This window comes from Streptomyces griseus, from assembly GCF_900460065.1.
GTDB classification, from domain to species: Bacteria; Actinomycetota; Actinomycetes; order Streptomycetales; family Streptomycetaceae; genus Streptomyces; species Streptomyces griseus.
On sequence record NZ_UAVD01000048.1, the window covers coordinates 1 to 57,671 of the forward strand.

The 57,671-nt window shown below is 71.4% G+C and carries 46 protein-coding genes and 1 rRNA gene (1 of these 47 running past the window's edge); 17 read left to right on the top strand and 30 right to left on the bottom strand.

The genetic code is table 11. From position 1 onward, the window contains the following. From DTB53_RS31645 to thyX, 4 genes are all read right to left on the bottom strand, one after another. A 16S ribosomal RNA gene (locus tag DTB53_RS31645) occupies positions 1–667 on the bottom strand; the annotation flags it as partial. 651 nt (positions 668–1,318) lie between these two features. After that, a complete protein-coding gene (locus tag DTB53_RS31655) occupies positions 1,319–3,004 on the bottom strand; it encodes a ribonuclease J (protein ID WP_003965846.1) in 1,686 nt (561 codons plus the stop codon). 146 nt (positions 3,005–3,150) lie between these two features. Then, complete coding sequence (dapA, locus tag DTB53_RS31660) at positions 3,151–4,050, bottom strand: 4-hydroxy-tetrahydrodipicolinate synthase (RefSeq protein ID WP_012378774.1); 900 nt, start codon at positions 4,048–4,050, stop codon at positions 3,151–3,153. Positions 4,051–4,202: 152 nt separating this feature from the next. Further along, the gene (gene thyX / locus DTB53_RS31665; protein WP_003965848.1) at positions 4,203–4,940 is read right to left on the bottom strand and encodes an FAD-dependent thymidylate synthase; all 738 of its coding nucleotides are present in this window, start codon (positions 4,938–4,940) and stop codon (positions 4,203–4,205) included. 196 nt (positions 4,941–5,136) lie between these two features. Between thyX and DTB53_RS31670 the strand changes: the two genes are divergently transcribed. Further along, complete coding sequence (locus DTB53_RS31670; RefSeq protein ID WP_003965849.1) at positions 5,137–5,376, top strand: hypothetical protein; 240 nt, start codon at positions 5,137–5,139, stop codon at positions 5,374–5,376. 94 nt (positions 5,377–5,470) lie between these two features. Beyond that, positions 5,471–6,022: an SCO5741 family PH domain-containing membrane protein gene (locus DTB53_RS31675; RefSeq protein WP_003965850.1), complete on the top strand. Its 552-nt coding sequence runs from the start codon at positions 5,471–5,473 to the stop codon at positions 6,020–6,022. An 86-nt stretch (positions 6,023–6,108) separates the two neighbouring features. On the opposite strand, the gene DTB53_RS31680 is transcribed toward DTB53_RS31675, so the two are convergent. From DTB53_RS31680 to eccD, 6 genes are all read right to left on the bottom strand, one after another. Continuing rightward, positions 6,109–6,579, bottom strand: coding sequence for a tetratricopeptide repeat protein (locus tag DTB53_RS31680; RefSeq protein WP_012378775.1), 471 nt, complete (start codon positions 6,577–6,579; stop codon positions 6,109–6,111). 10 nt (positions 6,580–6,589) lie between these two features. Continuing rightward, the gene (dapB, locus tag DTB53_RS31685; protein WP_003965852.1) at positions 6,590–7,342 is read right to left on the bottom strand and encodes a 4-hydroxy-tetrahydrodipicolinate reductase; all 753 of its coding nucleotides are present in this window, start codon (positions 7,340–7,342) and stop codon (positions 6,590–6,592) included. Between the two features lie 35 nt (positions 7,343–7,377). Then, positions 7,378–8,757 carry a M16 family metallopeptidase gene (locus DTB53_RS31690; protein ID WP_012378776.1) on the bottom strand — a complete coding sequence of 460 codons (1,380 nt, stop codon included), beginning with the start codon at positions 8,755–8,757 and terminating at the stop codon, positions 7,378–7,380. Beyond that, positions 8,754–10,967 (bottom strand): polyribonucleotide nucleotidyltransferase, encoded by a 2,214-nt coding sequence (locus DTB53_RS31695; protein ID WP_003965854.1) that lies wholly within the window; start codon positions 10,965–10,967, stop codon positions 8,754–8,756. Before DTB53_RS31695 ends, DTB53_RS31690 begins: the two co-directional genes overlap by 4 nt. 287 nt (positions 10,968–11,254) lie before the next feature. Further along, positions 11,255–11,545, bottom strand: a complete 291-nt coding sequence (rpsO, locus tag DTB53_RS31700) for a 30S ribosomal protein S15 (RefSeq protein WP_003965855.1) — start codon at positions 11,543–11,545, stop codon at positions 11,255–11,257. Positions 11,546–11,888: 343 nt separating this feature from the next. Then, positions 11,889–13,391, bottom strand: a complete 1,503-nt coding sequence (gene eccD / locus DTB53_RS31705) for a type VII secretion integral membrane protein EccD (RefSeq protein ID WP_042498262.1) — start codon at positions 13,389–13,391, stop codon at positions 11,889–11,891. A 322-nt stretch (positions 13,392–13,713) separates the two neighbouring features. Between eccD and eccCa the strand changes: the two genes are divergently transcribed. After that, positions 13,714–17,682, top strand: coding sequence for a type VII secretion protein EccCa (eccCa, locus tag DTB53_RS31710; RefSeq protein WP_012378778.1), 3,969 nt, complete (start codon positions 13,714–13,716; stop codon positions 17,680–17,682). A gap of 410 nt (positions 17,683–18,092) precedes the next feature. On the opposite strand, the gene DTB53_RS31715 is transcribed toward eccCa, so the two are convergent. The 7 genes from DTB53_RS31715 to eccB form a co-directional block, all read right to left on the bottom strand. After that, entirely contained in the window at positions 18,093–18,389 is a 297-nt protein-coding gene (locus DTB53_RS31715; RefSeq protein ID WP_003965858.1) for a WXG100 family type VII secretion target, read from the bottom strand. 36 nt (positions 18,390–18,425) lie between these two features. Next, complete coding sequence (locus tag DTB53_RS31720) at positions 18,426–18,779, bottom strand: WXG100 family type VII secretion target (RefSeq protein WP_003965859.1); 354 nt, start codon at positions 18,777–18,779, stop codon at positions 18,426–18,428. 72 nt (positions 18,780–18,851) lie between these two features. Then, positions 18,852–20,093, bottom strand: coding sequence for a S8 family serine peptidase (locus tag DTB53_RS31725; RefSeq protein ID WP_042495953.1), 1,242 nt, complete (start codon positions 20,091–20,093; stop codon positions 18,852–18,854). Positions 20,094–20,121: 28 nt separating this feature from the next. Beyond that, positions 20,122–21,789, bottom strand: coding sequence for a WXG100 family type VII secretion target (locus tag DTB53_RS31730; RefSeq protein WP_012378780.1), 1,668 nt, complete (start codon positions 21,787–21,789; stop codon positions 20,122–20,124). Next, positions 21,786–22,271 (bottom strand): DUF2563 family protein, encoded by a 486-nt coding sequence (locus DTB53_RS31735; RefSeq protein WP_012378781.1) that lies wholly within the window; start codon positions 22,269–22,271, stop codon positions 21,786–21,788. The genes DTB53_RS31730 and DTB53_RS31735 overlap by 4 nt, the downstream gene beginning before the upstream one ends. A gap of 162 nt (positions 22,272–22,433) precedes the next feature. Next, positions 22,434–23,690, bottom strand: coding sequence for a type VII secretion-associated serine protease mycosin (mycP, locus tag DTB53_RS31740; protein WP_012378782.1), 1,257 nt, complete (start codon positions 23,688–23,690; stop codon positions 22,434–22,436). 13 nt (positions 23,691–23,703) lie between these two features. Then, positions 23,704–25,230: a type VII secretion protein EccB gene (gene eccB / locus DTB53_RS31745; protein ID WP_012378783.1), complete on the bottom strand. Its 1,527-nt coding sequence runs from the start codon at positions 25,228–25,230 to the stop codon at positions 23,704–23,706. Between the two features lie 183 nt (positions 25,231–25,413). Between eccB and eccE the strand changes: the two genes are divergently transcribed. The 11 genes from eccE (at position 25,414) to DTB53_RS31800 (ending at position 39,819) form a co-directional block, all read left to right on the top strand. Further along, positions 25,414–26,769: a type VII secretion protein EccE gene (gene eccE, locus DTB53_RS31750; protein ID WP_012378784.1), complete on the top strand. Its 1,356-nt coding sequence runs from the start codon at positions 25,414–25,416 to the stop codon at positions 26,767–26,769. Continuing rightward, positions 26,766–27,476 carry a hypothetical protein gene (locus DTB53_RS31755; protein ID WP_003965866.1) on the top strand — a complete coding sequence of 237 codons (711 nt, stop codon included), beginning with the start codon at positions 26,766–26,768 and terminating at the stop codon, positions 27,474–27,476. Before eccE ends, DTB53_RS31755 begins: the two co-directional genes overlap by 4 nt. Positions 27,477–27,598: 122 nt before the next feature. After that, on the top strand, positions 27,599–27,832 hold the full coding sequence (locus tag DTB53_RS31760) for a DUF397 domain-containing protein (protein WP_003965867.1): 234 nt from the start codon (positions 27,599–27,601) through the stop codon (positions 27,830–27,832). Positions 27,833–28,148: 316 nt separating this feature from the next. After that, positions 28,149–31,307 carry an SCO5717 family growth-regulating ATPase gene (locus DTB53_RS31765; RefSeq protein WP_012378786.1) on the top strand — a complete coding sequence of 1,053 codons (3,159 nt, stop codon included), beginning with the start codon at positions 28,149–28,151 and terminating at the stop codon, positions 31,305–31,307. 219 nt (positions 31,308–31,526) lie between these two features. Continuing rightward, positions 31,527–33,404: an ABC transporter substrate-binding protein gene (locus DTB53_RS31770; RefSeq protein WP_003965869.1), complete on the top strand. Its 1,878-nt coding sequence runs from the start codon at positions 31,527–31,529 to the stop codon at positions 33,402–33,404. Positions 33,405–33,407: 3 nt separating this feature from the next. After that, entirely contained in the window at positions 33,408–34,499 is a 1,092-nt protein-coding gene (locus DTB53_RS31775; protein ID WP_003965870.1) for an ABC transporter permease, read from the top strand. Beyond that, positions 34,496–35,470, top strand: coding sequence for an ABC transporter permease (locus DTB53_RS31780; protein WP_003965871.1), 975 nt, complete (start codon positions 34,496–34,498; stop codon positions 35,468–35,470). The genes DTB53_RS31775 and DTB53_RS31780 overlap by 4 nt, the downstream gene beginning before the upstream one ends. After that, on the top strand, positions 35,467–36,633 hold the full coding sequence (locus DTB53_RS31785; RefSeq protein WP_012378787.1) for an ABC transporter ATP-binding protein: 1,167 nt from the start codon (positions 35,467–35,469) through the stop codon (positions 36,631–36,633). The genes DTB53_RS31780 and DTB53_RS31785 overlap by 4 nt, the downstream gene beginning before the upstream one ends. After that, entirely contained in the window at positions 36,630–37,667 is a 1,038-nt protein-coding gene (locus DTB53_RS31790) for an oligopeptide/dipeptide ABC transporter ATP-binding protein (RefSeq protein ID WP_012378788.1), read from the top strand. The genes DTB53_RS31785 and DTB53_RS31790 overlap by 4 nt, the downstream gene beginning before the upstream one ends. Positions 37,668–37,867: 200 nt before the next feature. After that, entirely contained in the window at positions 37,868–38,503 is a 636-nt protein-coding gene (locus DTB53_RS31795) for an ArsR/SmtB family transcription factor (RefSeq protein WP_012378789.1), read from the top strand. Further along, a complete protein-coding gene (locus DTB53_RS31800) occupies positions 38,500–39,819 on the top strand; it encodes an MFS transporter (protein WP_012378790.1) in 1,320 nt (439 codons plus the stop codon). The genes DTB53_RS31795 and DTB53_RS31800 overlap by 4 nt, the downstream gene beginning before the upstream one ends. On the opposite strand, the gene DTB53_RS31805 is transcribed toward DTB53_RS31800, so the two are convergent. The 10 genes from DTB53_RS31805 to rimP all read right to left on the bottom strand — a co-directional run bounded on the left by DTB53_RS31805 (position 39,820) and on the right by rimP (position 52,918). Beyond that, positions 39,820–40,950: an XdhC family protein gene (locus tag DTB53_RS31805; RefSeq protein ID WP_012378791.1), complete on the bottom strand. Its 1,131-nt coding sequence runs from the start codon at positions 40,948–40,950 to the stop codon at positions 39,820–39,822. A 49-nt stretch (positions 40,951–40,999) separates the two neighbouring features. Beyond that, positions 41,000–41,956 carry a bifunctional riboflavin kinase/FAD synthetase gene (locus tag DTB53_RS31810; protein ID WP_003965877.1) on the bottom strand — a complete coding sequence of 319 codons (957 nt, stop codon included), beginning with the start codon at positions 41,954–41,956 and terminating at the stop codon, positions 41,000–41,002. Between the two features lie 43 nt (positions 41,957–41,999). Then, a complete protein-coding gene (locus tag DTB53_RS31815; protein ID WP_012378792.1) occupies positions 42,000–45,551 on the bottom strand; it encodes a hypothetical protein in 3,552 nt (1,183 codons plus the stop codon). 261 nt (positions 45,552–45,812) lie between these two features. Next, positions 45,813–46,712, bottom strand: a complete 900-nt coding sequence (gene truB / locus DTB53_RS31820) for a tRNA pseudouridine(55) synthase TruB (RefSeq protein ID WP_003965879.1) — start codon at positions 46,710–46,712, stop codon at positions 45,813–45,815. Next, positions 46,709–47,185 carry a 30S ribosome-binding factor RbfA gene (gene rbfA, locus DTB53_RS31825; RefSeq protein WP_003965880.1) on the bottom strand — a complete coding sequence of 159 codons (477 nt, stop codon included), beginning with the start codon at positions 47,183–47,185 and terminating at the stop codon, positions 46,709–46,711. The genes truB and rbfA overlap by 4 nt, the downstream gene beginning before the upstream one ends. Positions 47,186–47,220: 35 nt before the next feature. Beyond that, positions 47,221–47,514 (bottom strand): DUF503 domain-containing protein, encoded by a 294-nt coding sequence (locus tag DTB53_RS31830; RefSeq protein ID WP_003965881.1) that lies wholly within the window; start codon positions 47,512–47,514, stop codon positions 47,221–47,223. Positions 47,515–47,713: 199 nt separating this feature from the next. Next, a complete protein-coding gene (infB, locus tag DTB53_RS31835; RefSeq protein ID WP_012378793.1) occupies positions 47,714–50,830 on the bottom strand; it encodes a translation initiation factor IF-2 in 3,117 nt (1,038 codons plus the stop codon). Between the two features lie 149 nt (positions 50,831–50,979). Further along, positions 50,980–51,258, bottom strand: a complete 279-nt coding sequence (locus DTB53_RS31840) for a YlxR family protein (protein ID WP_012378794.1) — start codon at positions 51,256–51,258, stop codon at positions 50,980–50,982. A 113-nt stretch (positions 51,259–51,371) separates the two neighbouring features. Beyond that, positions 51,372–52,412 carry a transcription termination factor NusA gene (gene nusA / locus DTB53_RS31845; RefSeq protein WP_003965884.1) on the bottom strand — a complete coding sequence of 347 codons (1,041 nt, stop codon included), beginning with the start codon at positions 52,410–52,412 and terminating at the stop codon, positions 51,372–51,374. Between the two features lie 2 nt (positions 52,413–52,414). Continuing rightward, complete coding sequence (rimP, locus tag DTB53_RS31850; protein WP_003965885.1) at positions 52,415–52,918, bottom strand: ribosome maturation factor RimP; 504 nt, start codon at positions 52,916–52,918, stop codon at positions 52,415–52,417. Between the two features lie 176 nt (positions 52,919–53,094). Here rimP and DTB53_RS31855 point away from each other — a divergent pair, with 176 nt between their 5' ends. Genes DTB53_RS31855 through DTB53_RS31865 form a run of 3 tightly spaced genes read left to right on the top strand, consistent with a single transcriptional unit; the run spans position 53,095 to position 55,113 of the window. Continuing rightward, positions 53,095–53,634, top strand: coding sequence for a hypothetical protein (locus tag DTB53_RS31855; RefSeq protein ID WP_012378795.1), 540 nt, complete (start codon positions 53,095–53,097; stop codon positions 53,632–53,634). Then, positions 53,631–54,149 (top strand): ferritin-like domain-containing protein, encoded by a 519-nt coding sequence (locus DTB53_RS31860; protein WP_012378796.1) that lies wholly within the window; start codon positions 53,631–53,633, stop codon positions 54,147–54,149. The genes DTB53_RS31855 and DTB53_RS31860 overlap by 4 nt, the downstream gene beginning before the upstream one ends. Before the next feature lie 49 nt (positions 54,150–54,198). Beyond that, positions 54,199–55,113, top strand: a complete 915-nt coding sequence (locus DTB53_RS31865; RefSeq protein ID WP_003965888.1) for an aminoglycoside phosphotransferase family protein — start codon at positions 54,199–54,201, stop codon at positions 55,111–55,113. 61 nt (positions 55,114–55,174) lie between these two features. On the opposite strand, the gene DTB53_RS31870 is transcribed toward DTB53_RS31865, so the two are convergent. The 3 genes from DTB53_RS31870 to DTB53_RS31880 all read right to left on the bottom strand — a co-directional run. Then, a complete protein-coding gene (locus DTB53_RS31870) occupies positions 55,175–56,878 on the bottom strand; it encodes a proline--tRNA ligase (RefSeq protein WP_012378797.1) in 1,704 nt (567 codons plus the stop codon). A 69-nt stretch (positions 56,879–56,947) separates the two neighbouring features. After that, positions 56,948–57,529, bottom strand: a complete 582-nt coding sequence (locus DTB53_RS31875; RefSeq protein ID WP_012378798.1) for a GNAT family N-acetyltransferase — start codon at positions 57,527–57,529, stop codon at positions 56,948–56,950. 69 nt (positions 57,530–57,598) lie between these two features. Then, on the bottom strand, positions 57,599–57,671 hold the 3' end of the coding sequence (locus tag DTB53_RS31880; protein WP_003965891.1) for a GNAT family N-acetyltransferase. The gene runs 773 nt beyond the window's last position; 73 of the gene's 846 nt are visible here — the last part of the coding sequence; the start codon falls outside the window, past its right edge — the gene reads right to left on this strand; the stop codon is at positions 57,599–57,601.

A 57,671-nucleotide genomic window follows, 5' to 3' on the forward strand; every position in this document is an offset into this window, starting at 1 on the left:
TTCACCGCTACACCAGGAATTCCGATCTCCCCTACCACACTCTAGCTAGCCCGTATCGAATGCAGACCCGGGGTTAAGCCCCGGGCTTTCACATCCGACGTGACAAGCCGCCTACGAGCTCTTTACGCCCAATAATTCCGGACAACGCTTGCGCCCTACGTATTACCGCGGCTGCTGGCACGTAGTTAGCCGGCGCTTCTTCTGCAGGTACCGTCACTCTCGCTTCTTCCCTGCTGAAAGAGGTTTACAACCCGAAGGCCGTCATCCCTCACGCGGCGTCGCTGCATCAGGCTTTCGCCCATTGTGCAATATTCCCCACTGCTGCCTCCCGTAGGAGTCTGGGCCGTGTCTCAGTCCCAGTGTGGCCGGTCGCCCTCTCAGGCCGGCTACCCGTCGTCGCCTTGGTAGGCCATTACCCCACCAACAAGCTGATAGGCCGCGGGCTCATCCTTCACCGCCGGAGCTTTTAACCCCGTCCCATGCGGGACAGAGTGTTATCCGGTATTAGACCCCGTTTCCAGGGCTTGTCCCAGAGTGAAGGGCAGATTGCCCACGTGTTACTCACCCGTTCGCCACTAATCCACCCCGAAAGGCTTCATCGTTCGACTTGCATGTGTTAAGCACGCCGCCAGCGTTCGTCCTGAGCCAGGATCAAACTCTCCGTGAATGTTTACCCGTAATCGGGTGCACACATCACGAGAGCGGAACAACCGGTCGGAATAAGACCCGTTGTTCACAGCGTCCTCGCTGTGTATTGCCTGCCGCCACCCACAACGGGGCGGAACGACAGGACTTTCAAAGGAACCACCAACCTGCCGAAGCAGGCCGGGGTATCAACATATCTGGCGTTGACTTTTGGCACGCTGTTGAGTTCTCAAGGAACGGACGCTTCCTTCGGTCCCGTTTCACCGGGCCCCTCCGGGCGCTTCCCTTCGGTACTGCTCTGTTTCGCTGTCTTGCGTTTCCGACTCTATCAGACTCTTTCGTGTCCGATTCCCGGTCGAAGCGGGCCGTGCAGTTTCGCTTTCCAGGTTCTTCGCTTTCGCGTTTTCCCTTTCCGGCGAGTCCGACTTTACCAGACTCTTTTCCGTTCCGTTTCCGGTCCGAAGGTGATTTCTGGTGGCCTGCGGAAGGCCTTGCCTTTCGGCGCATCCGACTTTATCAGAGATCTTGAGTCGGAATTCCCGCCCCTTCCGGGGTTCTCCAGGCGCACGAGTGCGCGAGGTACTTCCCGTTCAGGCGGAGACGCAAACGTACTGGAGCGGGGCTCCTCGATGCAAATCGAGGGCCCCGCTCCAGGTCAGGCGGTTGCGAGGACTCAGACCTCGACGACCACCGGAAGGATCATCGGGCGTCGGCGGTAGGTGTCGGACACCCACTTGCCGACGGTCCGGCGGACCATCTGCTGGAGCTGGTGGGGCTCCATCACGCCGTCCTGCGCCGACTTGTCCAGGGCTTCCTGGATCTTCGGAGTGACGCCGGCGAACGCGTTGTCGTCGATGCCGGAGCCGCGGGCCTGGATGTGGGGGCCGCCCACGATCTTGCCAGAGGAGCTGTCGACCACGATGAACACCGAGATGATGCCCTCGTCGCCGAGGATGCGGCGGTCCTTGAGGGAGGTCTCGGTGACATCGCCGACGGAGAGGCCGTCGACGTACACGTACCCGGCCTGGACCTTGCCGACGATCTTGGCCTTGCCGTCGATGAGGTCGACGACCACGCCGTCCTCGGCGATGACGATGTGGTCCTTGGGTACGCCCGTGAGGGCTCCCAGCTCGGCGTTGGCCCGCAGGTGGCGCCATTCGCCGTGGACCGGCATCAGGTTCTTCGGCTTGCAGATGTTGTAGAAGTACAGCAGCTCGCCGGCCGAGGCGTGGCCCGAGACGTGGACCTTGGCGTTGCCCTTGTGGACGACGTTGGCGCCCCAGCGGGTCAGGCCGTTGATCACGCGGTAGACCGCGTTCTCGTTGCCGGGGATGAGGGACGACGCCAGGATCACCGTGTCGCCGGGGACGATCCGGATCTGGTGGTCGCGGTTGGCCATCCGGGAGAGGGCGGCCATCGGCTCGCCCTGCGATCCCGTGCAGACCAGCACGACCTCGTCGTCCGGGAGGTCGTCGAGGGTCTTGACGTCGACGACCAGGCCCGCGGGGACCTTCAGATAGCCGAGGTCACGGGCGATGCCCATGTTGCGCACCATGGAGCGGCCGACGAAGGCGACCCTGCGGCCGTACTCGTGGGCGGCGTCCAGGATCTGCTGGATGCGGTGCACATGGCTGGCGAAGCTCGCCACGATGATGCGCTTCTGGGCGTTCGCGAAGACCGTGCGCAGGACGTTGGAGATGTCCCGCTCCGGCGGCACGAAGCCCGGAACCTCGGCGTTCGTGGAGTCGGAGAGGAGGAGGTCGATGCCCTCCTCGCTGAGGCGCGCGAACGCGTGCAGGTCGGTGAGACGGCCGTCCAGCGGGAGCTGGTCCATCTTGAAGTCACCGGTGGCCACGGCCATGCCCGCGGGGGTGCGGATGGCGACGGCGAGAGCGTCCGGGATGGAGTGGTTGACCGCGATGAACTCGCAGTCGAAGACGCCGATGCGCTCGCGCTGCCCTTCCTGCACCTCAAGGGTGTAGGGGCGGATGCGGTGCTCCTGGAGCTTCGCCTCGATGAGCGCGAGGGTCAGCTTCGATCCGATGAGGGGGATGTCCGGCTTCAGGCGCAGCAGGTACGGGACACCACCGATGTGGTCCTCGTGGCCGTGCGTGAGGACGATGCCCTCGATGTCGTCCAGACGGTCCCGGATCGTGGTGAAGTCCGGAAGGATCAGGTCGATGCCCGGCTGCTCCTCCTCGGGGAAGAGGACGCCGCAGTCGACGATGAGCAGACGGCCGCCGTACTCGAAGACCGTCATGTTGCGGCCGATCTCGCCCAGGCCGCCGAGCGGGGTGACCCGCAGGGCGCCCTTCGGGAGCTTCGGCGGGGTGCCGAGTTCAGGATGCGGATGACTCAAAAGACTCTCCTTACCACGCGCGCCACGTACCGCTGAGGCACGTGGCGCGCATGTCATTCGTGCACTTGCTGTTGTCTTGGGGTGTTGCTCGATGCGAGTCGCCTCGCCTGTTCAGTTGTGAAGTCTGTGGACCGGGAAGCCGGTGCCTAGAGCTGTACCCCGCCGGCGGCGAGATCGATCTTGAGCTGGGCCGTCTCCTGGACGCTGAGCTCCACCAGCGGCAGGCGGAGCGGTCCGGCGGGGAGTCCCTGGAGGGTCAGGGCGGCCTTCGTGGTGATGACGCCCTGGGTGCGGAACATCCCGGTGAAGACCGGGAGCAGCTTCTGGTGGATCTCGGTGGCCTTCTGGACGTCGCCGCTCAGGTGCGCGTCGATCAGGGCCCGCAGCTCGGGGGTGACCATGTGGCCGACGACGGAGACGAAGCCGACCGCGCCGACCGAGAGCAGCGGCAGGTTGAGCATGTCGTCGCCGGAATACCAGGCGAGTCCCGATTCGGCTATGGCCCAGCTGGCGCGGCCCAGGTCGCCCTTGGCGTCCTTGTTCGCGACGATCCGCGGGTGGTCGGCCAGCCGGACGAGGGTCTCGGTGTCGATCGGTACCCCGCTGCGGCCGGGGATGTCGTACAGCATCACGGGCAGGCCGGTGGAGTCGGCGATGGCGGTGAAGTGCCGGAGCAGGCCCTCCTGCGGCGGCTTGTTGTAGTACGGCGTCACGGCGAGCAGGCCGTGGGCGCCGGTGCGCTCGGCCGTCCGGGCGAGCTCGACGCTGTGCCGGGTGTCGTTCGTGCCGATGCCGGCGACGACGTGCGCCCGGTCGCCGACCGCTTCGAGTACCGCTCGTACGAGCTGGTCCTTCTCCGTGTCACTGGTGGTCGGGGACTCACCGGTGGTGCCGTTGACGATCAGGCCGTCATTGCCTGCGTCCACCAGGTGGGCGGCGAGCCGCTGGGCGCCGTCGAGGTCGAGAGCGCCGTCCGCCGTGAGGGGCGTGACCATAGCGGTGAGGACCCGCCCGAAGGGGGTCTGCGGAGTGGAGATCGGAGCCATGGGTAACACGCTACTCGCTGCTCAGCGCGCGGGGTCCCCTCGGGGGGACGGGGAAGAGGAGCCCGGCACTGCCTGCTCGGGGGTTCAAGCAGTGCCGGGTCCGTTTGATCAGCCTAGATGAACTTCTCGAAACGCCGCAATACGGACACCGCCTACGGGGCTACCCGTCCATTTTTGTTGAAGGCCGCATGAGTGAGCGGCATGAGCTGCTCCCAGTGGGCTTCCATCTGCTCACCGACCATCTCGATCTCGCGCTGCGGGAAGGACGGAACCTTCGCCAGCTCGTGCTGGGTGCGCAGGCCGAGGAAGTGCATCAGGGAGCGCGCGTTGCAGGTGGCGTACATCGAGGAGAAGAGTCCTACGGGGAGGACCGAGCGGGCGACCTCGCGGGCCACGCCCTTCGCCAGCATCTCCTGGTAGGCCTCGTAGGAGGCCCGGTAGGACTCTTCCATGGCGCTGGTCGTGACGTCGTACTGCTCCTCGGTGCCCTCGACGAACACGTACTTGCCGGGGCGGCCCTGCTGGACCAGCTTGCGGGAGGTTCCGGGGACGTAGAAGACCGGCTCCAGCTCCCGGTAGCGGCCCGATTCCTCGTTGTACGACCAGCCGACGCGGTGCCGCATGAACTCACGGAAGACGAAGATCGGGGCGCTGATGAAGAACGTCATCGAGTTGTGCTCGAACGGGCTGCCGTGCCGGTCCCGCATGAGGTAGTTGATGAGTCCCTTGGAGCGCTCGGGGTCCTTGGTGACCTCTTCGAGCGACTGCTCGCCGGCGGTGGAGACCCGGGCGGCGAACAGCACGTCCGCGTCGCGCGCGTCGCTCTTCACCAGCTCGACGGTGACGTCGCTGCGGAAGTGGGGCTTTGCGGGTTCGGGAGTGTCGGTCACCGACGGGGGTCCTTCCAGTGGTGTCGCTCTGGCGGCGACCACTTTACGGGCCACCGGGAGGCGTGCACGCGCCGACCTCGGGGCAGCCGTTCGTGGAGTTTCCCTCAACAAGTACGGCGATTCGGGCACCGATTCGGTCTGTCGTACGTCTGACTCACTAGCAGCACCCGTCACTGAGATCAAGGAGAGTTTCCTCATGTTCCGCCGGCGTGAAGCCGTCCCGTTCTCGTTCGTCGCCGAGTCCGACCGATTCCGCAGTAATGTCACTCCTCCCCCCTCGGCGCGCGCCACCGTTCCCGAACTTCTGGGGCGGTCCCTCGTCGGGCTCACCGTGGTCGCCGGTCTCGTGGGCTCACTGCTGCTGGGGCTCCCCGCTCTCGACTCCGAACAGTCCCCCGCGCACGGCAAGCAGTCCGAGGCTTCTCAGGGCCGCTGACTCGTACGGACCCCCTGGGGTGGTCGGGCCGGTGGCAGGCTCGGTAGCCTCACCGGGCACAGCAATCGAGCGTGCTTGTGAGTGAGGATGAGTCGTGCCCCTGCCCTTTCTGACGGCCGACCGCGCATTCGACGCGAGCGCGGAGGACGTCGCGCTGCCGTTCGACGACCACGACAGCTGGCGGCGGCCCTACCGCCCCGGACCGTGGCGGGTCGCGGCGGCGGCCACCCTGTTGTTGCTGGCCTCGTTCGTTCTGCTCGCGGCCATGATCATCGGTGTGGCCGGAGCGCCCTCGGGCGCCACCGTGTGTCTGGTCCTGGCCGCTGCGCTCATCGCCGCCGCCCTGCGGCTGCTGCGGGTCGGTGCGTGGGTCAGCCGCCACGGAGTGCGGCGCGTCGCGTTCTTCCGGACCACCACGGTGGCCTGGAGCGGCACGTCCGCGGTTCGTACGGTCCAGCAGCCCGTGAAGTGGATGGGCCTCCCCCGTACGGTCCAGGGCCAGGCGCTCGTCGTGGTCCGGCAGAGCGGTGAGACCCTGCCGCCTCTGGCCACCGACCACAACGCGGACTTCCTCGGGCGTGAGGAGGCGTTCGAGCGGGCCACGGACGCGGTGGAGGCCTGGGCGGACGAGTACCGGCTCGGGTGAGCGTCTGGCTGTCGCCGTCTGTGAGTGAGTGAGCCCGGGGCCCTTTGGGGTCCCGGGCTCACATGCGTACGGGTGGAAAGATGTCCTCAAGCGCCGGACGGGCTGGAGGGTGCGGTCGGCCTGGATTTGTGCAGCGCGATCGCCCTCTGCATGGCCTTGCGGGCTCGCGGGGTGTCCCTGGCGTCCTGGTAGGCGACCGCCAGTCTGAACCAGGTCCGCCAGTCGCCCGGGGCGTCCTCGGTCTCCTCCCGGCGCTTGGTGAAGACCGCGTCGGCGGCGTCCCGGTCCACGCGGCCGGAGGGCGTGCGGGCCAGGTCGTCGACCGGGAGGCCGCCCTCCGCGTCCAGCTCGGCCGCCAGAGCGTTGGCGCGCCGGACGAACTGGGTGTTCTTCCAGAGGAACCAGAGGCCGATCACCGGAAGGATCAGCACGGCGACGCCGAACGTGACCGTGAGCAGCGTGCCGTGCCGGATGAGCATCAGACCGCGGCCGCCGACCAGGACGAAGTAGAAGACCAGGACGGCTGCCGTGGCGAAGTAGGTGATCTTTGCGCGCATGGGGGCTCAGTCAGTTCAGGTCGAGGAAGTGTTCCAGGCCGAACGTGAGGCCGGGAGTGGTCACCACGCGGCGGACGCCGAGCAGGATGCCCGGCATGAAGCTGCTGTGGTGGAGGGAGTCGTGGCGGATGGTGAGGGTCTCGCCCTCGCCGCCGAGCAGGACTTCCTGGTGGGCCAGCAGGCCGCGGAGCCTGATCGCGTGGACCGGGACGCCGTCGACGTCCGCGCCGCGCGCGCCGTCCAGGGCGGTGGTGGTGGCGTCCGGCTGGGGTGCGCTGCCCGCTTCGGCGCGGGCCGCCGCGATGAGCTGGGCGGTGCGGGTGGCGGTGCCGGAGGGGGCGTCGACCTTGTTGGGGTGGTGCAGTTCGACGACCTCGACGGACTCGAAGTAGCGGGCGGCCCGCTCCGCGAACTTCATGGTCAGGACGGCGCCGATGGAGAAGTTCGGGGCGATCAGGACGCCCGTCGACGGGGAGTCGTCGAGCCAGGTGTTCAGCTGCGCGAGCCGTTCGTCGGTCCAGCCCGTGGTGCCGACGACGGCGTGGATGCCGTGCCGGAGGCAGAAGTCGAGGTTCTCCATCACCGAGGCGGGAGTGGTGAGCTCGACGACGGCCTGGGCGCCGGTGTCGGTGAGGGTCTCCAGGCGGTCGCCCCGGCCCAGGGCCGCCACCAGCTCCAGGTCGTCGGCGGCCTCGACGGCCCGGACGGCCTCGGAGCCGATCCGGCCCCGAGCACCGAGAACGGCTACGCGCAGCTTGCTCATCTTTGGTTCCTTAAGGGGTGCGAGCGCTTGGGGGATCAGGAGACCGCTGCGTGGAGGCGGTCCGCCTGCTTGTCCTTGAGCGGGCCGATGACCGAGAGCGAGGGGCGTCGGGTGAGGAGCTCGCCCGCCACCTGCCGTACGTCGTCGGGGGTGACCTCCGCGATACGGGCCAGCATGTCGTCGACCGACATCTGCTCGCCCCAGCACAGCTCGCTCTTGCCGATACGGTTCATCAGGGCGCCGGTGTCCTCCAGGCCGAGGACGGTGGAGCCGGAGAGCTGGCCGATGGCGCGGGTGATCTCGTCGTCGTCCAGACCGTGCGTGGCGACCCGGTCCAGCTCGTCGCGGCAGATCTTGAGGACGTCGTGGACCTGGCTGGGCCGGCAGCCCGCGTAGACGCCGAAGAGACCGCAGTCGGCGAAGCCCGAGGTGTACGAGTACACGCTGTAGGCCAGACCGCGCTTCTCCCGTACCTCCTGGAAGAGGCGCGAGCTCATTCCGCCGCCGAGGGCCGTGTTGAGGACGCCGAGGGCCCAGCGGCGGTCGTCGGTGCGGGCGAGGCCCGGCATGCCGAGGACCACGTGGGCCTGTTCGGTCTTGCGGTTCAGCAGCTCGACCTTGCCGGCGGCGCGCAGGGTGCGGGAGCCCTCGCGGGGCGCCATGGGCACCGCGTCCGTACGGGAGAGGGCGCCAGCCTTCTCGAAGGCGCGGCGGACCTGCCGCACGACGGTGGCGTGGTCGACGTTGCCCGCGGCGGCGACGACCAGGTGCGTGGGGTCGTAGTGCTTCTTGTAGAAGCGGGCGATCTGGCCCCGGTTCAGGGCGTTGATCGTGTCGACGGTGCCGAGGACGGGGCGGCCGAGGGGGGTGTCGCCGAGCATGGTGTGCGCGAACAGGTCGTGCACGCAGTCGCCCGGGTCGTCCTCGGTCATCGCGATCTCTTCGAGGATCACGCCGCGCTCGGCGTCGACGTCCTCGGGGGCGATCAGCGAGCCGGTCAGCATGTCGCAGACGACGTCGATGGCCAGCGGCAGGTCGGTGTCGAGGACCCGCGCGTAATAGCAGGTGTACTCCTTCGCCGTGAAGGCGTTCATCTCGCCGCCGACCGCGTCGATGGCGGAGGAGATGTCGAGGGCGGTGCGCTGGGCGGTGCCCTTGAAGAGGAGGTGTTCGAGGTAGTGGGTCGCGCCGTTCAGGGTGGGCGTCTCGTCGCGGGAGCCGACGTTCGCCCAGATCCCGAAGGTGGCGGACCGGACGGAGGGCAGGGTCTCGGTGACGATCCGCAGACCGCCGGGGAGGACGGTCCGGCGGACGGTTCCGATGCCGTTGCTGCCCTTGAGAAGCGTTTGGGTACGGGCGACGGCCCGCCCCTCCGAGGAGGTGCGGGCCGTCGTCGCGGAACTACGGGACGTCACTTGTCGGTGTCGTCCTTCTTCTCGTCCTCTTCGCCCTCGATGACGGGGATGAGGGAGAGCTTGCCGCGGGAGTCGATCTCGGCGATCTCGACCTGGACCTTGGCACCGACGCCGAGCACGTCCTCGACGTTCTCCACGCGCTTGCCACCGGCGAGCTTGCGGATCTGCGAGATGTGCAGCAGACCGTCCTTGCCCGGCATGAGCGAGACGAACGCACCGAAGGTGGTGGTCTTGACGACCGTGCCCAGGTAGCGCTCGCCGACCTCCGGCATGGTCGGGTTGGCGATGGCGTTGATCGTGGCCCGGGCGGCCTCGGCCTGCGAGCCCGCCTGTGCACCGATGTAGATGGTGCCGTCGTCCTCGATCGTGATGTCGGCGCCGGTGTCCTCCTGGATCTGGTTGATCATCTTGCCCTTGGGGCCGATGACCTCACCGATCTTGTCCACCGGGATCTTGACGGTGATGATCCGGGGGGCGTTCGGGGACATCTCGTCCGGGACGTCGATGGCCTCGTTCATGACGTCCAGGATGTGCAGACGCGCGTCACGGGCCTGCTTCAGCGCGGCGGCCAGGACCGAGGCGGGGATGCCGTCGAGCTTGGTGTCGAGCTGGAGCGCGGTCACGAACTGCTTGGTGCCGGCGACCTTGAAGTCCATGTCGCCGAAGGCGTCCTCCGCACCGAGGATGTCGGTGAGGGCGACGTAGTGGGTCTTGCCGTCGATCTCCTGCGAGATCAGGCCCATGGCGATACCGGCGACGGCGGCCTTGAGGGGCACACCGGCGTTCAGCAGCGACATGGTGGAGGCGCAGACCGAGCCCATGGACGTCGAGCCGTTGGAGCCCAGCGCCTCGGAGACCTGGCGGATCGCGTAGGGGAACTCCTCGCGGGTCGGGAGGACCGGCACGATGGCGCGCTCGGCGAGCGCACCGTGGCCGATCTCGCGGCGCTTGGGCGAGCCCACGCGGCCGGTCTCGCCGACGGAGTACGGCGGGAAGTTGTAGTTGTGCATGTAGCGCTTGCGGGTCACCGGGGAGAGGGTGTCCAGCTGCTGCTCCATACGGAGCATGTTGAGGGTGGTGACGCCCAGGATCTGGGTCTCGCCACGCTCGAACAGCGCCGAGCCGTGCACGCGCGGGATGGCCTCGACCTCGGCGGCGAGCGTACGGATGTCCGTGACGCCGCGGCCGTCGATGCGGACCTTGTCCTTGATGACGCGCTCGCGGACGAGCTGCTTGGTCAGCGAGCGGTACGCGGCGGAGATCTCCTTCTCGCGGCCCTCGAAGGCCGGGAGGAGCTTCTCGGCGGCGATCTCCTTGACGCGGTCCAGCTCGGCCTCGCGGTCCTGCTTGCCCGCGATGGTGAGCGCCTGCTTCAGCTCGGAGGTGACGGCCTTGGCGAGCGCCTCGAAGACGTCGTCCTGGTAGTCGAGGAAGACCGGGAACTCGCCGACCGGCTTGGCGGCCTTGGAGGCCAGGTCCGACTGGGCCTTGCAGAGCGCCTTGATGAAGGGCTTCGCGGCGTCCAGACCGGCGGCGACGATCTCCTCGGTGGGAGCCTCGGCGCCGTCCTTGACGAGCTGGATGGTCTTCTCGGTGGCCTCGGCCTCGACCATCATGATCGCGACGTCGCCGTCCTCCAGGACGCGACCGGCGACGACCATGTCGAAGACGGCGTCCTCGAGCTCGGTGTGCGTCGGGAACGCGACCCACTGGCCCTTGATCAGGGCGACGCGGGTGGCGCCGATCGGGCCGGAGAAGGGCAGGCCCGCCAGGATGGTGGAGCAGGAGGCGGCGTTGATCGCGACCACGTCGTACAGGTGGTCGGGGTTGAGCGCCATGATCGTCTCGACGATCTGGATCTCGTTGCGCAGGCCCTTCTTGAAGGAGGGGCGCAGCGGCCGGTCGATCAGGCGGCAGGTGAGGATCGCGTCCTCGGAGGGGCGGCCCTCACGGCGGAAGAAGGAGCCGGGGATCTTGCCGGCCGCGTACTGCCGCTCCTCGACGTCCACCGTGAGGGGGAAGAAGTCGAGGTTGTCCTTGGGCCGCTTGGAAGCGGTGGTGGCCGACAGCACCATGGTGTCGTCGTCCAGGTACGCGACGGCGGAGCCTGCGGCCTGCTTGGCCAGGCGGCCCGTCTCGAAGCGGATGGTGCGGGTGCCGAAGGTTCCGTTGTCGATAACGGCCTCGGCGTAGTGGGTCTCGTTCTCCACTAGTGATTTCTCCATACTCGTCGTCTTTCGTCCTCGCGCCCGTGTGGCGGGGGACGGTGCGGGAGAGGCGCACCGTGGATGCGGGCCGGTCTTCGATCGAAGCTCCCGGGCATGTTCCCGGGGGCCACTACCGAGGACCGGCGGCGGCGTCGTCGCGCCTCTCCCTCTGTTCTTGCGTCGCGCGGGTGTCGCTGCACCCAGGTTACTGAGCTTGACACCGGTCGTGCACGTACGGCAAAGGGAGCGGTCCCCTCAGACGCGGGAACCGCTCCCTTTCCACAGCGTTCTTACTTGGCGCCGCCGGCCGCGCCACGGCGGATGCCGAGGCGGTCGACGAGCGCACGGAAGCGCTGGATGTCCTTCTTGGCCAGGTACTGCAGGAGGCGGCGACGCTGGCCGACCAGGATCAGCAGACCACGACGGGAGTGGTGGTCGTGCTTGTGCGTCTTGAGGTGCTCCGTCAGGTCCGAGATCCGGCGGGAGAGCATGGCGACCTGGACCTCGGGGGATCCGGTGTCACCCTCCTTCTGGGCGAACTCGGACATGATCTGCTTCTTCGTAGCGGCGTCGAGCGGCACGCGTACTCCTCTTGATGTTCGAAGCGCCCACGAGTGCCCCTGGTCTTGTTCTCAGGGGAGCTTCCGTGACTCGGAGGCGAAGGTCCGATGAGCGCAGCCCCCAGGATGATCCGAGGACGCGTACACAAACGGCCACTGGACAGAGTACCAGCCGTTCGGGTCACCCCCGTCCGCTGGTCGGCCGGGGCACCGGCCGACCAGCGGTGATGGCCGGGGCCGGCCGTCGGCCAGGGGTGACCGCCGGGGCGGGCCGTCGACCAGAGGGGACGGGCGGTGCGGCGGTCGATCAGGGGATGCGCGGTGCGGCGGTCGGTCAGGCGTGACGGCCCGCCGCCGGTCGCGATCAGCTGGTGAGGGCGCGGATCGAGTGGTAGACGTCGAAGACCGCGAGGCAGAGCGGGAGCAGCGTCAGCAGGACGACCGTTTCGGCGATCTCCAGGAAGCGTCCCCAGAACGGGGTCACCCCCTTGCGCGGCACGATCAGGCCGATGGCGGTGATCAGGACGGCGACGCCGGCGACCGCCGCGGCGAGCCACACCGTACGGATGTCGAGTGCGGCGCCGTCCCCCCTCAGCGCGTCGCGCACCATGGCGACCGGCGGGTTGAGGGACAGCCCCAGGCCCAGCAGCACGAGGGAGCCGAGGCCCGCGGCGAGCGCGCAGCCGACCTGGGCCGTGTAGCGGAAGAGGTGGGCGCGCATCAGCATGGCGACGCCGGTGGCCAGGGCGAGCAGCTGGCCCCAGACGTTGTCGGAGAACCCCAGCACGGCGGCGGCGGCGACGGCGACGAGGGCGCAGCCGCCGACCAGGCCGAGGAGCAGTTCGTGACCGCGCCGCGCCTGGGCGGCGAGGCGTACGGCGTCCACCGGGCCCGTGGCCGCGGGCTCGGCGGTCCCGTAGTCGCCGACCGTGGTGCGGGGCGGCTCGAATCCGATGGGCAGCCGGGCGAAGCGGGTGGAGAGTCCCGGAAGGAAGGCGAGGGCCCCCACGGCGAGCGGGGAGCAGACGGCGGCGGCCTCGATCGGCCTCATGCCGCTCAGGATCGCGACGAAGGTGACCAGGAGGCCGACGGCGCTCGCGAAGACGAACGCGACGAACGGTCCGTCGCCGCCGGGCGCGACGATCATCAGGATGACCGCGACGACGAGGACCGCCGCGCAGGCGAGCAGGAACTGCAGCCGTCCGATGCCCTGCCCGGCGCTCAGGGGCAGCAGGCCGGATCCGGCCACCGCGGCGTTCACCAGGGCGCCGGTGCCGAGCGCGATCGCCGAGGCGCGGTCGTCGTACACCCGCGCCCGCACGCAGGCGAAGGCGAGCAGGAGCAGGGCGACGACGCCCGCCAGGATTCCGGGCAGGCCGTGCATGTCGTGGAGCGGGTCGGCGGTCCACAGCACGAAGCCGAGCAGGGCCAGCAGAACGGAGCCGCCGAAGAGGCCGGCCCCGCGCATGAGGGCGTCGCCCCAGAGCGTGCGGTCCTTGGCCACGGCGGTGGCCACGGCGTCCGACACGTCGTCGAAGACGGCCGGGGGCAGCGATTCGGAGAAGGGCCGCATCGACAGGAGCTCGCCGTCGAGGATGCGGTGCCCGGCGAGGGTACGGGCGCTGTCGAGGACGGTGCCGTCGCGGCGCACCAGGTGGTAGCCGACGGGTGCGCCGGGGGCGGGGCTCTGTCCGGACAGCCGGAGGATCTCGGGATAGAGATCGGCCACGGGGATGTCCTCGGGCAGGGCCACGTCGACACGGCTGTCGGGCGCGACGACCGTGACCCGGCAGAAGCCGGTGCCGCCGGCGGACGGGGTTCCGTGACTCTGCCGACCGGATCCGGTGGCTGCCGTCTGGGCCGTCATGGTCACCTGTTGCTCCCCCTGCTGCTTGTTCTGCTGCTGTCTGCGTCGCTTGAGCCGCTGGGTGCGGGGCTCGCGCCGCTCTCCGCGCCGCTTCACCGGGTGGCGTCCGCTTCTGCCGGAAACACACCGCCGGGACCGCGGATCGCACCGCTCGTCCCGAATGACCGTCTTCTCGGATCAGTTAGCGGATGCGTACACGCGTCGCGACACCCTACCGCCATGGGGCCGCTGTTACGCCAGTAGGATCCTTCCCGCGGATGGAGCCCGTCGCCACGGGGGCGCCGATAGGAACACTTCCGTCCGGCAAGGGAATTGGTGAGCTGTGAGCCAGATCGTCGTCAAGCGCCCACCGCGGGCCCTGCCCACCGAAGTGCCGGTCGAGCAGGTGCAGTTGCAACCTCCGCCGGAACTCCCCCGGGGCCAGCAGGAGGGGGCGCTGATGCAGCTCCTGCCGATGCTGGGCATGGGCGGCTCCGTCGTCTTCTTCTTCATGACGCCGAACCCGATCATGCGCATCATGGGCATGATCATGATCGCCTCGACGGTGGCCATGGCCATCGCGATGCTCGTGCGGTACCGGCGCGGCACCCAGGGCGAACTGGCGGACCTGCGCCGCGACTACCTGAAGTACCTGACGCAGACCCGGCGGACGGTGTTGAGGACCGCCCGCAAGCAGCGGGACGCGCAGTTCTATCTCCACCCCTCTCCCGAGCAGTTGTGGGCGCTGGTCGCCGAGGGCAGCCGGGTGTGGGAGCGGCGTGCCGGTGACCCGGACTTCGCGCAGGTGCGCATCGGGCTGGGCAGCCAGGAGCTGGCCACGCCGCTCATCGCGCCGGAGACGGCGCCCGTGGACGAACTGGAGCCGCTGGCCGCCGGGGCGATGCAGCAGTTCCTGGCGACGCACTCCACGCTGGACGGTCTGCCCATGGCCGTCTCGTTGCGGGCCTTCTACCACCTCACGATCAGCGGTCACGCGGAGTCCGCGCGTTCGGCGGCGCGGGCCGTGGTCGGTGGGCTGGCCTCCCTGCACTCCCCCCAGGACCTGGTGATCGCGGTCGCGACCGGAACGGAGGCCGCCCCGCAGTGGGAGTGGGCGAAGTGGCTCCCGCACGCGCAGGCCTCGGGGCCCGCGGACGGGGCCGGAACCCGGCGCCTCATCACCACCGACGCCCTGGCCCTGGAGGAGTTGCTGACCGGTCGACTGGAGGGCAGGCCGCGCTTCCAGCCGGGCGGCCAGCCGCTTCTGGAGCAGCCGCACGTCGTGGTGGTCCTGGACGGCGAGTCGGTGCCCCCGATGTCGGTGCTCGCCTCGGCGGAGGGCCTGCAGGGCGTGACGGTCATCGAGGTGGTGCCGGGTGAGGTCACCGGGTCCCGCGGGGGCCTCTCGGTCGTGGTGCAGCCGAAGTCGTTGCAGCTGGAGTCGGGCCAGGGGCTCGTCTACGACGGGGTTCCCGACCTGTTGAGCTACGAGGCAGCCGAGGCGCTCGCCCGCCAGCTGGCCCCGCTGCACATGGCGACGGGCGGGGACGACGACGAACCCCTGCTGGCCAACCTGGAGTTCACCGATCTGCTGAACCTGGGGGACGCCGCCTCGATCGAGGTGAGCCGGACCTGGCGGCCTCGGTCGCAGGCGGAGCGGCTGCGGGTGCCGATCGGTGTCGGCGAGGACGGTGCGCCCGTGATGCTGGACCTCAAGGAGGCGGCCCAGGAGGGCATGGGCCCGCACGGCCTGTGTGTCGGCGCCACCGGTTCCGGCAAGTCCGAGCTGCTGCGTACGCTGGTGCTCGGCCTCGCCGTCACCCACACCTCGGAGACGCTCAACTTCGTCCTCGCCGACTTCAAGGGCGGCGCGACCTTCGCCGGGATGGCGCAGATGCCGCACGTCGCGGCCGTGATCACCAACCTCGCGGACGACCTGACGCTGGTCGACCGCATGGGCGACTCGATCCGCGGTGAGCTCAACCGGCGGCAGGAGATGCTGCGCGACGCGGGCAACTACGCCAACATCCACGACTACGAGAAGGCCCGGGCGGCGGGTGCGCCGTTGCAGCCCATTCCCTCGCTCGTGCTGGTCATCGACGAGTTCAGCGAACTCCTCACCGCGAAGCCCGACTTCATCGAGATGTTCGTCCAGATCGGGCGTATCGGCCGTTCGCTGGGCGTGCATCTGCTGCTGGCGTCGCAGCGGCTGGAGGAGGGCCGGCTGCGCGGTCTGGAGACGTATCTGTCGTACCGGGTGGGTCTGCGGACGTTCTCGGCGGCCGAGTCGCGGGCCGCGATCGGGGTGCCGGACGCCTACCACCTGCCCAACGTGCCCGGTTCCGGGCTGCTCAAGTTCGGCACGGAGGAGATGGTCCGGTTCAAGGCCGCGTACGTCTCCGGGGTGTACCGCTCGGGCGGGCACCGGGCGGCGGCGCCGGGTGCTCCGCTGCCGGTGGACCGCAGGCCGGTTCCGTTCACGGCCGCCCCGGTTCCGGTGCGGTACGTCCAGCCGGCGGCCGGGGCCGGGGGCGTACCGGAGCAGCGTTCGGCGGAGGACGACGCGCTGGCGGACACGGTGCTCGATGTGATCGTGCGCCGCCTGGAGGGGCGCGGCGCCTCCGCCCACCAGGTGTGGCTGCCGCCGCTGGACAATCCGCCGTCGCTGGACGAGTTGCTGCCGGGGCTCTCCCCGGTGCCGGGCCGGGGGCTGACGCAGCCCGGTTTCGAGGGAGCGGGCCGACTGGTCGTACCCCTGGGCGTCATCGACAAGCCGTTCGAGCAGCGCCGCGACACGCTCTACCGGGACTTCTCCGGCGCCGCCGGCCACATGCAGATCACCGGAGGGCCGCAGTCGGGGAAGTCGACGCTGCTGCGGACGCTCATCGCCGGCTTCGCACTCACCCACACCCCGGAGGAGGTCCAGTTCTACGGCCTCGACTTCGGTGGTGGCGGCATGTCGTCGATCGCGGGTCTGCCGCACGTCGGCGGCGTCGCGTCCCGCCTCGACCCCGAGCGGGTACGCCGTACGGTCGCCGAGGTGTACGGCATCATGGCGCGGCGCGAGGAGTACTTCCGCAGTGCCGGGATCGACTCCATCGCCACGTACCGCAGGCTGCGGGCGCGCGGTGACATCTCCGCTACGGACCAGCCGTGGGGTGACGTGTTCCTGGTCATCGACGGGTGGGGCAACTTCCGGACGGACTACGAGGGGCTGGAGGCCGCTGCCACGGACATCGCGGCCCGCGGGCTCGGTTACGGCATCCACCTGATCGTCACGGCGTCGCGTTCCATGGAGGTGCGGGCCAGCCTGAAGGACCACCTCATGAACCGGCTGGAGCTGCGCCTCGGTGACGTGATGGACTCCGAGCTGGACCGGAAGGTGGCGGCCAACGTGCCCGCCGGGGTGCCGGGCCGCGGCCTGACCCCGGAGAAGCTGCACTTCATGGCGGCGGTGCCGCGGATCGACAGCATCAACTCCGACAGCGACCTCTCGGAGGCCACGGCGGCGATGAACCAGGAGGTCGCCCGGCACTGGACGACAGCGCCCGCCCCGGCGGTGCGTCTGCTGCCGCGCGAGCTTCCGGCGACCGAGCTCCCGGCCGGCTACGCGGTCCCGGAGCGCGGCATCGCCTTCGGCATCGACGAGAACAACCTGGAGCCGGTGTACCTGAACTTCGAGCAGGACCCGTTCTTCCTGGCGTTCGGCGAGAGCGAGTCCGGGAAGTCCAACCTGCTGAGGCTGCTCATCAAGCAGCTGACCGAGCGGTACGACGGCGACACCTGCAAGCTCTTCGTCATCGACAACCGGCGTTCGCTGCTCGATGTGACCCCGCGGTCGCACCTGGCGGAGTACATCCCGATGTCCAACAACATGGAACATCACATGGCGGCGCTGCACGACCTGATGAAGCGCCGCACACCGTCCGCGGACGTGACGGCGCAGGAGCTGCGCGACCAGAGCTGGTGGCAGGGCCCCACGGTGTACGTCGTCATCGACGACTTCGACCTGGTCTCCACGTCGAGCGGCAACCCGCTCTCGGGGATCACGGAGCTGCTGCCGTTCGCCCGGGACGTGGGCGTGCGCTTCATCATCGCCCGGAGCACGGCGGGGGCCAGCCGGGCCCTGTACGACCCCTTCCTCCAGCGCATGATCGAGCTGGGCGCCCAGGGCGTGATGCTGTCGGGCGACCCGAACGAGGGCGACATCCTCGGCAATGTCCGACCGCGCCCGATGCCCGCGGGCCGGGGCATCTTCGTCACCCGGCGCCGGGGGAACCCGCTGGTGCAGACGGGGCTGATGAAGGGGTAGCGGCGGGCCCGGGGGCGGGCGGGTACGGGGCGGGGCGACCAACGAGGACGGTCCCCCGCCCTGTTGCTTCGGTGCCGATGTCGCCGCCGATGTACACGTGGACGGCGACGTGGACGTGGACTGCGGCGGGGCGGGGCGGGGCGGGGCGGGGAAGCGTGCGCCGGACCCCCGGACCGGTCGCTGTTCCGGACAGGTGGTGGTTCAGGGCAGGTGGTGGTTCAGGGCAGGTGGTGGTTCAGGGCAGGCGCCTGGTTCTGAGGACCCAGTTCTCCAAGGCTTCAGGACACAGCTCAGGGTGGACACCTCCCGCGCGTGTCCACCCTGATGTGCTGTGCTGGTTCTGCTCGTTGCGCTTGGTCGTGCCGGTTGTGCTGTGCCGGTGGCGCTTTCGCCGCGGCGGTCGGACTCCGTCAGAAGTTCGCTGCCGCCCGCTTGTCACCGCTGCGGTAGATAGGAGACGCCTCGCTGACCTTCCGGGCGATGTCGTCCAGGTTGCCGCGGATGGCGTCGGCGTCCGTCCTCCACCGCTCCTGGGCTGCGGTGTAGGCCTGCTTCGCCTCGCCCTCCCACACTTCCGACACCTTGGCGATCATCGACTGAATCTCTTTGAGGTCATTGTCGAGCTGCTTCGCCTGCTTCTTGATCTCACCGGCCGCGAGGTCCAGGCTCGCGTAAGTGACGACCGTCGTACCGTCGTTGTTTCCCATGCGGTCCTCCGCTGCTTTCGAGTTACGGGACAGAAGTCAGAAGCTGTTCAGGCTGGACGACTGTTCCTTGGCGCTGTTGTTGTGGCCGGCGACGACGTCCACGCCGCTGAGGGCCTGGCGGATCTCGTCCTCGTTGTCGCCCGAGATGGTACGGGCGGCCTTGATGGACTCCTGGAAGCGGGCAAGCTGCTTGGCCAGGCTGACCATGCGGTTGTTGATCTCGGTCTGCTTCTGGTTGAAGTGGTTGGCGCCGATGCCCTTCCACTTGCCTTCGAGGTTGTCGATCGTCGCCTGGAGCTGCCGGAGCTGACCCTTCACCGAGTCGAACTTGATGCTGAGGTCACCCTCCAGCTTCAGAAGCGCGGCATCTGAGACCTTCTGGTCTGCCATGGTTCTCTTTCCCTTTCGGTTGGTTCTGCAAGGCCGGCATGGATCGCCGGCCGGTACATGCGGAACGTGCGGTCAAGCGGCCTTGCGCCTGCGGACCACGGCGTAGGCCACTCCACCGAGCACGACCACAACTGCGGCCACTCCGAGGATCAGCCCCAACTGGCTCTTGTCCCCCGAGGACTTGGCCTCTTCCGCCGCTACCGTCTTCTCGCCCTCCGCGCCGTTCTTGGCGGCCTGCGCCGAGGCGGAGGCGGCGGCCTCGGGCTTGGAGGACTCGGCGGCGCCGGTCGTCCTCTCCTTGGTGAGCGGGCTGATGTCCGGGTCGCCGGGGTCGCCCTTGCCCTTGAGGACGTTCATCGACGGGCGGATGAGGCCGTGGCCGAGGTACTTACTGGTCTCGCCCTTCTTCCAGTCACGGCCAGCCGTGTCGAAGAGGACGTTGAGCACCTGGTTGGCGGTCCAGTCGGGGTGGAGGGACCAGACGAGGGCGGCGGAGGCGGAGGCGATGGCGGCCGCCGAACTCGTGCCGCCGTCGCCGTCACAGTAGTTCTTGAAGGAACTGTCGCACCACCCTGGCACATCGCTCCCAGGAGATGCGACATCCACTGAACCTGAGTGTTGCGAATACTGGGAAACTTTCCCCTTGCGATCCGCCGAGGCGACACCCACTACCTCGGGGTACGAGGCCGGATATACCGGCTTGTTCGACTCATCCCCCTCGTTTCCGACGGAGGCAAGGAACAACTTGCCTTTACTTTCGGCGTACTTGACCGCTTCACGATTAGAATCCAGGTAGCGCGGACTACCGAAAGACATGCTGATGATTTGCGCATCAGTGTCGGCCGCGGCTCGAATCGCTTTCGCAGTGTCACTGAAGATGGTGGAGTTCTGCTTCATGAACTCGCCGTCGCTCATGCGTACAGGGATGATCTTGGCACCCGGGGCTAGTCCTTTCAGGCCACCACCCTTGCCTGTCCCGGCGATCAGCTCAGCCATCGTCGTGCCGTGGCCATGGTAATCATCAGTTTCGTCGCCCGGTGCTCCGGTTACGTCGACGCCCTTGAGCACTTGTCCCTGTAGCGACGGCGTGGACGGGTTCACCCCGGTGTCGATGACGGCGACTTTGATGCCTTCACCGGTCGTGACCTTCCACATCTCCTCAGCTTGCATCGCGCTGAGGTACCACTGTTTCGACTGAGTATCCGCTGCAGCGGGCTGCGCCGCGCCGACGAACACCACACTCCACGAGGCGGCCACAGCCAGCACGCCGAGCGCACGCACATGCCTCTGAGCCCGGCCCATTCCTGCTGTCATCCCGGCTTCCGCACCTTCCCTGGGACTCCTATTCGACCACCGGCGGCACGGCCCCGCGCCGCCCGGCATTCCACGTCTCTTCGTCTTCCGTCAGGTAGTCGGGGCGGGTCGACCCGTTGTCATCGTCTTCACGGCCGGATTTCTGCCGACCAGCAGGACCTCGTACGAGCCCTGCCCCGCCAGAGGTGAAGCCCTTGGCGTTCGAGCCGGCGCCAGCAGCCTTCCGGGGAGCACCCACGACTCCGTTCGAGCCCGAAGTCTGAGAAGACCGACCGCCGGGTCGGGAGGTAGCAGCAGCTGCTCCGCGCCCTCCGATCACGCCCCGCTGGCCAGAGACTCCGCCAGAAGCTCTGCCCTGAGGTGCATTCTGGGGCGTTCCTCCGACGATGCCGGTTCTGCCTCCTGAACGAGGTCCGCCGGCTGTGGGCCCACCCCCCTGGCCGGTGATCGGCCGCCCACTCGCAGGAGTGGAACGCCCGGTGATCGGCGACTGCGCGCCGATCGGCGGACGACCGGTGGACGTTCCTCCGCCCCCCATGGGGCTGGGGCGTCCGACCGGAGGCCCGCCGCCAGGCCCCTTGGCCACAGGTCCTCCCCCCGTGGCCTGCGCCTTACCAACGCCCAAGCCGGTCTGATGCACCGTCCGTTGCGCCGAAGGCCCTGTCGTACGCGACGGATTTCCCTGCGTGGTGCTCATGAAGGGGGGCGGCACGGCAGTCGGCGGCATCCCCGTTGGACCCGCCGTGGGCGTGGGAGACGTCAGCGGAGGTGTACTGGTCACCGGCGGCGGAGCCTTCGGAGGGGCGACGCTGTTGATCTCCGTAGCCGTTCCCCTGTCAGGCAAGGCTACGGAGCTGGGAACCTCAGCCTGGGTCAGGCCGGCTGAAGATACTGAAGCGGGCTCCCCAGTTACCGAGCGGCCTGAGGAAACTGGACCAGTACTGCTACCGAGAGCATCGGAGCCAACGCCGGGAGTCCCGGATGAGGGACCTGCGATGGGGTCCTTGTACGGCCTCGGCATGTCGATATCAAGATTCTTCCCGAACCGCGGTGGCTCCTGCCCCGCCAGCACCTCCTCGGAGACCGAGTAGTACGAGGCCAGCCGGTTGATCTGGTTGATGGCCTCCTGGCGGTTCTTCTCCACCTCAAGCGCCGCCGCGTACTGCGGGTTGGTCTCCGTCCGGGCCGGGAACAGGATGTCCTTGACGTCCGTCTGGATCATCCGGCGGTCGCGCGGCGGCATGGCGCTCTTGACCGACGCCAGGCCGGTGCCCGCGACCGTGATCTGGGTGCCGGCCGCGTCCGCGAAGTCACCGAGCTTCTCAGCGTGGGCGACCAGTCCCGTGCCGAAGGCCCGGAAGGCCGTGCCGGACTCGCCCTCCCAGTCGACCCCCTTGAGGTGGTCCTTCAGCTCCTTCGCCGCGCGCCGGATGGCGTCCCGGGCCTTCCAGAGGGCCTCGCCTGCGCTCTCCAGGTGTTCCGGGTTGGATTTCTCCACCATGTCGATGAGGGCGTTGAGCTGATGTCCCTCGAAGGAAGTACGGCCCCCGGTACGGGGGTTGCCGAGACCGAAGGACTCCAGGGCACGGCCGGCCATCTCCGTCATGTCCGTGACGACGATCTGGGTCTGGACCCGTCCCTCGTCCTGCTTCGTCTGCTCGGCAGGCGAAAGGTTCTGCTGCTGCTCGTCGCTCATTCCGCGCCCCACCCGGAGTCCGACTGCTTGTCGTTGTTTTCCTGCTCGGGCTTCGCGTTCCTCGCGCGCTCCGCGTGCTTCTCGCGTTCCTCGTCCATGCGCGTCTGGATCTCGTAGAACCGCCGCCTGACGTCGTCCTCGACGTTGTCGAAGCCGACGGCCGCCGCGTGCACGCCCAGGCTCAGGTACTCGATCTGGTCGCCGAGGGACTTGGAGAGCGAGACGAGGGAGGAGTGAACCCGGTTGTACTGGGTGTAGAGGCCGTCCGCCTCGGCGAAGCGTGCGTTCGGGCCGCTCAGCGAGGCCCGCGAGACCTTCTGGTCGGCGACCTTCGTCTTGCTGGCCGCCGAGCCCTCGAAGTCCGCCAGCAGGGCGTCGACACGACTCTTGAACTTCTCCAGCGCACCCACTCCGCGCCTGAGGTCCCCCGTACCGCCACCGCCACCTGGATCGGTCACAATGCCGTCCTCCCCGTTCCGCATCCCCGTTTGCTCGGCCCGTCCCGCGTTGCTATCGCACTGACGCGGTCCGATCCGATCTCATCCCGACAACTCTAGTCACTGCCTACGACAGCGCCAATCGACTTGAGAGTCACGTGACTTGTCTCATGACCGACTCCTCACCGTTCTTCACCGTTCCCGTCGCTATGCCTCGCCGGCCAAGCGCCCCGCGCGTCTCCGCCTGTCCCGTACCGCCACAGCCGTACCCGCGACGGCCGCCACCAGGACGCCGCCGCCGACCACGACGTACGTCGCCAGGCGCGCGTTCCGCTCGTCGGCCGTTTCGCCCAGGTGGAGTTCGGCGGGGGTGGGGGCTTTGCCCTTGCTCATCCCTTCGCTCGCGACCGGGCGGTCGATCGGCTTGTCGTCCTCGGTGAGGGCGCGCGCCGGGTCGACCACGCCCCAGCCGACCAGGATGTCGTGGCCGGCGACCGAGCGTTCCGCCGTCTGCTGCATCTGCGCGACGATCTGCTCCTGTGTCCAGTCGGGGTGCTTCGCCTTGATCAAGGCGGCGACTCCCGCGACGTACGGGGCGGAGAAGCTGGTCCCGTTGTCGGCGCAGTGTCCGCCGCCGGGGACCGTGGAGACCATGTCCACGCCGGGGGCGGCGATGCCGACGAAGTCACCGGACTGCGAGAACGCGGCGCGTTCGTTGTTCCGGTCCGAGGAGGCGACGGCGAGGACGCCCTTGAAGGACGCCGGGTAGGTCTCCTTGACGTTGCCGCCGAGGCCGTCGTTGCCGGCCGACGCGACGACCACGATGTCCTGGGCGAGGGCGCTGTCCACGGCCTGCCGCAGTTCCGCGGACGGCTTCACGGCGTCGGCTGTGTCCTGGGAGATGTTGATGATGTCCGCGTCCGCGTCGTCGGCGGCGTACCGGATCGCTCGGGCGAGGCTGTCGGTCGTGCCGTGGCCCTCGGCGTCGTTCTGCTGGATCGGGATGATCGTCGCGTCGGGGGCCAGGCCGCTGAAGCCGGTGCCCTTCATCTCGCGCGCGGCGATGATGCCGGCGACCTTGGTGCCGTGGCCCACGGTGTCCGTGGTGCCGTTCTCCTTGCCGCGTTCGATCTTCGTCCCGTCGTCGTTCTTGAGACCCTTCGGCAGGAAGTTGCGGCCCGCGCCGGTGTCCACGGCGGGCTTGAGCTGTTTGTTCCTGACGTCGACTCCGGTGTCGATGACGGCTACGCGTACGCCCTTGCCGGTCGACTGCTTCCACACCTCGTCCAGCAGGACGCGCTGCAACGCCCAGGGCCGGCCCGGGTAGTTCTTCGCGGGGAACGTGCACTGGGCCGAGTCGTCCGCGGCCGCCGGGAGCGCCGGCAGGGTGACGACGAGGACGGCTGCCGCCGCCGTGGCGGTGAGGAGGCGGCGGGCCGCGCGGTGGTGGTCGTGGGTCACCATGTCCGTGCCCCGCTCACGAACCCTGCGGCTGGCTGGCCGCGCCGGTGGAGAGCCGGGGGCCGGTCGGCAGGAGGGCGGACCAGACCGCCGGTACGGGGTTGGGGTCGACGTCCTTGTAGCCGAGCCGGTTCTGCGCCTGCTGCGCCTCCGCCTGCTGGGCCTCCCGCTCCTTCTTCGAACCGGACGCGCCGATGCCGGAGTCGACCTGGCCGCTGTCGCTGTTGGACTGCATCGCGTAGCGAAGGCCCGTGTCGGTGACCAGGAACAGGAAGCCGGCACTGGTCGTGGAGCCCTTGAACTGGCGGAAGAACTCGCCCGATCCCGGGGTGACATAGGCGCTGCTGGAGCCGGTGGGGAGCGTCGCGGGGAAGCCCGTCCCCACCCAGGTGCTCAGCGTGGTGGCACCGCTGTCCGCGTCGACGCCGCGCAGTACGTTGCACACGGTGTTCCGACTGCCCTTCTTGACGTCCGGGGAGTTGACGGGCTCGGGCTTGCTGACCGGCCAGTCCCGCTTCTGGTTGAAGGGGGCGCCCGGTTCGAGTTCGGCGGCGCTGACCGGCTTGGCGTTGCCCGCCTGCTTGAGGTCCACCAACTGCCGGCTGCTGAGCAGGAGCTTGGCCGTGAAGTCCGAGACGGGGGCGACCCTGCTCGGCAGGACGACGTAACTCTGGGTCTTGGTTCCCGCGGTGGCGGTCAGGACCATGCCGACCCGGTTCGTCTCGTCGTCGAGCGTGCCGGGAGCGCCCGCGGGGGCTCCGGGGGTGCCGTCCACGGTCGGGAAGGTGATCGGGGCCCCGGTGTGGAGCGTGGCCAGCCAGGCGGCCGAGACCCGCTGGGGCTCGGCGTCCTGGCCGACCAGGGTGCGCAGGAGCAGTTCGTCCTTCTGGACGGGGTAGGCCTTGCCGGCGGCGTCCACGATGTAGCGGGCGCGGTCCGGTCCCTCGACGTACATCAGCTCACCGCCCGCCAGGGCGTTCTTGCCCTCGGTCTTCTTCTCCTCGCGCTCGGCGAAGATGAAGGTGGCCTTCTGGATGGCCCTGCCGCCCTCGCCGGGCCGTTCGCAGACCGCCCAGCGCTTGGCCGCGCCCGCCTCCTTGGCGTCGGGCAGCCGGTCGGGGGCGTACGGGATGCCGAGCGTCGCGCCGTGCGGGATCTTGCCGCTGTCCAGGACCGACTCGTTGACGTTGACGACGGTGCCCTTGTCCGGGGCGAGCAGGAGCTTGGCCGAGGCCATGTTCAGGACGGGGTGCAACTGCTTCTTGCCGTCGGTCTCCAGCACCACGTAACGGGTGGTGGACTTGCTGGCGATGATGACGTGTTCCTTGGGCGCGTCCCACTTCTGGGGGGCCACCGGCTTGAACATGCCCCACGCCCCGAAGACCGCGAGAACCACGACGGCGATGATGGCCCCGGGCAGTACCGCGCGCAGCGGCTTGGGGGCGCCTTCCTCGGAACCTGTGGGGTTGGGCTGCAGGAACTGTGCGATCAACCTCCGCTTCGCAAAGGTATAGGCGTTGAGCTCATCCCGCCGTGATGCCATGTGTCCGCTGACCCTTCTCCCCAGTGATCGAACAGGGTCCCACACGCACCGTCGGCCCCCGCTGCCGTACCGCGCCCCTACTATGCCTGCTGGGGTCCCGCTCCCTGTGCTCAGGTAGGGTGACGACCCGATCAACACCCGTGTAAAAAGCGGTGAATACGGACACGAGGGGGCAACGCGGCGATGGGTGCAGCTAGGCGCGAGCGTACCGGGCGGGCCGGCCGCCGAACCTCCGGGACTTCCCGGAGGCAACGTAGCAACGAGTCGCCCGCGACACCCCCCGCCCAGCCCTCTGGGACCCCCGGCGCGAACGCCCCGGCCGCGACGACGCTGCGTTCGATCTCGCGGACCGACCGGGTGCGTCCCGTGCTGCGGCAGCTGGTGATCGTCGAGGTGGGTCTCGTGGTCGCCGCCGTGGGCGCGGCGCTCGGTGGCGTCTGGCTGATCCCGTCGCTCGTGGTGCTCTGTCTGCTGGTCGCCCTCGCGGTGGTACGCCGCCGGGGCCGCGCGCTCCAGGACTGGGTGTCGGGCGCCCTCGGGCTCCGGGCCCGGCGCCGGTCCGCGGCCACGCCGCCCTCGGAAGCGGAGCCGATGCTGGCGCCGGTCGCCGAGAACGTGCCCGGCTTCGGCCCGCAGGTGTATGTGGACCGGGCCCACCGGACGGTCGGGATGCTCGGTGACGGCACGTTCCTGACGGCCGTGGTGCGGGTGGAGGCGAGCGGCGAGTCGCTGAGGCCCGCGTTCGGCGCCCGGTCGCTTCCGCTGTCGCTGCTGGGCGACGCCCTCCAGGTGGATGACATCGTGCTGGAGTCGGCGCAGCTGGTGCAGCAGGTACGGTGCGCGCCGGCCCCTCATCTGCCGCAGCAGTCGGTGGCCCGGCTCAGTTACGGCCCGTTGCAGGACCAGACCGGTGCGCCCGCCCTGCGGATGACGTGGGTGGCGGTGAAGCTGGATCCCGAGCTGTGCCGTGAGGCCATCGAGGCGCGCGGCGGCGGGCTGGAGGGGGCGCAGCGCTGCCTGGTGCGGGTCGCGGACCATGTGGCGAGCCGGGTCACGGGCGCCGGTTTCCAGGCCGCGGTCCTGGACCAGGACGAGTTGAACTCCGCCGTGGCGACTTCCGCGTGCGCCAATCCCATCTTGTCGGGGCGGGCGGGCCGGCCGGACGCCGCCCCGCAGCGCCGCACGATGGAGACGTCCCGGGTCTGGCGGTGCGACGACCGCTGGCACACCACGTACGCGGTGGACCGCTGGCCCGAGTTGGGCCGGGGCGCGACGCCGTTGCCGCAGTTGGTCGCGCTGCTCACGTCGGTGCCCGCGTACGCGACGACGTTCAGTCTGACGGTGCGCCGCGGGGTGCGCCAGGGATCGACGAGCGTGGTCGGGCATGTGCGGGTGACCGGCGGTTCGGACACCGAACTGATCGGCGTGAGAAGGACGTTGGAGCAGGCGGCCCGACACGCCAAGGTGGGGCTGGCACGACTGGACCGTGAGCAGTTGCCGGGCGTTCTGGCCACGCTCCCGCTGGGAGGCGCACAGTGAGCAACCGGACCGAGCCCCGGCGCGGGCTCCGCGGCCCCCGCCACGCGGGTCACACGGTGGCCGCGGACCACCTGGGGGCGTTGTCCCTGCCGGTCGGCGACGACGGCGTGATCATCGGCAACGACGCGAACAACAAGCCGCAGCTGATCGGCTTCCACCGCCCGGTGCCCTACGACGTCACGCTGATCGGCGGACTGTGGACGGCGCAGGTCCTGGCGCTGCGGGCGGCGGGTACCGGCGCCCGGGTGGCGGTCGAGACCGGTCGCGTCCAGGCCTGGACCACGCTCGCCCAGGCGGCGGGCGCCGGGCTGGAGTGCGTGTCCCTGTACGACGTGGGCCGTGTTCCGCCGACGGGGGCGACCGTGGGCAGCCCCGTGGTCGTCGTGCGGGACTGCGGCATGCGGCCGCCGCGCGGCCGGGTGGTGTCCTCGCCGTGGCAGTCCGTGCTGACGCTGCTCCCCTATCTGAGCCCGGTCGCACCGCGGTTGATGCGGTCGTCCGCGCTGGTGGGCGTCCAGCGGGTCTCGCCCGGCGAGGCCGAGCAGATCGGCCGGATCCTGGGGCTGGCGCGCGCCGAGTACGAGGCGCTGCCCACCCTGGCGGACGGGGTCACCCTCTGGGTGGCGGGGGGCGAACACCATTGGGTGATGACGAACCCGACGGACGCCGAGACCGGACTGCTGGGCACGGCTCGCCGGATGGACTGATTCTGATTCCTGTGCCCTCGGCACCGGATGGACTGATTCCTGTGCCGTTCGGCCCACGAACACCCCTCCCTCCGGGGAACATGGACCACGCACCGAATCCGTTCGATCGAAGGGACGCCGCCATGGGCACCCAGCAGGAAAAGGACGAGCTCTACGCTCTCGACATCTCGGATGTGACGTGGCTCAGCGCGCCCGGCACCGAGGAGGCCGAGGAGCGGGTCGAGATCGCGCACCTGCCGGGCGGTGCCGTCGCCATGCGCTCCTCGTTGGACCCGGACACCGTGCTGCGGTACACGGAGGCGGAGTGGACGGCGTTCGTCCTGGGCGCTCGCGACGGGGAGTTCGACCTCACGTAGGCCGCACCGCGGAGCCGGAGTGAGCTTTCCCGCTTCGCCCTGTGCGTGTATGGCACGGATTGACCGTCTGGTCGCCCCCTTTCCTTCGCACCGCGTTCACCGGGGTGCGGCACCGGGCCCGTGGGGCGGGGTTTGCCGTGCCCCACGCCCTGCCTGAGTTCACCGGATGGCGATTAGGGTGGGTGGGGCGCGGCAGAAGAAACCTGCGAGCGGGTGACGCGCGTCGCAAGGGGGAGAGCCGGGCGTACCGGCACATCGGGAACGGTCGCCCCCACCCACCACGGCACAAGGGTGCTCGACCACACCAGGAGGCAAAGTGAACGGCGATCGGGACGAGATCCGCGGCGGATGGGACCTGCCCGTCGACGAGTCGTCCGACGCGGATCCCGCCGAGATGACGGGTGAGTTCACCATCGACTACACCCCTCCCGCCTGGTACACGCAGAACGCGGCGGGGGATTCGTCGGGGGGCGCGGGCTCACACCTGGCGCCGCCTCCGCCGCCGGTCGGGGCGCCCCTGTCCTCGCCCGGCCTGTCGGCGACGCCGGGCGGCTTCGACCCCGACTGGGCGCCCGCCCCTCCGGCCTCCGCCGAGCCGGCCGTCCCCGCGGCTCCGGAGCCCCCGGTCTCCCCCGCCGTACCGGCGACGCCGTACGCTCCGGCTCCCCGGGCGCAGACTCCGGACGCCCCGGCTCCGCACACGCAGGGTTCGGACGCCACCGCACCGCACACGCACGGTTCACACGCTCCGGCACCGCACACCGGGACTCCGGACGCTCCGGCTGCCGCTCCCGGGGCCGACAGCGGGGATACCGGCGCGTTCGGCGGCGGTGACGTGGAGAGCGGCTCGACGATGCGGTTCTCGCCCGCCGCCCTCAAGCGGGAGATCGCGGAGCGCGAGGCGGAGGCCGCCGCCGGATCCGCCGGGGGGACGGGGTCCGGGGCCGCCCCGGACGCCCCGTCCGGCGCCGGGGCCGCGCCCGACGACGCGAAGCCCACCGCTCCCGGCCCGGCCTCGGACGCAGGCTCGGGCTCGGGGTCCGAGGGCACCTCCTCGTCCGTCACCTCCGCGTCCCCTCCCTCCCCCGCCTCCTCCGATACGTCCGCCACGTCCTCCGAGGCGGCCGTCTCCCCCCTTCCCTCGCTCGGCGACACGGGCTCCGAGGCCGTCTCCCGTACGGACGCGGGCTCCGCGGTCTCCGAGAGCGGCGGCCCGGCCGGGACGACCACCGACGGAACCCCCGGCCCTGACGGGGTGTCCGCCCCCGGCGTCCCCGCGGGCACGGGCGCGCGGGACGCCGCGCCCCAGGACGTACCGCCTCCCGCCGCCGACGCCCCGCAGGCCGCCGCGGCACCGGTGCCGTGGTCGCCGCCCGCGCAGGGGGGCGCGCTGCCGCCGCTGCCGCCCACCTTCCAGCCGGCCGCGCCGGGGCCCTCCGCCCCGCAGCCGGCGGCGCAGTGGCCGGGTTCCGCCCCGGCGAACGAGGCACCCGGCGGCTACGGCTTCCCGCAGGCGGATCAGCCGCCGCACGCACCCCAGGCACCTCAGGCACCTCAGCAGCCGTACCAGCAACAGGGGTTCCCCGGTCAGCACGGTCCGTACGGGCCCGGAGCGCCGCTGCCGCCTCAGGCCCCCCAGGGCGCGGGCGGGTACGGCTTCCCGCCCCAGGGCGGCTACGGCTTCCCGCAGCCGGGCCAAGCGCCCCCCGCGCCGCAGCTCCAGTCGCAGCCGCAACCGCAACCGCAACCGCAACCGCAGGCGACCTTCCCGGCCCAGAGCAACCCCAACCTCCCCGCCCCCGTCGCCCCGCAGCAGCCGGAGGCGTACGGGCAACAGCCCCAGGCCCAGCCGCCTCAGCAGCAGCAACCGCCCGTCGACCCGCGTACGGGCGGAGCCTGGCCCACCCCGGTGGCGCACGACCAGCGCGAGCGGTCGGTGCCCGGCGCCCCGCTCGGGTACACGGCGGCCGTCGAGCTCTCCTCCGACCGGCTGGTGCGGGGCAAGCAGAAGGCCAAGAGCAGCCGTAACCCCTCCGCCGCCTCCCGGTTCAAGCTGGGCGGCAAGAAGGAGGAGGCCGAGCGGCTGCGCAAGCTGGAGCTGATCCGCACCCCGGTGCTGTCCTGCTACCGGATCGCCGTGATCAGCCTCAAGGGCGGGGTCGGCAAGACCACCACGACGACCGCGCTGGGTTCGACGCTGGCCACCGAGCGGCAGGACAAGATCCTCGCGATCGACGCCAACCCGGACGCCGGCACGCTGGGCCGGCGGGTGCGCCGTGAGACCGGGGCGACCATCCGCGACCTGGTGCAGGCGATCCCGTACCTCAACTCGTACATGGACATCCGGCGGTTCACCTCGCAGGCGCCCTCCGGTCTGGAGATCATCGCCAATGACGTGGACCCGGCGGTCTCCACGACGTTCAACGACGAGGACTACCGGCGCGCGATCGAGGTGCTCGGCAAGCAGTACCCGATCATCCTCACCGACTCGGGCACCGGGCTGCTCTACAGCGCGATGCGCGGGGTGCTCGACCTCGCCGACCAGCTGATCATCATCTCCACGCCCTCGGTCGACGGTGCGTCCAGCGCCTCCACGACGCTGGACTGGCTCTCCGCGCACGGCTACGCCGATCTGGTGCAGCGTTCGCTCACCGTCATCTCCGGTGTCCGCGAGACCGGAAAGATGATCAAGGTGGACGACATCGTCCAGCACTTCGAGACGCGCTGCCGCGGCGTCGTCGTCGTCCCGTTCGACGAGCACCTGGCGGCCGGCGCCGAGGTCGACCTCGACATGATGCGGCCCAAGACCCGTGAGGCGTACTTCCACCTCTCGGCACTGGTGGCCGAGGACTTCGCGCGGGCCCAGCAGCAGCAGGGACTGTGGACGGGGGACGGCCAGAACCCGCCGCCGCAGTTCGCCCCGCCCATGCCCGGCCAGCAGGGCTACCCGGCACCGGGACAGCCCATGCCGGGACAGCCGATGCCGGGACAGCAGGGCGTCCCCGGTCAGCACGCCCCTCAGCACGCTCCCGGACAGCAGATCCCGGGCCGGCAGCCGTACGCGCCGCAGCAGCCCGGACCCGGTCGGCCCTACCCGCAGCAGCCGCACCCCGGGCACCCCCCGCAGGCACAGCCGGGGCAGCACGCGCAGCCCGGGCAGCCCGGGCAGCCGCAGCCGTACGCCCAGCAGCCCTACGGCGGGCAGCCGCCGTACGGGGGATATCCGACCGCCGGTCAGCCGGGCGGACCCTACGCTCCGCAGGGGGCGCAGGGCGGACCGCAGAACGGGTGGCTCCAGGCGCCTCCCCCGCAGGCCGGCCCGGGTGCGCCCGGGGCGGGTGTGCCGCAGCAGCCGCAGCCGGAGCAGCAGGGCGAGCAGGCCAACCCGGCAGGCCAGCCCGATCTGCAGGGGCCGGTGCCTCCCGCCGGCTGGCAGCAGACGCCTCCCCAGCCGCCGCCGGCACCTCGGCAGTAGGACCCGAAGTGGTTGAGACCAATGGGGGTCAGTGAAGGTCCGGTGAAGGGCCCGTACCGCTCGCGCGGTGCGGGTCCTTCCGCTATTCCCGCAGCCCACACGCGGTTTGACGGACCGTTGACGAGCCTTGACGACCGCTGATAGACCTTCGCTTCACCAACTGGCGAACCAGAGATCTGCCCGCCTTCTTCAGCGAGTGATGACGCGAGGTCCCCGTCCATGGTCACTAGAGTTCCCCACCACTCCACCCGGCCACGCCGACGCCTACGCCTCCTGCTGGCCTCCGGCGTGGCCGCCCTGGCACTCACCGCCGGATCCGTCGTACCCGGAAACCCGCTCGCGCCCGACCCCTCCGAGGCGCGCGCGGAGGACGGGAAGTCGACGCTCACGGTCGCCGTCGCGCAGAGCGTCGACTCGCTCAGCCCGTTCCTGGCGCAGCGGCTGCTCAGCACGAGCGTCCTGCGGCTGATGTACGACTTCCTCACCAACTACGACCCGAAGGACAACAAGGCGATCCCGGGTCTGGCCACCGCGTGGGAGCCCTCCGCGGACAAGCTGACGTGGACGTACACGATCCGCTCGGACTCGAAGTGGTCCGACGGGCAGCAGGCCACCGCCGAGGACGCGGCCTGGACGTTCAACAAGATGATGACGGACGAGGGCGCCGCCACCTCCAACGGCAGCTTCGTGGGGAACTTCGAGAAGGTGACCGCCCCCAGCAAGGACAAGCTGGTCATCACGTTGAAGGAGCCGCAGGCCACGATGGCCGCGCTCGACGTGCCGATCGTCCCCAAGCACCTCTGGGAGAAGGTCGGCGACTTCTCGAAGTTCAACAACGACAAGGAGTTCCCCATCGTGGGGAACGGTCCGTTCATCGTGACGGACTACAAGGTCGACAGCTATGTGAAGCTGAAGGCCAACAAGGACTTCTGGCGCGGGTCCCCCAAGTTCGACGAGCTGGTCTTCCGCTACTACAAGGACCAGGACGCGGCCGTGGCCGCCCTGCGCAAGGGCGAGGTGTCCTTCGTCGCGGGCAGCCCCAGCCTGACCCCGGCCCAGTCCGCCTCCCTGGAGAACACCCCGGACATCAAGGTGAACGACGCCCCGGGCCGCCGCTTCTTCGCGCTCGCCGTCAACCCCGGCGCCCGTACCAAGGACGGGCAGAAGTTCGGCGACGGGCACCCGGCGCTGCTGGACCAGAAGGTGCGGCACGCGCTGTTCATGGCGGTCGACCGCAAGACCATCATCGACAAGGTGTTCCAGGGGCACGCCGTCGAGGGCGAGGGCTACATCCCGCCCCGCTTCGGCGACTACTTCTGGAAGCCGTCGGCGGACCAGAAGCTCGCCCACGACCCGGCGAAGGCCTCGGACCTGCTCGACGAGGCCGGGTACGAGAAGAACAGCGCGGGCAAGCGCGTCGGCAAGGACGGCAAGCCGCTCGACTTCCGCATCCTCTGCCACGCCACCGACCCCAACGACAAGGCGATCGGCAAGTACCTCCAGGAGTGGTGGGGCGAGCAGGGCATCGGGCTGAAGGTCGACTGCCTCGACAACGTTTCCGACCCCTGGTACGCCGGTGAGTACGACCTCGCCTTCGACGGCTGGTCCGTCAACCCCGACCCCGACTTCGTCCTCTCCATCCACACCTGCGACGCGCTGCCGGCGAAGGCGAAGGAGACGGCGTCGACGGACAACTTCATCTGCGACAAGCAGTACGACGAGCTCTACAAGAAGCAACTGGCCGAGTACGACCCCGCCAAGCGGGCGGATCTGGTCAAGCAACTGGAGTCGCGGCTGTACGACACCGGGTACATGAACGTCATGGCGTACCCGAATGCCGTCGAGGCCTACCGCACCGACCACATCGAGTCCATCACCACCATGCCGTCGGCCGCGGGCAACATCTACGGCCAGGACGGTTACTGGAGCTGGTGGTCGGCGGTCCCGGCCGCCGGGGCCTCCTCGTCCGGTTCCTCCGACTCCGGTGGCTCCTCCACCGGGGTGCTCGTCGGGATCGGGATCGCCGTCGTCGTCCTCGCCGGTGGCGGACTCCTGTTCGCCATGCGTCGCCGCTCCACCGCGGAAGACCGTGAATAGTCCATGAGCTCAGAAAGCACTCCCGCCCTGCTCAAGGGCGCGGCGGGCGTGGAGAGCACCGCATCCGGCGGCCCGGCTCCGGCCGGGCCGTCGGCCCGCTCCCCGCGCTCCCGCTCCACCGCCGCCTACGCCCGCTACGCGGCGGGCAAACTCGCCGGGGCGGCCGTCTCCCTCTTCGCCGTCCTCGTCACCAGCTTCTTCCTCTTCCGGCTGATCCCCGGCGACCCGGTCAAGCAGATGACCGGCGGCCGTCAGGTGTCGACCGAGCAGATCGCGGCGATGCGCCGGGAGTTCGGCCTCGACCTGCCGCTGTGGCAGCAGTTCACCCAGTACTGCGGCAAGGCGCTGACCGGCGACTTCGGTACGTCGTACCAGTTCCGCGCCCCCGTCGTCGACAAGATCGCCGAGGCGCTGCCGGCCACCCTGCTGCTGACCGGGACCGCCTTCGTCATCTACACCCTGCTCGGCATCTGGCTGGGCGCCCGCTCGGCGTGGCGCAACGGCAGTGCCGGGGACCGCGCGAACACGGCGTTCGCGCTGACGCTGTACTCGGTGCCCTCGTTCTGGCTCGGCCTGCTCCTCATCATCACCCTGTCGGTGGGCATCGGCCCGATCCCCGGGATCTTCCCGACCGGCGGCATGGAGTCCGGGAACACCGAGGGGATCGACCGGGTGCTGGACATCGCCCACCACCTGGTGCTGCCCGTGGTCACGCTGGTCGCCGTGGAGTACGCGCGCACCCTGCTGGTGATGCGCTCCTCGCTGCTGGACGAGATGGGCAGCGACTATCTGACGACCGCCCGCGCCAAGGGGCTGCGCGACGACCTCGTACGCCGCAAGCACGCCGTGCCGAACGCGATGCTGCCGACCGTGACGCTGCTTTTCGTGAACCTCGGCACGACGGTCGCCGGGGCGATCCTGGTGGAGACGGTGTTCTCCTGGCCGGGTCTCGGCGGCCTGTTCTACCAGGCGCTGAGCGTGCCCGACCTGCCGTTGGTGCAGGCGCTGTTCTTCGTGTTCGCCGCCGCGGTGATCCTGATGAACACGCTGGCCGATGTGATCTATCCGCTGCTCGATCCCCGGGTGGGCCGATGACGACGTCGATGCAGAAGCCCGAGCCGCTGGAACCGGAGGCCCGGAAGCCCTCCGGGCCTCCGGCGAAGCAGGTCCCGGGGCAGAGCCCGCGCGCCCTCACCCGGGCCCGGCGCCGGCAGGCGGTGGCCCGCTTCTGGCGGCAGTACCGCACGCACCGCGCCGGGCTCGTCGGGCTGGCCGTGCTGGCGGTCATCGCCCTGCTCGCGCTGACCGCCCCGCTGCTGGTCGGGGCCGACTCGCAGAGCGTGACCAACGCCCCGGGCGGCCCGATGGAGGCGCCGAGCGGCGAGTTCCCGCTCGGGACCGACCAGTTCGGCCGCAGCCTGCTGGCCCTGATGCTGTGGGGCACCCGGGTCTCGCTGACGGTCGGGCTGCTCGCCGCGTTCCTGTCGGTGGCGATCGGGACCCTGATCGGGATCACCGCGGGCCACTTCAAGGGCTGGTACGCCACCGTCATCATGCGGGTGACGGACTGGTTCCTGGTGATGCCGACCCTGGTGCTGGCGATCGCCCTGGCGACGGTCCTGTCCCGGTCGGTGTGGACGACGATCCTGGCGATCGGCGTGACGACCTGGCCGACGACGGCCCGGCTGGTCCGCGCCCAGACGCTGTCCGTCGAGTCCCGCCCGTACATCGAACGCTCCCGGGCGCTCGGCGGCGGACACCGCCACATCATGTCCCGTCACGTCCTGCCCAATGTGATGCCGCTGGTGCTGGCCCAGACCACGCTCGTGATCTCCACCGCCATCCTCACCGAAGCCACGCTCGCCTTCCTCGGGCTCAGCGATCCCACGATCGTCTCCTGGGGCGGTCTGCTCCAGGACGCCCGCGAGGCCGGCGCGGTCAGCTCCGGCAACTGGTGGTACCTCGCTCCGCCCGGACTCGCCATCGCCGTGGTCGCCCTCGCCTTCACGCTGTGCGGCCGCGCCGTCGAGTCCGTGCTCAACCCCAAGCTGGGGGTGTCCCGTTGACCGCCACGACCACGACCACCACACCGAACCCGGATCCGGCCGGCTCCCCCGGCCCGTCGAACCCGGTCGGTGATCCACCGCTCCTGGAGGTGCGGAACCTGACCGTCACGTACGGGGGCGGGGCCGACGCCGTCCCCGCCGTACGGGGGGTCGATCTGCGGGTGGAGGCCGGGCAGAAGCTCGGCATCGCCGGTGAGTCCGGCTGCGGGAAGTCGACGCTGGCCCTGGCTCTGCTCCGGCTCCTGCCCGCGACGGCGAAGCTGACCGGCGAGATCCTGCTCGACGGCGAGGACGTCCTGACCATGAAGTGGGGCCGCCTGCGAGCGGTCCGCTGGGCGGGCGCGTCGATCGTCTTCCAGGGCGCGATGCACTCGCTGAACGCCGTGCACCGGGTCGGGGACCAGATCGCGGAACCGATCCTGCTGCACAGCAAGGCCACCCCGGCCGCCGCCCGCCGGCGCGCCGGTGAGCTGCTGGAGCAGGTGGGCCTGCCGGCCGCCCGCGCGCAGGCGTACCCGCACGAGCTGTCCGGCGGGCAGCGCCAGCGCGTGATGATCGCGATGGCGCTCGCCTGCGATCCGCGGCTGATCGTGGCGGACGAGCCGACGACCGCGCTGGACGTGATGATCCAGGCGCAGATCCTGCGTCTGATCGAGCAGCTGGTGTCCGACCAGAACGTCGGCCTGATCATGATCAGTCACGACCTCGCGGTGCTCGCCGACACCTGCGACCGGCTCTCGGTGATGTACGCGGGCCGGGTCGTGGAGGAGGGCCCGGCGGCGGAGGTGTACACGGACGCCCGTCACCCGTACGGCAAGGCGCTCTCCGCCGCTTTCCCGAGGATCGGGGACCTCTCCTCCCGGCACGCCCCGCGCGGTCTGCCGGGAGACCCGCCGGACCCCGCGGCGCTGCCGGGCGGCTGTACGTTCCATCCGCGCTGCCCGGTGGCGCTGGACGTCTGCGCCACCGAGGACCAGGAGCTGCGGGGAGCCGGGGGTGGGCGCCGGGCCGCCTGCGTCCTGGTGGACGCGGACGCGGCGCCCGTGGACGGCGCCCGGCCCGCTGCCGAGGGAGCCCGTGCGGAGGGGGCGGGGCCCGACGCCGAGAGCGCACACGCGGACGGCGCACAGTCCGGGGACGACGAAGCAAGGAGCACCCCTTGAGCACCACGCCCCCTGTCAGCACCACGGCCCTCCTCAGCGCCGAGGCGCTGAAGGTCGCGTTCCCCGGCCGGCGCGGGGCCGCCACCGCCCGCGCCGTCGACGGGGTCGACCTGGACATCCGGCCCGGCGAGATCGTCGCGCTGGTCGGCGAGTCCGGCTGCGGCAAGACGACGCTCGCCCGGTCCCTGCTCGGCCTGGTCCCGCCCACCTCGGGCCGGGTCACCTTCGGCGGCGCCCCGCTCGACTACACGGGCCGGGCCCTGAAGGCGTACCGCAAGCGCGTACAGCTGGTCCTCCAGGACCCCAGCGGCTCGCTCAACCCCCGGCACACGGTGTACGACGCGGTGGCCGAGGGCCTGCGCATCCACAGGTACGCGGGCGACGAGCGGGCGGCCGTCTCGGAGGCCCTCTCCCGGGCCGGCCTGCGTCCGCCGGAACGGTTCTTCCTGCGCTTTCCGCACGAGTTGTCGGGCGGTCAGCGCCAGCGGGTCGTGATCGCCGGGGCGCTGGTGCTGGAGCCGGAGCTGATCGTCGCCGACGAGCCGGTGGCCTCGCTGGACGCGTCGGTACGGGGCGAGATCCTGGCGCTCCTGCTGCGCCTGCGGGACGAGCTGGGGCTCTCGGCGCTGGTGGTCACCCATGACCTGGGGCTCGCCTGGAACATCGCGGACCGGGTGGCCGTGATGTATCTGGGCCGGATCGTCGAGACGGGCCCGGTCGAGCAACTGCTCACGGCCCCTCAGCACCCGTACACCCGGGCCCTGCTGTCCGTCCTCCCGGAGGCGCAGGGCGAACCGGTGGTGCTGGCGGGCGAGCCGCCGGACCCCTCGAAGGTGCCTTCCGGCTGCCGGTTCCACGTCCGCTGCCAGGTCCTGGCCTCGGGTGAGGCGGAGCGGGCGGGCGTGGCGGAGTCCTGCCGCACGGTGGATCTGCCGGTGCTGAACGGGGCCGGGGAGGCGCAGGTGGCCTGCCACTGGGCGGCGGCCCGCGCCGGGGAGAGCGGGGGCGGGTCCGCCGATGCACCGCTGACCTGAGGCCGGTGGACCTCAGCGGGTCCGGTAACGGGCGTGGATCAGCCCGCTCGCGGTGGCTTTCGGCGGTCCCGCGGATGATGACCGCCGCCCCCGCGGAACTCATCGGTCGGCATGCGCCGGCTCCCTGCCGCGACAGACTGCGAAGAGTTCTTCGCGAAGAACCCTTCGCGAAGAACTCTTTGCGGTCTAGAGTCTGCCGCATGACCCACACCACCCCGCACCCTTCCGACGACCCGTCACTGGACGAGGGATCGGTCGTCCTGGACGCCAAGGGGCTGCGCGCCATGGCGCATCCGGTCCGCGTGCAGGTGGTCGGGCTGCTGCGGAGGCACGGCCCGTCCACGGCCACCAGGCTCGCGGAGCGGCTGGGGGTGAACTCCGGTACGGCCAGTTACCACCTGCGTCAGCTCGGCGCGGCGGGCTTCGTCGAGGAGGACACGGAACGCGGCAACGGCCGCGAGCGCTGGTGGCGTTCGGTGCACCGGTCGACCTGGTTCAACGACCCGGAACTGGCCGACCGGGAACCGGAGGCCGCCCTCGCCTACCAGCAGTCCGTCGCCTCCATCTACTCGCTGCGCACCCGGCAGACACTGAACGAGCTCCGGACGATGCCCCGCGCCTGGCGGGAGAGGTTCGATCTGAGCGACTGGGCACTGCGCCTCACCCCCGAGGAAACCGCCGCGCTCTACCAGGAGTTGGGAGACGTCATCGGTCGCTACCGACGGGACACCCCGGAGAACGCGGCGACCGCCCCGGCGGGGGCGGAGCGCGTGGGCCTCATCACGCACATCCTGCCCGAGCTGAACACGCCCGCCCCGGAAGAAGAGGCGCCGTGACGCAAGCAGGGCCGGCCCTGTCGGACAAGCGGTCCTTACGGCCGCTGGCCGGGGTGCTGGCCGCCATCGCCGCTTCCGTGACCGGCACCCGGATCTCCCTGATCGCCCTCCCCTGGTTCGTCCTCGTCACCACGGGCAGCGCCACCCGGACCGGGCTGGTCGCCTTCTGCGAGATGGCTCCGTACGTCCTGGTCAAGGCGTTGTCCGGCCCGCTGGTGGACCGGACGGGTCCCCGGACCGTCTCCTGGACCACGGACCTGGCGAGCGCTGCCGCCGCCGCGTCGATCCCCCTGCTGCACACCCTGGATCTGCTGTCCTTCCCCGTCCTGCTGGGCCTGGTCGCGGTGATCGGTGCCGCTCGGGGCCCGGGCGACCTGGCAAAAGAGGTCATGGTCCCGGAGGCCGCGGAGCGCGCCGGAACACCTCTGGAGCGGGCCATGGGCCTCTCCGGCGTGATCGAGCGGCTGGCCGCCACCATCGGCCCGGCGGCGGGCGGCGCCCTCGTGGCGCTGCTCGGCCCCATGACGGGTCTGGCCGTCAACGCGGGCTGCTTCGTCCTCGGTTCGGTGATCGTCGCCGTCGCGCTGCCGCGCGGCACGGGGCGTCCGGCCGTGGACCCGTCAGCACCTGCCGACGCCCGGGAACCGGGCTACTGGCGGCGGTTCGGCGAGGGCTTCACCTTCCTGCGCGGCGAGCCGTTGCTGCTCGCCGTCATCGTCGTGGTCGGGATCACCAACCTGCTGGACGCCGCGCTGACCACCCTCATGGTCCCTGTCTGGGCCGAGGAGTCGGGGAACGGCCCGGCGGCAATCGGCCTGGTGAGCACGGCGTTGGGGGCCGCCGCGGTCGGCGGGAGCCTCATCGCGGCGATGGCCGCCCACCGGCTGCCCCGCAGAGCGGTCTTCCTCCTCGGGTTCCTGCTGGCGGGGGCCCCGAGGTTCCTGGTCCTCGCGGTGGACGCGCCCCTGTCCGTGGTGCTGGCCGTCTTCGCCGTCAGCGGGTTCGGGGCCGGGTTCATCAACCCCGTCCTGGGTGCCGTGCTCGTCGAACGGGTGCCGCGCCGGATGCTGGGCCGGGTCAACGCCCTCGGGGACTCGCTGGCCTGGTCCGGCATCCCGCTCGGCGGGCTGCTCGCCGGGGCGGCGGTGACGGCCGTCGGGCTGACTCCGGTGCTGCTCGCCTGCGGGGCCGCCTACTTCCTCACCACCACCCTGGCCGGGCTGCGGCCCGAGTGGCGGGCCATGGACCGCTCCCGCGAGGACCGCGCACCGCAGGAGGGGGCAGCCGTTCGGGACGGCGCGAAGACGGTGCCCTGATCACCGCGTGCCGGTCGGTCCGCCGGGGTGGTGGATCGTCCCCGTCAGCTCACCGAGCGGCCGGCCCGTGCCGCCCCAGCGGTGCTGGATGATCTCGGCGGCGATCGAGACCGCCGTCTCCTGGGGCGTACGGGCTCCGAGGTCGAGGCCCACCGGCGAGGCGAGGCGGGAGAGAGCCGCCTCGTCCGCCCCCGCCCCGCGCAGCCGGGCGAGCCGGTCGTGGTGGGTGCGGCGGCTGCCCATCACCCCGATGTACGCGGCGGGCGTGCGCAGGGCCGCGAGGAGGAGCGGCACGTCGAACTTGGGGTCGTGGGTGAGGACGCAGATCACCGTGCGGGCGTCGACCTCGGTGGACTCCAGGTAGGTGTGCGGCCAGGCGCGCACCACCTCGTCGGCCGTGGGGAAGCGCTCGCGGGTGGCGAAGGCGGGGCGGGCGTCGCAGACGGTGACCCGGTAGCCGAGGAACGAGCCGATGCGGGCGGTGGCGGCCGCGTGGTCGATCGCGCCGAAGACGAGCATGCGGGGCGGCGGGGCGTACGTCCGGATGAAGACGGCCACCTCCTGCATCCGGCGCTCGCCGTGCGCCCCGTACCACTGGATCGCCGTGCGGCCCTGGGAGAGCAGGCCGCGGGCGTCGTCGGTGACGGCGGCGTCGAGCCCTCCGGAGCCGAGCGTGCCGACGGTGGGCCCGTCCCCGGTGGGCCGGACGACGCGTCGGGCCCCGGCCTCCGCCGGGCCGGACAGGACGGTGGCCTCGGCCACCGGACGGTCCGCGGCGATCAGGTCCAGCAGGGCGCCGAGATCCGCCCGTTCGGCTGCGGAGACATACGCGCGCACCAGCACCTCGATCGTGCCGCCGCACGTCAGGCCGACGCCGAACGCCTCGTCGTCGCTGATCCCGTACGCCACCACCCGCGGTCCCGCCCCGGCGAGCGCCTCGCGGGCGACCTCGTACAGATCGCCCTCGACGCAACCGCCGGAGACGCTGCCGAGCACGGCGCCCGCCGCGTCGACGGCCATGACGGCACCCGGGTCGCGGGGCGCGCTGCCGTGCACGGCGACGACGGTCGCCAGGGCGACGGGGACGCCGTCGCGGCAGCGGGCACGGAGGTCGGGCAGGATGTCGCGCACCCTGCCAGCATCCGCCGTCGCCGGGCCGGCCGCACCGCCGGCGGGTGCGTCAGTGGGTGAGGTCGTACGCGGCGGTCAGCTCGCTGGAGCGCTTCACATCGGCGGCCATGGCGACCAGCAGGTCGTCGATCGAGTCGAACTTCCGCATGCCCCGCACGTAGGCGAGGAAGTCGACGGCCACGTGCAGCCCGTACAGGTCCAGGTCGACGCGGCCGATCGCGTACGCCTCGACGGTCCGCTCGACGGCGTCGAACTGCGGGTTCGTGCCGACCGAGATCGCGGCCGGCATGGACTCGCCTGCCACCTCCAGCCAGCCGGCGTAGACGCCGTCGGCGGGGATCGCGGTGTGCGGCAGGGTCTCGACATTGGCCGTCGGGAAACCCAGCTCCCGGCCGCGCTGCGCGCCGCGCACCACGATGCCCTCGACCCGGTGCGGGCGGCCGAGGATCTCGGCGGCCCCGGCGACGTCGCCCTCGGCGATCAGCCGCCGGGTGAGCGTCGAGGAGAACGGCTGTCCGCCGCCCGCCTCGCCGGTGACGTACAGGTCGATGACCTCGACGGTGTAGTCGTAGGTGGCGCCCAGCTCGGTCAGGAGCGCGACGTTCCCCGCGGCCTTGTGGCCGAAGCGGAAGTTGGGGCCCTCGATGACGGCCTTCGCGTGCAGCCGGTCGACGAGGACCTTCGCGATGAAGTCGGCGGGCGACAGCTTGGAGAACTCCGCGGTGAACGGCAGGATCAGCACGGCGTCCACCCCCAGCTCCGCCATCAGTTCCGCACGGCGGTGGTGCGGGGCGAGCAGCGGCGGGTGGCTGCCGGGGCGGACGACCTCGCTCGGGTGCGGGTCGAAGGTGACCACGACGGACGGGACGCCCAGCTCACGGGCGCGTTCGACGGCCCGGCCGATGATCAGCTGGTGTCCGCGGTGCACGCCGTCGTAGGAGCCGATGGTGACGACGCTGCGTCCCCAGTCCTGGGGGATGTCCTCCAAGCCACGCCAGCGCTGCACTGTGACCGCTCCTCGCCCGAACCTGTGTACGTGTGTATGTCGATTACGCAGGTCTAAGACTGCCATGCTCACGTCCCGCCGCCTGCATCGGCATCGGCATCGACGGGCGTGATGTCTCCAACGCCTCGACCGTGCGCCGGGCGCTCGGCCCCACGACCGCCGCCCACTCCTGCGGGGCGTCGGCCAGCCAGCGGGTGACGAGCGCGGCGAATCCGGGCACGTCGCGGGCGAGCTCGACCAGCCCCCGGTCGAAGCGGGCGGCGCCCTCGGGGGTGCGGACCAGCAGCATCCCGGTGCGGTGGACGAGTGCGCGGGTGCGGATCTCCGGGCGGCGCTCCGAGCCCTCGGCGGCGGCCCGGAGCAGGGCCTCCAGGACGTCCGGGTCCCGCCCGGTGACCTGCTCGAACTCCAGCAGGACCTCCAGCAGCTCCGCCCGCAGCGGCCGGGAGTCGGCGCTGCCGGGCCCGGCGAGGACCCCGGCGAGCGCGGCGCGCACCGGTGGGGGCGCGGGCCGGTCCCGCAGCAGTCCGGTCACCAGGGGCAGCAGGAGTGCCCGGGCGGCCGGTCCGTGCTCCAGGCGGAGGTCGACGTACTCGGCGGCGTGCGTGCCGTCCTCGGGATGGGCGTCGATGTACTCGCGTACGAGTCCGGCGACGTGCAGCGCGAGTGCGGGCGTGTCGAGGCCGGCCAGGCCCCGCAGCACCGCTCCCGCGTCCTCCCCGGGGCGGGCGAGGCGGGCGCGGAGAGCGGCGAGGACCGGCTCCGGGTGGGCGGGGAACACCTCGGCGAGCAGTTCGACGGGGAGCCGGGGGTCTCCGGCGGCGAAGGCGCGCAGCGCCCCGGGCAGATGGGCCCTCCTGGCCACCGGGTCGCGGACGAGGAGGGAGAGGGCGGCGGCGTGCAGTTCGGCGTCCTCGGGGCGGTCCAGAAGCAGGAGGGCGGCGGAGCGCAGCAGGGCCCGGTCGCCCTCGGCGGTGACCCGCTGCTGGAGGAGTCCGGCGTAGCGGGCGGCGGCGGAGCGGCGGGCCGGCCGGTCCTCGTCACGGGCCCAGCGCTCCACGGCCCGGCAGAGCGCGGTGGGCTCGTCCTCGGCGACGGCGAGGAGCAGCTCCCCGGCGCGCCGGTGCGGGGTGGCGATCAGCGCGTCGGTGAGGCCGTCGAGGTCCAGCTCGCGGCGGGCGTAGAGCAGGGCCTGCGCGGCGGCGGCGACCGTGGGGCGCAGGGGTACGTCCGGGGCGTCGGGGCCCACGAGCAGCGGGCGTTCGTCGGTGAACCAGCGGCAGAGCAGCGGCTGCACGGCCGGGGCGTCGAGGGCGAGGCGGCGGGCGACCGCGTCCAGATAGCGTTCGTCGCCGTCGGCGCGGGGCAGTCCGTCGGCGGGCACGAGACGGCGGAGCAGGTCGATCCGGTCCTCCTCGGGCAGCCGCAGCCGCCGCCAGAACCAGGGCCCGAACTCTCCGTACGCCCCGAGGCGGCCAGGGCCTTCCGGGGCGGCGGAGCGGCGGGTGATGCGTCCGGCGAGCACCCGCAGGACGCCGAGGTAGGGGCGGGCGTCGGGCACCCGCAGCAGGCTGCCGTTCAGCAGGTGGGCCGCCCACCAGGCGGCGTCCTCGTCGCGCGGGCCCGCGGCGGTCCACAGCCGGTCCAGCGCCTCGATCAGGTCGGCCATCCGGTGGGCGAGCGCGGCGGTGCCCTGGCGGCGGCCGAGGAGCACCATCGCCTGGATCACCGGTCCGATGCGGTGCCGGGGCACGGGCAGGCTGCGGGGTTCGCCGTCGGCGCGGGGGTGCGGCACCCGGCCCAGGCCGCCGCCGCCCCGGTGCCAGCGGTGCACCAGGGAGCGCAGGGCCGCGTCCAGGTCGAGGTGGGCGCCCTGCACCCAGTCGCCCAGCTCCTCGTGGGCGAAGCGGTAGCCCGCCCCGGCCGGGACGAGGAGTCCCTCGGTCAGGACGGCGGAGGCCCAGCCGGTGCGCCAGGGGAAGATCTCCTCGAACGCGGCCCGGTCCAGCTCGCCCTGGCCCGGGCCCAGACAGCGGCGGGCCGCCTCGTGGACCTGGCCCGCGACCCGGGCGGCGAGCCGGCGCACGGCGGCGCCGCGGGGCTGTTCACCGGCGGCGGCCGCGATCCGGACGGCGGCGCGCACGCACAGCAGGTCGAGGTGGGCACCGAAGACGTCCTCGGTGTCGGGCCGGCCCGGCACCCCGGGCGGCAGGGCCGCGCGGACCTCGGCGAGGAGCCGCAGGGTGAGCGGGTGCCGGTCGTGCCCGGGGGCGAGGGCGGCGGGCGGGATGCCGTGGGCTTCCTTGGCCCGCTCGGCCTGCTCGGGGGTGAGGTCGCCCAGGCGCAGGGCGGCCGGCAGTCTGCGGGCGGGGCGGGGCGGGCGGTGCAGGGCGCCCGCAGGGTAGAGGCCGCCCGCGGTCTCCCAGTGCTCGGGGCGGCAGGCCACCACGAGCCGGACGCCCCGCTCCTCGAGCCAGACGGCGGTGCCCGCCGTCCAGTCGGCGAGCCGGTGGGCCAGCAGCGGCGGCATCTCCTCGGGGCCGTCGAGAACCACCAGGAGCGGCTGGCCGGCCTCGGCGGCGAGCCGGGCGACGCGCTCCGGGGTGGCCGTGCTCATGTCGCCTCGGGCGCCCGCCGCGGAGACGATCCGGGCGGCGCGGGTGAGCGCGCGGTCCGCGGCGTCCGCGATCGAGGTGTCCTCGGCCAGCAGGTCCGCACCGCGCAGCCAGAGCGTGGGGGCGGGCGCCTCGCCGTCGGCGCGGCGGGCGGCGAGGGCGGCCAGCTCGGTGGTGCGGCCGGTGCCGGGCGCTCCGACGAGACCGAGGACCAGGCCCGTACCGGCGGCGAAGGCGGTGAGCTCGGCGTGGACGTCGGCGCGCTCGACGGGGGCGGTGCGGGCTCGCGGGCCGTCCGCCGAGCCGACGGAGGTGGCGGTGAGCTGGAGGGCCCCGGCCAGGTTGAGATCGGGGCCGTAGCCGGGGGCCGCGGTGGCGTTGCGGCGCAGCAGGGCGTCGAGCGCGTCGTCCGCGCCCCGGGGGATCGGGAGGGCGAGGCCGGCCGCCTCGTGCGGGGCGGTGAGGGTGGTGCAGAGGATCCCGAGGACCGCGCCGGTGGCCGGGTCGGTGACGGGTCCGCCAATGGCCGCGCCCCCGGAGCGCAGGGCGTCGCGGCCGTCGGTGCCGAGGGCCAGCTCCAGGGCGGCGGGGACCGGGTGGCCGACGCCGTCCGGCGGGGTGTAGGTGGCGGGCGTGGTGCCGAGCACCCGGGCCTCGCGCCGTCCGTGGGCGGCGATGTCCACGTAGCCGCCGGGCTCGGCGCGGTCGCGTCCGGCGATGGGCAGGGGTTCCGCGTCGAGGGCGTCGGGGCCGCCGGTGTTCAGGAGGGCGAGGCCGAGGGCGGGGAGCGCGGTGATGTCGTCGGGGGCGACGGTGCGGGTGCGGCCGTCGGTGCCGTGGAGGAGGAGCGGGCCCGGGGCGGTCACGGCCTGGTGGGCGGTGACGACCGTGCCGCGGTCGTCCGCGACGAATCCCGTCCCGCGCGGCCGGCCGGCCTGATCACAGATTCTTACCAGCTTCGACCGGTCCCCACTGCCCATGGTGCGACGTTAGGCCGCCGGTGATCGCCCGGAGCGCGAGGACGGGGAAAGCGCCCCCCACGCCCCCGGTATTCACTCCGAGCGCCCGTCCAATGGGGTGAATAGGCGTGTCCCCCGGGGAGCAGGAATGGTGCCGGGGAGGGAAACGTGGAGCGGGCACCGGGTTGGGGGGTGGGTGCCCGCTCCACGCAGGGCCCTTCGCGCCGCACGGCGTACGGGACACGGCGTGAGGCACGCGGCGTGCGGCGTGCGGCGTGCGGCTCAGGCGAAGACGGCGAGGCTCTTGGCCTTGCCCTTCTCCTCCTCGACGAGCACGAGGAACGCCCCGTCGGGCCCGAAGACCGCGACCGGCCCCGGCGGATGGGCGGGCATGTCCAGCCGCACACCGTTGAGGAGCAGCTTGGCGCGCTTCTCGTCCACGTCCCACCGGGGGAACGCGGAGGCCGCCGCCTCGGCGACCGGCATCACGGTCAGCTCCTCCTGGTGCTGGTCGAGGGTCCGGGCCGCGTCCAGTCCGTACGGGCCGACCCGGGTGCGGCGCAGCGCGGTGAGGTGGCCGCCGACGCCGAGTCCGGCGCCGAGGTCGCGGGCGATGGCGCGGATGTAGGTCCCCGAGGAGCAGACGACGGAGACGACCAGGTCGAGGACGGGGGTGCCGTCCTCGGCGACCGCCTCGCGGACGTCGTAGACGCGGAAGGAGGAGATGGTCACCGGGCGGGCCGGGATCTCGAACTCCTCGCCGCCGCGCACCCGCGCGTAGGACCGCTTGCCGTCGATCTTGATGGCGCTGACCTTGGACGGGACCTGCATGATCCGGCCGGTGAGTGCGGCCACCCCGGCGTCGATGGACGCGCGGGTCACGCCGGAGGCGTCGGTGGACGAGGTGATCTCGCCCTCGGCGTCGTCGGTGACGGTGTCCTGGCCGAGCCGGATCGTGCCGAGGTACTCCTTCTCGGTCAGGGCGAGGTGGCCCAGCAGCTTGGTGGCCCGCTGGACCCCGAGTACGAGGACGCCGGTCGCCATGGGGTCCAGCGTGCCGGCGTGGCCGACCCGCCGGGTGCGGGCGATGCCGCGCATCTTGGCGACGACGTCGTGCGAAGTGAAGCCGGACGGCTTGTCGACGATGACAAGGCCGTCCGGCGTGGTGGTCTGCTCGGTCATGCGGAGGCCGGGCCCTCGTTCTTCTCGGAGGATCCGTCGGTCTCCTCGTCCTCGTCCTCGGGCTTGCGGTACGGGTCGGCGTCGCCGGCGTACTGCGCTCCCGTGGACACCTGACGCACCTCCGCGTCCTTGGCCCGCGCCTTGTCGAGGAGGTCCTCGATGGTGCGGGCGTTGTCCGGGAGGGCGTCCGGGACGAAGGCCAGGGTCGGCGTGAACCGGACCCCGGTCTGCCGGCCGACCTCGGAGCGGAGGACGCCCTTGGCGCTCTCCAGCGCCGCGGCGGAGGCCGCGCGCTCCTCGTCGTCGCCGTAGACCGTGTAGAAGACCGTGGCCTCCCGCAGGTCGCCGGTGACCCGGGCGTCCGTGATCGTCACGAATCCCAGCCGCGGATCCTTGATTCGCCGGTCCAGGGTCTCCGCGACCACGACCTGGATGCGATCGGCCAGCTTGCGGGCCCGCGCGTTGTCGGTCACCGGTCCGTCACTCTTCCTTCTGATTTGCTCGACTGTCAGTCTTCGTCACTGTGCAGCCGCCGTCTCACCGACAGCAGCTCCACCTCGGGGCGTCCCGCGACCAGCCGTTCGCAGCGGTCCAGCACGTCCGTGAGGTGCCCGGTGTCACCGGAGACCACGGCAAGGCCGATCTCGGCCCTGCGGTGGAGATTCTGCCCGCCGGTCTCGGCCACGCTCACCGCGAACTTGCGTTGGAGTTCGGCGACGATCGGGCGGACGACGGAACGCTTCTCCTTCAACGACCGTACGTCGCCGAGGAGCAGATCGAAGGACAGGGTCCCCACATACATGTGTGTCCGGATGTCCCGCCGGTTCGGGTTCGTGCCCCGCCAGAGCTTGCCGGGGACATCAGAACCGTACCGGAACGGCCGGAGCCGATCGACGGAAATACGACCCGTCGACCGGCCCCGACCGTGGTGGAGGGGGGCCGGGAGTTTCCTCCCGGACCCCTTCCGAATCCCTGCGGATCCTCGCGGACCCGAGAGGTGATCAGCCTCGCGGCTTCTCGCGCATCTCGTACGTCGCGATGACGTCGTCGATCTTGATGTCGTTGAAGTTTCCGAGGTTGATACCGCCCTCGAAGCCTTCGCGGATCTCGGTGACGTCGTCCTTGAAGCGGCGCAGACCGGAGATGTTGAGGTTCTCCGCGATGACCTTGCCATCGCGCAGCAGGCGCGCCTTGGTGTTGCGCTTGACCTCGCCGGAGCGGACCAGCACACCGGCGATGTTGCCCAGCTTGGACGAGCGGAAGATCTCGCGGATCTCCGCCGTGCCGAGCTCGACCTCTTCGTACTCCGGCTTGAGCAGACCCTTGAGGGCCGCTTCGATCTCCTCGATCGCCTGGTAGATGACCGAGTAGTACCGGACGTCCACGCCTTCGCGCTCGGCCATCTGCTCGGCACGCCCCGCGGCGCGCACGTTGAAGCCGATCACGATGGCGTCGGAGCCGGTCGCCAGGTTGATGTCCGACTCGGTGACCGCACCCACACCGCGGTGCAGGATCCGGATGTCGACCTCTTCGCCGACGTCGAGCTGGAGCAGCGAGGACTCGAGAGCCTCCACCGAACCGGACGCGTCGCCCTTGATGATGAGGTTGAGCTCCTGGACCAGACCGGCCTTGAGCGCCTCGTCCAGGTTCTCCAGGGAGAACCGGACGCCCTTGCGGGCGAAGTTGGCGTTGCGCTCACGGGCGGCACGCTTCTCGGCGATCTGACGGGCCGTACGGTCCTCGTCGACCACCAGGAGGTTGTCGCCGGCGCCCGGGACGTTGGTGAGACCGAGCACCAGGACGGGGGTCGAGGGACCCGCTTCCTGGACGTTCTGACCGTTGTCGTCGAGCATGGCGCGGACTCGGCCGTAGGCGTCGCCCACGACCACCGTGTCACCGATGCGCAGCGTTCCGCGCTGGACCAGGACGGTCGAGACGGCGCCGCGACCGCGGTCGAGGTGGGACTCGATCGCGATGCCCTGCGCGTCCTGCTCCGGGTTGGCCCGCAGGTCGAGCGAGGCGTCGGCGGTGAGGACGACGGCCTCCAGGAGCGCCTCGATGTTGAGGCCCTGCTTGGCGGAGATGTCGACGAACATGGTGTCGCCGCCGTACTCCTCGGCCACCAGACCGAACTCGGTGAGCTGACCGCGCACCTTGGTCGGGTCGGCGCCCTCGACGTCGATCTTGTTGACCGCGACCACGATCGGCACCTCGGCCGCCTTGGCGTGGTTCAGCGCCTCGATCGTCTGGGGCATCACACCGTCGTTGGCCGCCACCACGAGGATCGCGATGTCGGTCGACTTCGCACCACGGGCACGCATGGCGGTGAACGCCTCGTGACCCGGGGTGTCGATGAAGGTGATCTTGCGGTCCTCGCCGTTGACCTCGGAGGAGACCTGGTAGGCACCGATGTGCTGCGTGATGCCGCCGGCCTCGCCCGCGACCACGTTGGTCTTGCGGATCGCGTCCAGCAGTCGGGTCTTACCGTGGTCGACGTGACCCATGACGGTCACGACCGGCGGACGCGAGACCAGAGCCTCTTCGCCGCCCTCGTCCTCGCCGAACTCGATGTCGAAGGACTCGAGCAGCTCGCGGTCCTCCTCCTCGGGGCTGACGATCTCCAGGACGTAGTTCATCTCCTCGGCGAGAAGCCGGAGCGTCTCGTCGGAAACGGACTGCGTGGCGGTGACCATCTCGCCGAGGTTCATCATGACGGCGACGAGCGACGCCGGGTTGGCGTTGATCTTCTCCGCGAAGTCGGTGAGCGAGGCGCCGCGCGACAGCCGGACGGCCTGTCCGTTGCCGCGAGGCAGCATGACGCCGCCGACCGACGGGGCCTGCATGGCCTCGTACTCCTGGCGCCTCTGCCGCTTCGACTTGCGGCCACGACGCGCCGGACCGCCGGGACGGCCGAACGCACCCTGCGTGCCACCGCGGCCACCGGGGCCGCCGGGACGGCCACCGAAGCCGGGACGACCGCCGAAGCCGCCGCCGCCACCGGGACGACCGGCACCGCCACCGCCACCGGGACCGGCCGGACGGCCGGCGAAGCCGCCGCCACCGCCGCCACCGGGACGACCCGCGAAGCCGCCGCCACCGGGACGACCGCCGCCACCGGCGCCGGGACGACCGCCGCCACCGGGACCGCGGCCACCGCCGCCGGGACCGGGACGCGGGCCGGCAGCGGGACGCTGCGGCATCATGCCCGGGTTCGGGCGGTTACCGGCGGGACCGCCGCCGGGACGCGGAGCCTGCGGACGGGGCATGCCGCCCGGAGTAGGACGGGCACCGCCCTGACCCTGGCCGCCCTGGGGGCGCGGGGCGCCGCCGGGGCCGCTGCCCTGGGGACGCGGGGCGCCGGGGCGCTCCTGGCCGCCACCGGGGCGCGGGGCACCGCCGGGACGGGGCGCCGAGGGGCGCGCCATGCCGGTGGAACCGCCGGAGGTGAAGGGGTTGTTGCCCGGACGGGGACCGGCCGGACGGGCGCCGCCGGGGCGCGGGGCGCCCTGGCCCGCGGGACGCGCGGGGCGGTCGCCGCCACGCTCGCCACCACGGCCGCCGTCGCGCTGGCCACCGTCACGGCCGCCGTCGCGCTGACCGCCGGCCGGAGCCGGACGGGCGGGCGTGGGACGGGGACCCGGGGTGGCACCCGCGGGACGCGGGGCCTGGGGCTGCGGGGCAGCCGGCTGGGCCGGAGCCGGGGCCGAGAACTCGGCGGCCGGGACCGGGGTCACCGGGGCCGCCTTCGGCGCGGGCTTCGGGCCCGGACGGGGGCCCGCGGACGGCGCGGAGGGCGCCGCCGGGGTGCTGCTCGGGGCCTCGGCCGGCTTGGGTGCCGGTGCTCCGGGCTTCGGGGCAGCGGGACGTGCCGCAGCGGCCGGGGAGGGCGCTGCGGGCTTCGCGGGCGCCGCCTTGCGGGGCGCACCGGGCTTCGCAGCGGACTTGCCGGCGTTGCCGCCGGGCCCCTGCAGTGCGTCGGTCAACTTGCGTACAACCGGCGCCTCGATCGTCGAGGACGCCGAACGGACGAATTCACCGAGTTCTTGGAGCTTGGCCATGACGACCTTGCTCTCGACGCCGAACTCCTTGGCGAGTTCGTATACCCGGACCTTAGCCACTTCGCTCCTTTTAGGTCCGGGTTACCGCCGGACCGTCGCTACTTCATGGGCGTACTCATCGCGTACTCATCGAGTGCTCATCGCAATCTCGACCTACTTCCAACTCGCGAGGTACCTGACCGCACGGGGACCCGTGCCGTTCACTTTTCTTACGGTGCAACCCGCTCGACATACCGCGTCAGTGCCGCGGTGTCGAACGGCCCCTTGGCCTTGAAGGCCCGGGGGAACGCCCGGCGGCGGACCGCCAGGTCGAGACAGACAGAGACGGGGTGCACGTAAGCACCCCGGCCGGGCAGCGTACCGCGTGGATCAGGGGCGCAGGCGCCCTCGTCCACCACGATGCGCAGCAGCTCGCTCTTGGCCGCCCGCTCCCGGCATCCCACACAGGTTCGCTCTGGGCAAGCGCGGGCTTGCGTCCGGCCAGACACGGTTAAGTCTACCTCCCCGTACCGACCTCGCCGCTTTGGGGCAAAAATCGAACGGATGTTGTCGTGATCTCAGCGGCGTACCCCTCAGATCTATTCCCTGGAGCCGCTCCGGGTCAACGCCTTTCCGAGCGCTCCCTGGCCCGCTCGGCCCGCTCGCGGTCGGCGTTCTCGCGCTCCTCGTCCGTCTCGGTGTCGGGGCGGATGTCGATGCGCCAGCCGGTGAGGCGGGCGGCGAGGCGGGCGTTCTGGCCCTCCTTGCCGATCGCCAGCGACAGCTGGTAGTCCGGCACGGTGACGCGGGCGGAGCGGGCGCCGAGGTCGACGACCTCGACCTTGCTCACCCGGGCGGGCGAGAGGGCGTTGGCGACCATCTCCGCGGGGTCCTCGGACCAGTCCACGATGTCGATCTTCTCGCCGTGCAGCTCCGCCATGACGTTGCGCACACGGCTGCCCATCGGGCCGATGCAGGCGCCCTTGGGGTTCAGCCCGGCCCGGGTGGAGCGTACGGCGATCTTGGTGCGGTGGCCGGCCTCGCGGGCGATGGCCTCGATGACCACGGAACCGTCCGCGATCTCCGGGACCTCCAGCGCGAACAGCTTCTTCACCAGGTTCGGATGGGTGCGCGAGAGCGTCACCGACGGGCCGCGGACGCCCTTGGCGACCCGTACGACATACGTACGAAGGCGCAGGCCGTGCACGTACTCCTCGCCCGGGACCTGCTCCTGGACCGGCAGCATGGCCTCCATCTTGCCGATGTCGACGAGGACGTTCTTGGGGTCCTTGCCCTGCTGGACGACGCCCGTGACGACATCGCCCTCGTGCCCGGCGTACTCGCCGAAGGTCTTGTCGTCCTCGGCGTCGCGCAGCCGCTGCAGGATGACCTGCTTGGCGGTCGTCGCGGCGATCCGGCCGAATCCGGACGGGGTGTCGTCGAACTCCTTGGGCTCCTGGCCCTCTTCGAGGTCGGCCGGGTCCTCCTTGGCCCACACCGTGACGTGGCCGTTCGCGTCGAGCTCCACGCGGGCCCGGCGGTGGCTGCCGTCGGTGCGGTGGTACGCGATGAGGAGGGCCGACTCGATCGCCCCGACGAGCACGTCGAAGGGGATCTCCTTGTCCTGCGCCAAGCCCTTCAGAAGCTTCACATCGATGTCCACGGCTACGCCTCCTCTTCCTTCTTGTCCTTGCGGTTGAATTCGATCTCCACGCGCGCCCTGGCGATCTCGTCGAAGGCGAGGCGGCGGGCGGTGGGCTTGCGGCCCTTGACGCCGGGCACTTCGAGGTCGAGCCCCTCCTCGTCGACGGCGAGGATGCGGGCGACCAGCTCGCCGGAGCCGTCGCCGGCCAGGTGGAATCTGGCCAGCCGGCCGGTGGCGCGTACGTAGTGGCGGTGCTCGGTCAGCGGGCGGTCCGCGCCGGGGGAGCTGACTTCGAGGACGTACTCGCCCTCGCCCATCGCGTCGGTCTCGTCCAGCTTCTCGGAGATCGCGCGGCTCAGCTCCGCACAGGCGTCCAGCTCCACGCCTTCCTCGGAGTCCACGATGATCCGCAGCACTCCCCGTCGGCCGGCCCGGGACACCTCGATCTCCTCGAGGTCCAGCTGCTGGGCGCTGACGAGCGGTTCCAGCAGCCCGCGCAGCCTCTCGCTCTGGGTGGTGCTCATCCGGGTGACTCCTCGGCCGCGTGTGCTGTTGTGGGGATCGTCGTGCGTCAGGTCAAAGGGTATCCGGTCGCCAGGGGTGTTGCCGTCCGCCTGCCGCTCGGCCGCGGGTACGCTCGCCTGCGGTGATCACATCAGGACAGATCCTGTCAGGACCGGTCCAGGCCCGAAGGAGAAACGTGCGGCGCACGGGGACGACGCGCAGGGGGGCGCTCACCGCTACGGGAGCCCTCGCCCTGGGTGCGGTGCTGACCGGCTGCGGGGGCGGCGACGAGGAGGCGAACGGCGGGAAGCCCGCGCACTCCGGCGCGCGGGCCGCCGCCGCCAGGACCGGAAAGGCCGTGCGCGAGAAGGCGGCGCGTGACGGCGCCCTCCTGCTCGCCCGGTACGAGCTGGTGGCGAAGGCGCATCCGGCGACGGCGGCGGGCCTGGCTCCCCTGCGGGCCGCCGTGCGGGAGCACGGCAAGGCGCTGGCGCCGCCGCGCGCGAAGGGCGGTCCGAGGGCCGACGCCCCTCCGGCCGCGCCCGGCCCGGTGTCCGCCGACCCGAAGGCCGCGGTGCGGGAGCTGGCCGCCGACGAGCGCCGCCGGGCCGACGCCTACGCCGAGGCGCTGCTGAACGTCGAGCCGGAGCTGGCCCGGCTGCTGGCCTCGGTGGCCGGGGCCGCGGCGGCGCACGCCTACCTGCTGACCGAACTGGCCGAGGAGACAGCCGCATGAGCACCCGATCCGTCCGGCCGTCCGAGGAGGACGCCGAGACCCCCGAGCTGACCGCCGTCCAGGCGGCCTTGGCCGCCGAGCACGCCGCGGTGTACGGCTACGGGCTGCTCGGCGGCCGGCTCGACGGGAAGCGGGGCGGCGAGGCCCGCGCGGCGTACGACGGGCACCGGGCCCGCCGGGACGCGCTGGCGCGCTCCGTGCGGGACCTGGGCGGGAGGTCGGTGGCCTCGGACGCCGCGTACGCCCTGCCGTTCGCCGTCGCGGACGCCTCGTCGGCGGTACGGCTGGCCGCGGTGCTGGAGGACCGGATCGCGGGCGCGTACGCCGATCTCGTACGGGCCGCCGAGGGCGCTCGCCGCAAGGAGGCCGCGGGCGCGCTGCGCGAGGCCGCGGTGCGGTCGGCCCGCTGGCGGGGCGGCAACGTAGCCTTTCCGGGGCTCGCGGAGCGGGCCGCCGGTGCGGACCCGGACGCGACGGGCCCGGTGGAGGCCGCCGGCGCGGACGGCGCGCGCTGACACGAGGAGGCGTGCCGTCACGAAGAACCGGAAAGGGAACACACGACGTATGGGTTGCGAACCGCCGCAGCGCCTGGTGCGCGCGCTCGGTGAGATGTACGGGGACGACGCGGCGGCCGACTGGCTGGACGCGCTCCCCGCGCTGACCGAGCGGGCGCTCGCCGCCGATGGCGGCCTCACCGTGGAGCGGGTCGCCGCCCCCGGCGGGCGCAGCTCCCTGGTGGTCCTGGTCCGGCGGGCCGACGGGACCCCGGCGGCGCTGAAGCTCGCCCCGCCGGTCGCCGGTCCGGAGCTGGAGCGGGCGGCGCTGGAGCACTGGAACGGCTGGGGCGCGGTGAAGCCGCTGGACGCGCCGGAGCTCGACGCGTCCGGTGCGCTGCTGCTGGAACGGCTGCACCACGAGGTGTCGCTGCGCTCCCTGCCGGAGGCCAAGGCCCTGCTGGAGGCGGCGGGCACGCTGCGGCGGCTGTGGGTGGAGCCGCCGGCCGGGCACGCCTTCGAGAGCGTGACCGCGCGGACCGATCGGCAGAGCGCCGGGATGCGGACGGCCGCCGAGGCCGATCCGGAGCTCGCGCCGCTGGTGGACGCGGCGCTCGCGGCGCGCGCGGAGCTGGTGGAGGGGGCGCCCGAACTCCTGCTGCTGCACGGCAACTTCCGGCAGAGCAAGGTGCTCTCCGGCGAGCGCGCGCCGTGGCTGACCGTGGGACCGGAACCGCTGGTGGGCGAGCGGGCCTACGACCTGGCGCGGCTGGTGCGGGACCGGGTGGAGGATCTGATCGCCTCCCCCGGCGGCCCGGTGACGGCCCGGCGGCGGGTCAAGAGGCTGGCGGAGTCGCTGGAGGTGGAGCAGGCGCGGTTGCACGCCTGGACGCTGTTCCGGGCGGTCGAGTCGGGCACCCGCGCGCTGGCCGAGGGGCGGCGGCAGATGGGCGAGGTCAACCTGGAGTTCGCGGGCTGGCTGTAGCCCCGCCCCGTACGGCGAAGGCCCCCGCGCGGCCTCGCGCGGGGGCCTTCGCGGCGACGGGTCAGGCCAGGTCGGCCGTCAGACGGGCGATCGCCTCGTCGACGGTCAGTTCCTCGCGCTCGCCGGTGCGGCGGTCCTTGAGCTCCAGGACGCCGTCGGCGGAGCGGCGGCCGGCGACGAGGATCTTGGGCACGCCGATCAGCTCGGAGTCGGTGAACTTCACGCCGGGCGAGACGCCGGGGCGGTCGTCGACCAGGACCCGCAGGCCCGCCGCGTTGAGCTTCTCCGAGACGTCGAGGGCCAGCTCGGTCTGGAGGGCCTTGCCCGCGGCGACGACGTGGACGTCGGCCGGGGCGATCTCGCGGGGCCAGCACAGGCCCTTGTCGTCGGCGGTCTGCTCGGTGAGGGCGGCCACGGCGCGGGAGACGCCGATGCCGTACGAGCCCATCGTGACGCGGACGGGCTTGCCCTGCTGGCCCAGCACGTCGAGCTGGAAGGTGTCGGCGTACTTGCGGCCGAGCTGGAAGATGTGGCCGATCTCGATGGCGCGGTCCAGGACGAGGCCGGTGCCGCACTTCGGGCAGGGGTCGCCCTCCTCGACGACGACGACGTCGAGGTACTCGTCGACCTCGAAGTCGCGGCCCGCGACGACGTTCCTCGCGTGCTTGCCCTCCTTGTTGGCGCCCGTGATCCAGGAGGTGCCGGGGGCGACGCGGGGGTCGGCGAGGTAGCGGACCTTCTCCAGGCCCTGGGGGCCGACGTAACCGCGTACGAGGTCGTCGCGGCCGACGAAGTCCTCGGCGGTGACCAGCTCGACGACGGCGGGGGCCAGGTGCTCGCCCAGCTTGCCGAGGTCGACCTCGCGGTGGCCGGGGACGCCGACGGCGACGATCTCCCCGTCCACCTTGACCAGCAGGTTCTTCAGGGTGGCGGAGGCGGGGACGCCGAGGTGCGCGGCGAGGGTCTCGATGGTCGGGGTGTCGGGGGTGTCCAGCTCCTCGACCGCGCCGTGCGCCGAGCCGTCGACCGGGGCGAGCGCGAAGGTCACGGCCTCGGTGTTGGCGGCGTAGTCGCAGTTCGGGCAGTCGGCGAAGGTGTCCTCACCGGCGGCCGCGGGGGCCAGGAACTCCTCGGAGGCGGAGCCGCCCATCGCGCCGGAGACGGCGGAGACGATGCGGTGGTCCAGGCCGAGCCGCTCGAAGATCTTGATGTACGCGGCCCGGTGCAGGGCGTAGGAGTGCGCGAGGCCCTCGTCGGTGGTGTCGAAGCTGTACGAGTCCTTCATCTGGAACTCGCGGCCGCGGAGCACGCCGGAGCGGGGGCGGGCCTCGTCGCGGTACTTCGTCTGGATCTGGTAGAGCATCACCGGCAGGTCCTTGTAGGACGTGCACTGGTCCTTGACGGTCTGGGTGAAGATCTCCTCGTGGGTGGGGCCGAGGAGGTAGTCGCCGCCCTTGCGGTCCTTGAGGCGGAAGAGCAGGTCGCCGTACTCCTCCCAGCGGCCGGACGCCTCGTAGGGCTCCTTGGGCAGCAGGGCGGGGAGCAGGACCTCCTGGGCGCCGATGGCGTCCATCTCCTCGCGGACGACGTTGGAGATGTTGTCCAGGACCTTCTTGCCGAGCGGCAGCCAGGACCAGATGCCGGCCGCGTTGCGGCGTACGTATCCGGCGCGGACCAGCAGCTTGTGGCTGAGCGTCTCGGCGTCCGCCGGGTCGTCGCGCAGTGTCTTGACCATCAATCGGGACATGCGCTGGACCTGGGCCATGATGAACTCCTGCTCGCAAGGGTGGTGAGCCCGAGGTTAGCCGGGCGGTGCGGGCTGGCGGAAATCCATTCAGGCCCCGGGCCTCGCGCGCAGCAGCGGCAGGGGCGCGCCCATGACCGCGTACGGCTGCGGGGCGCTCGGGAAGACGACCTGGCGTGCCAGGTCCCGGTAGCCGAGCGAGCGGTAGAGGGCGCGGGCCGGGCTGTCCTTGTCGATCGCCGAGAGGATCGACCGGGGGTGGCCGACGGCGTCGGTGATGGCGGTGATCAGGGTGCGGCCGATGCCGCGCTGCTGGTGGTCCGGGTGGACGTGGAGCTCGGTGATGACGAAGGAGTCGTCGAGCCAGCCGTCGGAGCTGGTGGCCCGCAGATACGGCTCGACGACGGTGGACCACCACTGGGCGCGGTCGTTGGGGAGCCCGTAGACGAAGCCGACGAGCCGTCCGTCGGGGGTGATGGCGCCGAGGGCCCGGGCGCGGGGGTGCTCCAGGTGTCTGAGGACGATGTGGCGGCGCACGTCGATCTCGTCCTGGCTCAGTCCGAAGGCGGCCGCCTGGACGCGCAGGGCTTCGTCGACGCGGGCGGCCAGGTCGACGGGGGCGATCTCGGCGTCGGGTGCCGCGGGGCCTTCTCGGGGGGCTGCTGCTGCCATGCGGGGAACCCTACTGGCCGGGGCGGGTGGTCAGAACCGTGGCTTCCCGGGGCGGGTGGGCGGGACGGTTCAGAACAGGACGCTCATGAACGCGCCGACCTCGCGGAAGCCGACCCGGCGGTAGGCCTTGCGGGCCGGGGTG

Bases quoted from the DNA above. Each gene is read 5' to 3' on its own strand.
- dapA (WP_012378774.1), bottom strand. From the start codon at position 4,050: ATGGCTCCGATCTCCACTCCGCAGACCCCCTTCGGGCGGGTCCTCACC.
- DTB53_RS31670 (WP_003965849.1), top strand. From the start codon at position 5,137: ATGTTCCGCCGGCGTGAAGCCGTCCCGTTCTCGTTCGTCGCCGAGTCC.
- DTB53_RS31680 (WP_012378775.1), bottom strand. From the start codon at position 6,579: ATGCGCGCAAAGATCACCTACTTCGCCACGGCAGCCGTCCTGGTCTTC.
- dapB (WP_003965852.1), bottom strand. From the start codon at position 7,342: ATGAGCAAGCTGCGCGTAGCCGTTCTCGGTGCTCGGGGCCGGATCGGC.
- eccD (WP_042498262.1), bottom strand. From the start codon at position 13,391: ATGACGGCCCAGACGGCAGCCACCGGATCCGGTCGGCAGAGTCACGGA.
- DTB53_RS31715 (WP_003965858.1), bottom strand. From the start codon at position 18,389: ATGGGAAACAACGACGGTACGACGGTCGTCACTTACGCGAGCCTGGAC.
- DTB53_RS31720 (WP_003965859.1), bottom strand. From the start codon at position 18,779: ATGGCAGACCAGAAGGTCTCAGATGCCGCGCTTCTGAAGCTGGAGGGT.
- DTB53_RS31725 (WP_042495953.1), bottom strand. From the start codon at position 20,093: ATGACAGCAGGAATGGGCCGGGCTCAGAGGCATGTGCGTGCGCTCGGC.
- DTB53_RS31730 (WP_012378780.1), bottom strand. From the start codon at position 21,789: ATGAGCGACGAGCAGCAGCAGAACCTTTCGCCTGCCGAGCAGACGAAG.
- DTB53_RS31735 (WP_012378781.1), bottom strand. From the start codon at position 22,271: ATGCGGAACGGGGAGGACGGCATTGTGACCGATCCAGGTGGCGGTGGC.
- mycP (WP_012378782.1), bottom strand. From the start codon at position 23,690: ATGGTGACCCACGACCACCACCGCGCGGCCCGCCGCCTCCTCACCGCC.
- eccB (WP_012378783.1), bottom strand. From the start codon at position 25,230: ATGGCATCACGGCGGGATGAGCTCAACGCCTATACCTTTGCGAAGCGG.
- eccE (WP_012378784.1), top strand. From the start codon at position 25,414: ATGGGTGCAGCTAGGCGCGAGCGTACCGGGCGGGCCGGCCGCCGAACC.
- DTB53_RS31760 (WP_003965867.1), top strand. From the start codon at position 27,599: ATGGGCACCCAGCAGGAAAAGGACGAGCTCTACGCTCTCGACATCTCG.
- DTB53_RS31770 (WP_003965869.1), top strand. From the start codon at position 31,527: ATGGTCACTAGAGTTCCCCACCACTCCACCCGGCCACGCCGACGCCTA.
- DTB53_RS31775 (WP_003965870.1), top strand. From the start codon at position 33,408: ATGAGCTCAGAAAGCACTCCCGCCCTGCTCAAGGGCGCGGCGGGCGTG.
- DTB53_RS31780 (WP_003965871.1), top strand. From the start codon at position 34,496: ATGACGACGTCGATGCAGAAGCCCGAGCCGCTGGAACCGGAGGCCCGG.
- DTB53_RS31795 (WP_012378789.1), top strand. From the start codon at position 37,868: ATGACCCACACCACCCCGCACCCTTCCGACGACCCGTCACTGGACGAG.
- DTB53_RS31815 (WP_012378792.1), bottom strand. From the start codon at position 45,551: ATGGGCAGTGGGGACCGGTCGAAGCTGGTAAGAATCTGTGATCAGGCC.
- truB (WP_003965879.1), bottom strand. From the start codon at position 46,712: ATGACCGAGCAGACCACCACGCCGGACGGCCTTGTCATCGTCGACAAG.
- DTB53_RS31830 (WP_003965881.1), bottom strand. From the start codon at position 47,514: ATGTATGTGGGGACCCTGTCCTTCGATCTGCTCCTCGGCGACGTACGG.
- rimP (WP_003965885.1), bottom strand. From the start codon at position 52,918: ATGAGCACCACCCAGAGCGAGAGGCTGCGCGGGCTGCTGGAACCGCTC.
- DTB53_RS31860 (WP_012378796.1), top strand. From the start codon at position 53,631: ATGAGCACCCGATCCGTCCGGCCGTCCGAGGAGGACGCCGAGACCCCC.
- DTB53_RS31865 (WP_003965888.1), top strand. From the start codon at position 54,199: ATGGGTTGCGAACCGCCGCAGCGCCTGGTGCGCGCGCTCGGTGAGATG.
- DTB53_RS31870 (WP_012378797.1), bottom strand. From the start codon at position 56,878: ATGGCCCAGGTCCAGCGCATGTCCCGATTGATGGTCAAGACACTGCGC.
- DTB53_RS31875 (WP_012378798.1), bottom strand. From the start codon at position 57,529: ATGGCAGCAGCAGCCCCCCGAGAAGGCCCCGCGGCACCCGACGCCGAG.